Annotated in this window: 57 protein-coding genes, 1 pseudogene, 1 riboswitch and 2 other annotated features (1 of these 61 running past the window's edge); of the genes and pseudogenes, 46 read left to right on the forward strand and 12 right to left on the reverse strand. The window is 39.2% G+C overall.

The annotated features are described in order from the left end of the window. From N693_RS0103560 to N693_RS0103590, 6 genes and pseudogenes are all read left to right on the forward strand, one after another. Positions 1-451: the 3' portion of a histidine phosphatase family protein gene (locus tag N693_RS0103560; protein ID WP_025783399.1), read on the forward strand. It extends 119 nt beyond the left edge of the window; 451 of the gene's 570 nt are visible here — the last part of the coding sequence; the start codon falls outside the window, past its left edge; it ends in the stop codon at positions 449-451. A 325-nt stretch (positions 452-776) separates the two neighbouring features. Further along, positions 777-1,032 (forward strand) — a binding site (T-box leader). A gap of 55 nt (positions 1,033-1,087) precedes the next feature. After that, complete coding sequence (locus N693_RS0103570) at positions 1,088-2,341, forward strand: MFS transporter (RefSeq protein ID WP_025783400.1); 1,254 nt, start codon at positions 1,088-1,090, stop codon at positions 2,339-2,341. Between the two features lie 122 nt (positions 2,342-2,463). Then, positions 2,464-2,725 (forward strand) — a binding site (T-box leader). Between the two features lie 48 nt (positions 2,726-2,773). After that, positions 2,774-4,414: a methionine--tRNA ligase gene (metG, locus tag N693_RS0103575; protein WP_025783401.1), complete on the forward strand. Its 1,641-nt coding sequence runs from the start codon at positions 2,774-2,776 to the stop codon at positions 4,412-4,414. Between the two features lie 386 nt (positions 4,415-4,800). Continuing rightward, positions 4,801-5,454, forward strand: a pseudogene (locus tag N693_RS18855) (class I SAM-dependent methyltransferase); the annotation flags it as partial. 59 nt (positions 5,455-5,513) lie between these two features. Then, positions 5,514-6,050 carry a GNAT family N-acetyltransferase gene (locus N693_RS18860; protein ID WP_037592639.1) on the forward strand — a complete coding sequence of 179 codons (537 nt, stop codon included), beginning with the start codon at positions 5,514-5,516 and terminating at the stop codon, positions 6,048-6,050. Between the two features lie 88 nt (positions 6,051-6,138). After that, complete coding sequence (locus N693_RS0103590; RefSeq protein ID WP_025783402.1) at positions 6,139-6,600, forward strand: GNAT family N-acetyltransferase; 462 nt, start codon at positions 6,139-6,141, stop codon at positions 6,598-6,600. A 450-nt stretch (positions 6,601-7,050) separates the two neighbouring features. Here the strand turns inward: N693_RS0103590 and N693_RS0103595 are convergent, their stop codons facing one another. The 7 genes from N693_RS0103595 to N693_RS0103625 all read right to left on the reverse strand — a co-directional run bounded on the left by N693_RS0103595 (position 7,051) and on the right by N693_RS0103625 (position 12,239). Beyond that, positions 7,051-7,875, reverse strand: coding sequence for an urease accessory protein UreD (locus N693_RS0103595; protein WP_025783403.1), 825 nt, complete (start codon positions 7,873-7,875; stop codon positions 7,051-7,053). A 2-nt stretch (positions 7,876-7,877) separates the two neighbouring features. Beyond that, on the reverse strand, positions 7,878-8,489 hold the full coding sequence (gene ureG, locus N693_RS0103600; RefSeq protein WP_025783404.1) for an urease accessory protein UreG: 612 nt from the start codon (positions 8,487-8,489) through the stop codon (positions 7,878-7,880). A 248-nt stretch (positions 8,490-8,737) separates the two neighbouring features. Continuing rightward, positions 8,738-9,424 carry an urease accessory protein UreF gene (locus tag N693_RS0103605; protein ID WP_025783405.1) on the reverse strand — a complete coding sequence of 229 codons (687 nt, stop codon included), beginning with the start codon at positions 9,422-9,424 and terminating at the stop codon, positions 8,738-8,740. Then, positions 9,417-9,872, reverse strand: coding sequence for an urease accessory protein UreE (gene ureE / locus N693_RS0103610; RefSeq protein WP_025783406.1), 456 nt, complete (start codon positions 9,870-9,872; stop codon positions 9,417-9,419). The genes N693_RS0103605 and ureE overlap by 8 nt, the downstream gene beginning before the upstream one ends. 10 nt (positions 9,873-9,882) lie before the next feature. Continuing rightward, on the reverse strand, positions 9,883-11,595 hold the full coding sequence (gene ureC / locus N693_RS0103615; RefSeq protein WP_025783407.1) for an urease subunit alpha: 1,713 nt from the start codon (positions 11,593-11,595) through the stop codon (positions 9,883-9,885). After that, a complete protein-coding gene (gene ureB, locus N693_RS0103620) occupies positions 11,592-11,915 on the reverse strand; it encodes an urease subunit beta (protein ID WP_025783408.1) in 324 nt (107 codons plus the stop codon). Before ureB ends, ureC begins: the two co-directional genes overlap by 4 nt. Positions 11,916-11,936: 21 nt before the next feature. Then, positions 11,937-12,239: an urease subunit gamma gene (locus N693_RS0103625; protein ID WP_025783409.1), complete on the reverse strand. Its 303-nt coding sequence runs from the start codon at positions 12,237-12,239 to the stop codon at positions 11,937-11,939. A 367-nt stretch (positions 12,240-12,606) separates the two neighbouring features. On the opposite strand from N693_RS0103625, the gene N693_RS0103630 reads away from it, so the two are divergent. From N693_RS0103630 to N693_RS0103725, 20 genes are all read left to right on the forward strand, one after another. Next, a complete protein-coding gene (locus N693_RS0103630) occupies positions 12,607-13,584 on the forward strand; it encodes an urea transporter (RefSeq protein ID WP_253271152.1) in 978 nt (325 codons plus the stop codon). A gap of 117 nt (positions 13,585-13,701) precedes the next feature. Then, the gene (locus N693_RS0103635; RefSeq protein ID WP_025783411.1) at positions 13,702-15,282 is read left to right on the forward strand and encodes an ABC transporter substrate-binding protein; all 1,581 of its coding nucleotides are present in this window, start codon (positions 13,702-13,704) and stop codon (positions 15,280-15,282) included. After that, positions 15,272-16,240, forward strand: a complete 969-nt coding sequence (locus N693_RS0103640) for an ABC transporter permease (protein ID WP_025783412.1) — start codon at positions 15,272-15,274, stop codon at positions 16,238-16,240. The genes N693_RS0103635 and N693_RS0103640 overlap by 11 nt, the downstream gene beginning before the upstream one ends. After that, on the forward strand, positions 16,241-17,053 hold the full coding sequence (locus tag N693_RS0103645) for an ABC transporter permease (RefSeq protein WP_025783413.1): 813 nt from the start codon (positions 16,241-16,243) through the stop codon (positions 17,051-17,053). It abuts the gene before it with no gap. Next, positions 17,046-17,795: an ABC transporter ATP-binding protein gene (locus N693_RS0103650; RefSeq protein WP_025783414.1), complete on the forward strand. Its 750-nt coding sequence runs from the start codon at positions 17,046-17,048 to the stop codon at positions 17,793-17,795. Before N693_RS0103645 ends, N693_RS0103650 begins: the two co-directional genes overlap by 8 nt. Positions 17,796-17,915: 120 nt before the next feature. Beyond that, entirely contained in the window at positions 17,916-18,662 is a 747-nt protein-coding gene (locus N693_RS0103655; protein ID WP_025783415.1) for an ABC transporter ATP-binding protein, read from the forward strand. Positions 18,663-19,303: 641 nt separating this feature from the next. Beyond that, positions 19,304-19,828: a GNAT family N-acetyltransferase gene (locus tag N693_RS0103660; protein WP_025783416.1), complete on the forward strand. Its 525-nt coding sequence runs from the start codon at positions 19,304-19,306 to the stop codon at positions 19,826-19,828. A 75-nt stretch (positions 19,829-19,903) separates the two neighbouring features. Further along, positions 19,904-20,341 (forward strand): hypothetical protein, encoded by a 438-nt coding sequence (locus N693_RS0103665; protein WP_025783417.1) that lies wholly within the window; start codon positions 19,904-19,906, stop codon positions 20,339-20,341. Positions 20,342-20,623: 282 nt separating this feature from the next. Further along, on the forward strand, positions 20,624-20,980 hold the full coding sequence (locus N693_RS0103670; protein ID WP_025783418.1) for a hypothetical protein: 357 nt from the start codon (positions 20,624-20,626) through the stop codon (positions 20,978-20,980). 69 nt (positions 20,981-21,049) lie between these two features. Continuing rightward, positions 21,050-22,210, forward strand: coding sequence for an LL-diaminopimelate aminotransferase (locus N693_RS18865; protein WP_037592645.1), 1,161 nt, complete (start codon positions 21,050-21,052; stop codon positions 22,208-22,210). A gap of 104 nt (positions 22,211-22,314) precedes the next feature. After that, entirely contained in the window at positions 22,315-23,796 is a 1,482-nt protein-coding gene (locus tag N693_RS0103680) for an aldehyde dehydrogenase family protein (protein ID WP_025783419.1), read from the forward strand. A gap of 240 nt (positions 23,797-24,036) precedes the next feature. Next, positions 24,037-24,846, forward strand: coding sequence for a transporter substrate-binding domain-containing protein (locus N693_RS0103685; protein WP_025783420.1), 810 nt, complete (start codon positions 24,037-24,039; stop codon positions 24,844-24,846). An 85-nt stretch (positions 24,847-24,931) separates the two neighbouring features. Beyond that, a complete protein-coding gene (locus tag N693_RS0103690) occupies positions 24,932-26,074 on the forward strand; it encodes a saccharopine dehydrogenase family protein (protein ID WP_025783421.1) in 1,143 nt (380 codons plus the stop codon). A 53-nt stretch (positions 26,075-26,127) separates the two neighbouring features. Then, positions 26,128-26,784, forward strand: a complete 657-nt coding sequence (locus tag N693_RS0103695) for an amino acid ABC transporter permease (protein WP_037592647.1) — start codon at positions 26,128-26,130, stop codon at positions 26,782-26,784. 36 nt (positions 26,785-26,820) lie between these two features. Beyond that, entirely contained in the window at positions 26,821-27,570 is a 750-nt protein-coding gene (locus N693_RS0103700) for an amino acid ABC transporter ATP-binding protein (RefSeq protein WP_025783423.1), read from the forward strand. A gap of 335 nt (positions 27,571-27,905) precedes the next feature. After that, positions 27,906-28,286, forward strand: a complete 381-nt coding sequence (locus N693_RS0103705) for a GntR family transcriptional regulator (protein ID WP_025783424.1) — start codon at positions 27,906-27,908, stop codon at positions 28,284-28,286. A 2-nt stretch (positions 28,287-28,288) separates the two neighbouring features. Further along, on the forward strand, positions 28,289-28,978 hold the full coding sequence (locus tag N693_RS0103710; RefSeq protein WP_025783425.1) for an ATP-binding cassette domain-containing protein: 690 nt from the start codon (positions 28,289-28,291) through the stop codon (positions 28,976-28,978). Next, positions 28,975-29,808 (forward strand): hypothetical protein, encoded by an 834-nt coding sequence (locus tag N693_RS0103715; protein ID WP_025783426.1) that lies wholly within the window; start codon positions 28,975-28,977, stop codon positions 29,806-29,808. Before N693_RS0103710 ends, N693_RS0103715 begins: the two co-directional genes overlap by 4 nt. Before the next feature lie 12 nt (positions 29,809-29,820). Then, positions 29,821-31,035 (forward strand): hypothetical protein, encoded by a 1,215-nt coding sequence (locus tag N693_RS0103720; RefSeq protein ID WP_025783427.1) that lies wholly within the window; start codon positions 29,821-29,823, stop codon positions 31,033-31,035. Between the two features lie 55 nt (positions 31,036-31,090). Further along, positions 31,091-31,663 carry an RNA polymerase sigma factor gene (locus N693_RS0103725; protein ID WP_025783428.1) on the forward strand — a complete coding sequence of 191 codons (573 nt, stop codon included), beginning with the start codon at positions 31,091-31,093 and terminating at the stop codon, positions 31,661-31,663. A 319-nt stretch (positions 31,664-31,982) separates the two neighbouring features. Here N693_RS0103725 and N693_RS0103730 read toward each other — a convergent pair whose 3' ends face one another. Together N693_RS0103730 and N693_RS0103735 are read right to left on the reverse strand one after the other, a co-directional pair. Further along, the gene (locus N693_RS0103730) at positions 31,983-32,183 is read right to left on the reverse strand and encodes a cold-shock protein (RefSeq protein ID WP_025783429.1); all 201 of its coding nucleotides are present in this window, start codon (positions 32,181-32,183) and stop codon (positions 31,983-31,985) included. 556 nt (positions 32,184-32,739) lie between these two features. Then, positions 32,740-33,939, reverse strand: coding sequence for a sugar diacid recognition domain-containing protein (locus N693_RS0103735; protein WP_025783430.1), 1,200 nt, complete (start codon positions 33,937-33,939; stop codon positions 32,740-32,742). A gap of 156 nt (positions 33,940-34,095) precedes the next feature. Here N693_RS0103735 and N693_RS0103740 point away from each other — a divergent pair, with 156 nt between their 5' ends. The 11 genes from N693_RS0103740 to N693_RS0103790 all read left to right on the forward strand — a co-directional run bounded on the left by N693_RS0103740 (position 34,096) and on the right by N693_RS0103790 (position 45,639). Next, positions 34,096-35,073 (forward strand): ornithine cyclodeaminase family protein, encoded by a 978-nt coding sequence (locus N693_RS0103740; protein WP_025783431.1) that lies wholly within the window; start codon positions 34,096-34,098, stop codon positions 35,071-35,073. 40 nt (positions 35,074-35,113) lie between these two features. Then, positions 35,114-36,274, forward strand: coding sequence for an FAD-binding oxidoreductase (locus tag N693_RS0103745; protein ID WP_025783432.1), 1,161 nt, complete (start codon positions 35,114-35,116; stop codon positions 36,272-36,274). A gap of 47 nt (positions 36,275-36,321) precedes the next feature. Continuing rightward, positions 36,322-37,800 (forward strand): sodium/proline symporter, encoded by a 1,479-nt coding sequence (locus tag N693_RS0103750; protein WP_025783433.1) that lies wholly within the window; start codon positions 36,322-36,324, stop codon positions 37,798-37,800. A gap of 248 nt (positions 37,801-38,048) precedes the next feature. Further along, positions 38,049-38,735, forward strand: coding sequence for a CoA transferase subunit A (locus N693_RS0103755; protein ID WP_025783434.1), 687 nt, complete (start codon positions 38,049-38,051; stop codon positions 38,733-38,735). Further along, positions 38,722-39,372: a 3-oxoacid CoA-transferase subunit B gene (locus N693_RS0103760; protein WP_025783435.1), complete on the forward strand. Its 651-nt coding sequence runs from the start codon at positions 38,722-38,724 to the stop codon at positions 39,370-39,372. Before N693_RS0103755 ends, N693_RS0103760 begins: the two co-directional genes overlap by 14 nt. Before the next feature lie 132 nt (positions 39,373-39,504). After that, complete coding sequence (locus tag N693_RS0103765; protein WP_025783436.1) at positions 39,505-40,350, forward strand: 3-hydroxyacyl-CoA dehydrogenase NAD-binding domain-containing protein; 846 nt, start codon at positions 39,505-39,507, stop codon at positions 40,348-40,350. A 13-nt stretch (positions 40,351-40,363) separates the two neighbouring features. Further along, positions 40,364-41,143 carry an enoyl-CoA hydratase/isomerase family protein gene (locus N693_RS0103770; protein ID WP_025783437.1) on the forward strand — a complete coding sequence of 260 codons (780 nt, stop codon included), beginning with the start codon at positions 40,364-40,366 and terminating at the stop codon, positions 41,141-41,143. Between the two features lie 13 nt (positions 41,144-41,156). Continuing rightward, entirely contained in the window at positions 41,157-42,317 is a 1,161-nt protein-coding gene (locus tag N693_RS0103775; protein WP_025783438.1) for an acyl-CoA dehydrogenase family protein, read from the forward strand. 2 nt (positions 42,318-42,319) lie between these two features. Continuing rightward, positions 42,320-43,507, forward strand: coding sequence for a thiolase family protein (locus N693_RS0103780; RefSeq protein ID WP_025783439.1), 1,188 nt, complete (start codon positions 42,320-42,322; stop codon positions 43,505-43,507). 21 nt (positions 43,508-43,528) lie between these two features. Next, positions 43,529-44,527 (forward strand): D-isomer specific 2-hydroxyacid dehydrogenase family protein, encoded by a 999-nt coding sequence (locus N693_RS0103785; protein WP_025783440.1) that lies wholly within the window; start codon positions 43,529-43,531, stop codon positions 44,525-44,527. Between the two features lie 29 nt (positions 44,528-44,556). After that, complete coding sequence (locus N693_RS0103790) at positions 44,557-45,639, forward strand: tartrate dehydrogenase (RefSeq protein WP_025783441.1); 1,083 nt, start codon at positions 44,557-44,559, stop codon at positions 45,637-45,639. A gap of 127 nt (positions 45,640-45,766) precedes the next feature. Here the strand turns inward: N693_RS0103790 and dapA are convergent, their stop codons facing one another. Further along, complete coding sequence (dapA, locus tag N693_RS0103795; protein ID WP_025783442.1) at positions 45,767-46,651, reverse strand: 4-hydroxy-tetrahydrodipicolinate synthase; 885 nt, start codon at positions 46,649-46,651, stop codon at positions 45,767-45,769. Positions 46,652-46,770: 119 nt separating this feature from the next. Beyond that, positions 46,771-46,948, reverse strand: a riboswitch (Lysine riboswitch). Between the two features lie 297 nt (positions 46,949-47,245). On the opposite strand from dapA, the gene N693_RS0103800 reads away from it, so the two are divergent. Beyond that, positions 47,246-48,736 carry a peptide MFS transporter gene (locus N693_RS0103800; protein WP_025783443.1) on the forward strand — a complete coding sequence of 497 codons (1,491 nt, stop codon included), beginning with the start codon at positions 47,246-47,248 and terminating at the stop codon, positions 48,734-48,736. 246 nt (positions 48,737-48,982) lie between these two features. Continuing rightward, complete coding sequence (locus N693_RS0103805) at positions 48,983-49,405, forward strand: DUF1284 domain-containing protein (RefSeq protein WP_025783444.1); 423 nt, start codon at positions 48,983-48,985, stop codon at positions 49,403-49,405. A 454-nt stretch (positions 49,406-49,859) separates the two neighbouring features. On the opposite strand, the gene N693_RS0103810 is transcribed toward N693_RS0103805, so the two are convergent. Beyond that, entirely contained in the window at positions 49,860-50,498 is a 639-nt protein-coding gene (locus N693_RS0103810; RefSeq protein ID WP_025783445.1) for an NAD(P)-dependent oxidoreductase, read from the reverse strand. Between the two features lie 212 nt (positions 50,499-50,710). On the opposite strand from N693_RS0103810, the gene N693_RS0103815 reads away from it, so the two are divergent. The 4 genes from N693_RS0103815 to N693_RS20530 all read left to right on the forward strand — a co-directional run bounded on the left by N693_RS0103815 (position 50,711) and on the right by N693_RS20530 (position 52,922). Beyond that, a complete protein-coding gene (locus N693_RS0103815) occupies positions 50,711-51,145 on the forward strand; it encodes an Rrf2 family transcriptional regulator (protein WP_025783446.1) in 435 nt (144 codons plus the stop codon). Positions 51,146-51,523: 378 nt separating this feature from the next. Next, entirely contained in the window at positions 51,524-51,730 is a 207-nt protein-coding gene (locus N693_RS0103820) for a helix-turn-helix transcriptional regulator (RefSeq protein ID WP_025783447.1), read from the forward strand. Then, on the forward strand, positions 51,727-52,410 hold the full coding sequence (locus N693_RS0103825; protein ID WP_025783448.1) for a DUF3169 family protein: 684 nt from the start codon (positions 51,727-51,729) through the stop codon (positions 52,408-52,410). The genes N693_RS0103820 and N693_RS0103825 overlap by 4 nt, the downstream gene beginning before the upstream one ends. A 149-nt stretch (positions 52,411-52,559) precedes the next feature. Next, the gene (locus N693_RS20530) at positions 52,560-52,922 is read left to right on the forward strand and encodes a hypothetical protein (RefSeq protein WP_025783449.1); all 363 of its coding nucleotides are present in this window, start codon (positions 52,560-52,562) and stop codon (positions 52,920-52,922) included. 473 nt (positions 52,923-53,395) lie between these two features. Here N693_RS20530 and N693_RS0103840 read toward each other — a convergent pair whose 3' ends face one another. Continuing rightward, on the reverse strand, positions 53,396-53,758 hold the full coding sequence (locus N693_RS0103840; protein ID WP_025783451.1) for a helix-turn-helix domain-containing protein: 363 nt from the start codon (positions 53,756-53,758) through the stop codon (positions 53,396-53,398). Positions 53,759-53,930: 172 nt separating this feature from the next. Between N693_RS0103840 and N693_RS0103845 the strand changes: the two genes are divergently transcribed. From N693_RS0103845 to N693_RS0103860, 3 genes are all read left to right on the forward strand, one after another. Next, positions 53,931-55,166 (forward strand): MFS transporter, encoded by a 1,236-nt coding sequence (locus N693_RS0103845; protein ID WP_025783452.1) that lies wholly within the window; start codon positions 53,931-53,933, stop codon positions 55,164-55,166. 27 nt (positions 55,167-55,193) lie between these two features. Beyond that, positions 55,194-56,021, forward strand: coding sequence for an aldo/keto reductase (locus tag N693_RS0103850; RefSeq protein WP_025783453.1), 828 nt, complete (start codon positions 55,194-55,196; stop codon positions 56,019-56,021). 562 nt (positions 56,022-56,583) lie between these two features. After that, positions 56,584-57,621, forward strand: coding sequence for an LLM class flavin-dependent oxidoreductase (locus tag N693_RS0103860; protein WP_037592650.1), 1,038 nt, complete (start codon positions 56,584-56,586; stop codon positions 57,619-57,621). Positions 57,622-57,671: the final 50 nt, after the last annotated feature.

The raw sequence follows: 57,671 nt of genomic DNA on the forward strand, positions 1-57,671 counted from the left end.
TTTTTACCCATCAGCTACTCTTGAAAAAATAAAAACTGCAAATATTGTTGTTACTAGTGATTTAAAAAGGTCTATAGAATCTGCAAAATTATTAAATCCCAACGTGCCAGTCATGTCGACCCCTTTGTTTCGGGAAACAGAGCTTCCCATTCCCTCATCCATCATAGGAGGGCTAAAATTGAACCCGAGCATTTGGGCATTGATTTTGAGAGGCTTTTGGTTTTGTGGCTATTCAAGAGATTGTGAGTCACTAATTGAAGCAAAAGAGAGGGCTAAAAAGGCATCCGATTTATTAATGGAGTTTGCCCAAAAAAATTTAGTGGTAGTAGTTGTTGGACATGGTTTTTTTAATATGTTAGTTGCTAGTGAGCTGCGGAAAAAGGGGTGGAAAGGTAAGAGCAAGACAAGCTCGAAGCACTGGAACTGTACTACTTACTTCTTTTTATACTAATGGGCTCAATAAAGTGGAGCATTTCAATGGGAGAAAAAATATGAATGCTTAAGAGAAATGAAAGTTTGGTGCAAAGGTATGGAGTAGATATTCAAGTGCATAAAACTGAGTATCTTTTTTTAAGAGAAGGATTGTTGAAGATAAGTCCATCTCAGAATGGTAGTCAACCAGAAAAGTGACGATACTTGCATTCAATTACATGTATTAGGAGGAATTATTTCTGGGAATTAACTGGTATGATGCAGAGGTTCACATTCTTATCGAATCGAACCCAAAATATAGTGACCCTTTACTAAAAGAGTTTTTAGTGTTACTATTCATAAAATTAAATGCAATGAAGAGAAGAGTAAATAATTGTTTTCTTTTTAGAGAGCTCCGGTAGCTGGAAAGGAGTAAGAAATGGTTATTGAAGCAAACCTCTGAGCAGCACCTTGGAACCTCAAAAAGGGGATAATGTGCCAGGAGCTCCTGTTATAGAGCTAGAGTATACGCATATTTTTTATGTTGTACTTGATGAGATTAATATGGTGACATATTAATAAACTGGGGTGGCACCGCGATTATAGAATCTCGCCTCCAAGACACATGTCTTGGGGGTGAGATTTTTTTGGTTTAATTTAATAAGGGGGGAGCTAAGTGATATTTAAAAAGTTGATTGACGGTTGGCGGTATCCTTCAATTTTGCTGTTCAGTATCGGGGTTTCAAGTGTTGGAAGTTGGATTTACTTCATCGCTTTAAATTTGATTGTTCTTAACTTAACTGAATCAGCAATGGCAGTTTCAGGCTTGTATATTACAAGAGCTTTGTCAACCCTTATAACGAATAGCTGGTCTGGAAGTCTTATTGATCGTCGTAATAAGAAACATCTCATGATCATTCTTAGTTTCCTTCAATCGTTCCTAATTGTTATATTGCCTTTCTTTTCATCTCTTGTCCTTATTTATGTCCTTGTATTCATTATCACAATGGCGAGTTCCATGTATCATCCAACCTCAATGACCTATATTACAAAACTAATTCCTGTGGAGCAGAGAAAACGATTTAACGCGTTACGCAGTTTACTCGATTCTGGAGCTTTTATGACTGGTCCAGCGATAGCTGGAATCATGTTTAAAATTGGGACACCCAATATGGCGATTTACTTGAATGCCATTGCTCTACTGGTATCTGCTCTTATAACAATAAGGATGCCAAATGTTGAGGCTGCAGGGGAAACATCCGATAGAACAGATAGGAAGTTAACGGTTCGTATACTGAAGGACGACTGGAAACTGGTTATACAGTTTTCTCGTAAATATTCATACACCATGCTTATATACTTTCTGTTCAGTGTCATGATCGTATTGATGACAGCTACAGATTCGTTGGAAGCTGCATTTGCAACTCGAGTACTCTCCTTATCTGAAGGTGATTACGGAATTCTGGTAAGTAGCGCAGGGGCAGGTTTATTAATAGGTTCAATAACGAATACATTCACTGTCGAAAAGGTTCCTACTTCATGGCTGATTGGGGTAGGATCGCTATTGACCTCAGTGGGGTATATCGTTTTTTCATCCTCTTCTACTTTTCTCATTGCAATTGTCGGTTGCTTTGTCTTATCGTTTGCTTCTGCCTTCGCCAATACAGGTTTCTATACCTTTTATCAAAATAATATACCTGTACATGTGATGGGGAGGATAGGAAGTATTTATGGGGTTGTCGAAGCCTTCCTTGTCATCCTTCTCACAGTTATTTTTGGGATAGTTGCAGAAGTGATTTCGATCAGAGTTGTTGTGGTTACGGGGGCTTGGACAATGTTAGTAGTCGCTATGGTCTTATTTGTTTATACTATACAACCTTCCAAATCTAACTTGTATTCCACTTCATTGAAAAAATTCAAAGAGGAGTAAAGATTCTTCTTTGTGAAACGAAGATGGGAATAAAAAACCTAAGATGAACAATTATAATAATTTGATGTGATTAAGACTTTTAAATTTTCTGTGTTTGTGCAATAATAAGTGAACAATATTTTTAAAAAGCGGTGACAAGGAAAGTAAGTCAACCTTCATTTTCTAACAGAGAGCTTCGGAATCTGAAAAGAAGCAGGAAATAGTTGATTGAAAATGGCATTTGAGCAGCAAAGTCGACTTTCATTCTAATGAGATAGGCTTTGACGAGATGTGACACTCGTTATAAATGTCAAAGTACATGATAAGTGCTATGTACTTACTGAGGCTAATGATGGAAATCGTTAGCGAATTAAGGTGGTAACACGAGAAAACCTCGTCCTTAGACAATTTTTTGTCTAGGGACGAGGTTTTTTAAATTGGGAGGGGAATGGGATGACTGTATTTATTGGAGGGGCATGGCCATATGCAAACGGTTCTTTACACTTAGGTCATATTGCTGCGTTATTGCCAGGAGACATTTTAGCAAGATATTACCGACAAAAAGGAGAAAAAGTGCTCTATGTATCAGGTAGTGATTGTAATGGAACCCCGATTTCAATTCGTGCTAGCCAAGAGAATACGACTACAGAAATAATAGCTAACCGGTATCACGAAGAATTTGTGCATTGTTTTCAAAAGCTAGGTTTTTCCTATGATTTCTACACACGTACTGATGCCGAACATCATCATGAATCCGTACAAAACATATTCTTAAAACTATATGAGAACGGATATCTATATAAAAAGACGATTGAACAAGCTTATTGTGAAACAGATCATCGCTTCTTGCCAGATCGCTTTGTGGAAGGGATTTGCCCGAATTGTGGGGCTAAAGCAAGGGGGGACCAATGTGATGCATGTTCCTCGATTTTAGATCCACTCGATCTAATTGAAAAACAGTGTAAAATTTGCGGGAATCCACCTACGATTAAAGAAACAGAGCACTTTTATTTCTTGTTCAGTGAGTTTCAAAAACGTCTTGAGACATTTGTAGATGACGCACAACAGGGAGAAAAGTGGCGTGAAAATGCGATTCGTTTGACCACCAGATATTTAAACGAAGGTGTACCCGATCGAGCTGTAACACGTGATTTACCAAATGGTGTTGAAGTACCCATTAAGGGGTTTGAAGGAAAGAAAATTTACGTATGGATTGAAGCAGTTGCAGGATATTTAACAGCAAGTATTGAGTGGACGAAACAGCATGATGAATCACTTGAAGACTGGTGGAATGCGGAAACTGTTTCTTATTATGTACATGGGAAAGATAACATCCCTTTTCATTCAATTATTTGGCCATCTATTCTAATGGGCATTAATAATCCAACACTCCCTTCTCACATTGTTTCCAACGAGTATTTAACATTGGAAAAGCAGAAATTATCGACAAGTAAGAATTGGGCAGTCTGGGTTCCATATTATTTGGGGAAGTACGATGCAGATTCTCTCAGGTACTTTTTGACAATCAATGCACCAGAAAATAGGGATACTGATTTTTCATGGCGTGAGTTTGTATATAGTCATAACAGTGAATTACTAGGTGCCTATGGCAACTTTATAAATCGTACACTTAAATTTATCGAAAAGTATTATGAGGGTGAAACTCCTGAGGAAAACATAGAAACAGAAATAAAAGAGAAAGCAAGAAATCTCTATCAAGATGTTGGTTCGCTCATCGAGGAGGCTCATCTGAAAAATGCGTTAGAGCTTATTTTTGAATTTGTACGAGAAGCAAACAAATATTTTGATGATCAAAAGCCATGGATTCAAGTTAAAGAAGACTCGTTTGCATGTAACCAGACTATGGCTAACTGCATCTACATCATTTCAAACCTTGCACAGCTCCTAAATCCGTTTCTTCCTTTTTCAAGTCAGCGTGTTCAAGAAATGTTAGGGCTTAATGATTTGAAATGGGGGGAAATTGAAGTAGCCGCTCGTTCCCTTAACGAAGTGAAACCACTATACACCAGGATTGAGCTAGAAAGGATCGAAGAGGAAATTGAGAATTTGAAAAAAGGGGTCAATAATATTTAGAAGTACGATGATTTAGTATGATTATGGAAATGAAATAACAACGAAATTAAATCTAGCTAGGTAGTTTGTTAAATTGGTATGTTAAAAGAGATTAGGCATGTATTCAAAAAACATCTTGTACATGTTGACGTTATTCTGAAAACTGGCTATTTAGTTAAATAACGTGATCGTTTAATTAGAAATTAGGTCGAACGTAGTCGTAACAGAGGAACCGATTCCTAATTTAATATTGGAGTTGGCTATTCAAAATATGAATGATAGGGAGACAAAAAATGACGTTAACAAATTTTGAGGAATATGACGATCCTATTTTATACGACAAAGAAAACGATGCGTATTTATCAGAATTACCATTTTTAGTGAAATGAGCATCGAAAACAAAAGGAACGATTATTGATTTGGCTTGTGGGACTGGGAGACTGACCATTCCTTTAGCGAAAAATGGATACAAACTTATGGGTGTAGATATCCATAAAGGAATGTTGGTAGAGGCTGAAAAGAAATCAACAAATCTTGATTTGAAAATAGATTGGGTGGAGCAAGACTGCACTAAACTGAATCTGCCGATAAAAAGTAGTTTGATCTATTCAGTAGGGAATTCATTTCAACATTTCCTAACAAATGAGGCACAAGATGATTTTCTATCTTCTGTGAATAAGCATTTAGAAAATGATGGGGTTTTTATTTTTTATACAAGATTTCCACGTGTCGAAGAATTATTGCAACCTAGTACAGAAGAGTATTGGAGATCCTACACGGATACTGAAACATTGAATCGTGTGGATGTTTATACGTTATGTGACTATGATTCTCTAAATCAAGTTCAACACTATACGACGATTAGAAAATACAAAGCCCATGATGACGAAGTTGTCGAAGAGAAGAGAACAAACATAAGTTTAAGATATGTTTTCCCTAAAGAGATGGAAAGAACTTTGTTTTTACATGGTTTTAAAATAATCAACGTGTATAAAGATTGGAATGAAAGTCCAGTAACTAACGATAGTAATGAGATGATCTACGTTTGTAAAAAAAGATAACTAACCTTATGATTCTCATTTTTTATATGTTGACTGTCATAAATGAGGGAGGAAAAAAGATGAAGTTTCCTGAATTAGAAACAGAAAGACTGAAATTAGTACAAGTAACGAAAGATCATACCAAGAGTTTCTATGAAATAATGTCACGAGATGAAGTTACTAAGTACTATGGTATGGACAGCCTAAAAAGTATAGAAGAAGCCTCCCAGATCATTGAATCTTTTGAGAGTACATTCAATAATAATCGCGGGATAAGATGGGGGATAGTAACCAAAGATAAAGGTGAATTCATTGGAACACTAGGGCTTAACAATCTTAACAGATGGAGTAAAAAAGCTGAAATTGGTTTTGAGCTACACCCCTCATATTGGAAGAAAGGATTCACATCTGAAGCTGTAAAGGAGATATTAAAGTATTCATTCGATGAACTTGGATTGTTTAGAATCGGAGCCGTTACTTATCCGCAAAATGATCCATCCATCTTGTTATTAAAGAAGCTTGGATTTTCTAAGGAAGGGACACTTCGAGGATACTTATATCAAGGTAATCGATCGCATGACGCTCTGATGTTTTCACTACTCCAACCGGAATGGTGAGAAATAGTGCTTCAGAAGAAGTGAATTAGTTGAAGTGAAATTAGAGCTCTACAGCAACAAGAGCTTAGTTAAAGTTGAGGAGGATTAGATGGACATTAGAATTGCTAAATTAGAAGACGTGGAACAATTAATCAAAATGCGCTGGGATTTTACCGTAGAGTATGACGAGAGTAAGAAAGAAGAATCGTATGATGATTTTAGAGAAGAGTGCCAAACGTTTTTGAATAATGCACTTAACAATCACCAATGGTTTATTTGGGTTGTGGAAGAAAATGAAAAAATTGTATCGCACATATACGTGGAGTTAATCCAAAAGGTACCTCGTCCGGGTAAGGAGACACATCCATTTGCATACATGACAAATGTTTATACTGTTCCTGAATACAGAAATAAAGGGATTGGAAGTCGCTTATTAAGTTCAGTGAATGAGTGGGTTAAAGAAAATAATTTTGAGTTTGTGATTGTATGGCCGAGTGACGACTCCGTTAACTACTATAAGAAAAATGGATACATTCATTGTATAGAACCTATGGAATATTTACCTTTATAAATTGCTCGGAGCGTTGATCTTAATGATGTTGTCATTATGGAATCAGTTGATTTTTAAATACAATAGATATTATCTAAGGAGACGAAATTTATTTAAAGGGGGTTTTGAAATGAACGAGCTAATTTACTTAATCATTGTTTTGGGACTAGTAGTCTAATTCTTTGTGTCATTTTCCCTTTTTATTAGGAGAACATTAAGAAATTCATCAATAAGGAAAAATGTGTCATTTAAAAATGAAGAAGTACTTCAGAAAATTATCCAACAGAATGAAAAGATAATTTCCCTATTGGAAAAAGAGAAGTGATGCCCGTGAACAATAGGCAGCGATGCATCGCTAGCAGGCCATACGCTTTGGGTCTATACAATAATATGGACGAATGTGATGTTGTCTCCGAGTAAAGTTCTAAATGTTAAAACCCAGCATCCGTAGCGGGTGCTGGGTTTTAGAAATCAGTATTTTCGTAAGAAACTAGGGTTAATATCATACCATTCCTTATTTACGATCATGTGACATTTAGCGAACAATGCTTCAATGACTTGAGTTGTGTTGGCTAGCACACGTAGAGTAAATCCAGGGACGGATAGAGCAGATAATCCTATTTTAAAATCAGTACTATTCTCATGAAGTTCCTGATAAACAAGATCGAGGAGAGCGGCGTTGGATTTTTCACCAATGACAATCATTGAACCCATATGTGAAAAACCTTCCATGAAGCCTAAACCTTCGATATCTTGTGTTGCAGGACTTAATTTGATATGGTCAAAAACAACTAGATCTTCATCCATATAAATTTCAGTCTTTAACTGAAGTGTGTGGTAGCTAAACTTTTCTCCGTCCGGAGACCAACCCGGCGTAATAATATCTGAATAAAGGAGAGTAGCGCCCTTTTCCATATGAACAACTGTTTTCTGTTTATAACGAGCGTCTCGATAACCGATTAGTGGATCCGGAATATACTCAAGATAACTGCCATTTTTCAGCGTAAACTCCATTTCTGAATAGGAGAATGAACGCGGTGACTTGTATATTTTTGTTGCAGACTGTGTGGTTAACGTGAGACGGGCTTCCTCCTGCACTGTAACCTGCATTTGGTATCGGTCACCATCCAAATAGCCTCCACCGGGGTTTAGGATATAATAGCAAGCTTGTCCGGAATCGTCATGATAAACAGGACGCATAACTTTATATGCCCCTTGGAAATACACATCTTTACCAACGGTTTTCCCATTCCGCACTTCGGCATCTAAGCTTAATACCCCTGTCCAATCCTTCATGTTTACTCCAGACCTTTTAATAATACATTCTTGTCGAGCCATTCGATGACTTCATCAAGACCTGAATTATCCTTTAAATTAGTGAAAATGAAGGGCTTATTTCCACGGAATGTTTGTGTGTCAGACGCCATGACATCTAGGCTTGCGCCTACAAATGGTGCTAAATCTGTTTTGTTGATAATGAATAGATCTGATTTAATCATACCTTGCCCACCTTTACGAGGGATTTTCTCCCCTTGGGCAACGTCGATAATATATATTGAAAAGTCAACTAGTTCAGGGCTGAAGGTAGCAGCTAGATTGTCGCCACCGCTCTCAACGAAAATGAGGTCAAGACCTTCGTGTTTTTCAATCAATTCATCAATCGCAGCAAAGTTCATGGATGCATCTTCACGAATTGCTGTGTGAGGACATCCGCCGGTTTCAACGCCGATAATACGATCTTCAGGCAATACGCCATTTTGCATGAGGAATTTCGCATCTTCTTTTGTGTAAATGTCATTTGTTACTACGGCCATGCTTAGTTTGCCTTCTAATTCACGAGTTAGTTTTTCAACTAACATCGTTTTACCTGCTCCAACAGGTCCACCGATACCAATTTTAATAGGTTCCATAATGAACACATCCTTATTTGTCTGATTTTTAGGGCGCTAGGTTCCTTAAGTTTGTTTCTGTTTCATTGCAAAAAAGTTTGGACACCCGTTTAATTATTCCGGACGATGTCAGGGTAATCTAGGTGTCCGTTGTTTTTGTATACGTCTAGCCTCCAGATCATAAGTCAAAGAGGTTACGTGGATAAGAGCTCCACGCCGTCACCTTCGCCTTATGACTGTCTTAGCTAGACGCCACTCTCAGGTTATGTTTACGACATAAAAATTCTTATGTTAACTCGTTCATGTTTCATTTGCGATAGTTCTAGACCAGGGGAGACGATTCCGAAATCATCCTCATCTAGCTGTTGAATTTTATCTGTTGCATTGTGCAAAGAGGTTTGGAACTCCATGATTGTTTTTTGACCTGCAGTCTGACCAAGTGGAATAGCTCGAACAGCATTCTGTACAAGGCTAGAGACTGTAGAGTACAAATAATAGAGTGTAGTCGTATGTTTAGCGACGTTTAGATGGTGGCCGACCATCGTAAAGACAATGGCTGGATGCCCGAATGAATTCTTTTGAGCGATACGTTTACGGTAGTCTGCAAGAACAGGAATATCGTAAAGTGATTCGACGAGTTTTAACATTCGCTCACCCGTCCGCTTTGAACCTTCCCGCGTTTCACGTGGCAAGTTTTGCATCGTTATCATACGATCCAATTTCCAGATACTTTCAAGATCATTCGCCTCAAGTGCTTCGTAGACTAAACGAGAGGCAAGCCCATCTGTGTAGATGAGCTGCTCGTTTAAGTAAGCATTGAGCCATTGAAGAAACGATGGCTGATCGTGAACTTTGTCTTCTTGGATATAGCTTTCCAATCCATAAGAATGACTAAATGCTCCCGTCGGAAAGTTGGAATCACATAATTGGAACAAAGACAAGACATTATTAGTCATGGCTATGTCCAATATGGCGAAACGCTTGTTTCACTTTCCGTTCTTCGCGTGTAAATGGAATTTGAAGTTCTTGTAGCAATTCCTCTACAAGGTAATCATATTGAACGAGCATGTCGTCATTTTCAAATTGAGCGGGTAGGTGCCGATTCCCCAATTGGTGAGCAATCGTTCCCATTTCATGCAAGCTGCGTGGATGAATGACCAATAAATCGTCTGAAATGACTTCAATCATAATTAGATTTTTATCGTCCATGTAAAGTACATCGCCTGCAACAAGATCCCTTGAATTTTTTAACCGGATGCCGATATCTTTTCCATGATCAGTAGTGACACGTTGAACACGTTTCACCAAAAGAGCACTTTCAAGATAGACCTTTTCAATATGGCGCTTTTCGATCTCCGCTTTATCCATAGTTTCAATATTCGTAACGATTTGTTCGATTATCAATTCTCTCACCTCAAAATAGGAAATATCGTTGCCCCATTGGTACTTCGTCAACTGGATCACAAGTAATGAGCTCTCCGTTTACTCTCACCTCATATGTTTGTGGGTCGACAGTAAGTTCAGGAGTTGTTGAGTTCAGTTTCATGTCTTTTTTCGTCAAGTTACGGATACCGTGAGCAGGGAGAATCATTTTCTCCAAACCGAGTTTCTCGTGTACTTTATTGTCAAATGCAGCTTGTGAAATGAACGTTATTGAGCTTTTAGCTAACGCTTTTCCTACTTGAGCATACATTGGACGGTAAATGATAGGTTGTGGCGTCGGAATCGATGCGTTTGCATCTCCCATTAAGCTCTCAACAGCAAAACCATTTTTCAATACCATCTCAGGTTTAACACCGAAGAATTCAGGTTTCCAAATGACAAGGTCTGCAATTTTTCCGACTTCAATTGACCCAACATACTCTGAAATACCGTGAGTAATTGCAGGGTTAATTGTATATTTTGCAACAAAACGTTTTGCACGATTGTTATCAGCGAACTCTGTGTCACCTTCCATTGTGCCACGCTGTTTTTTCATTTTGTCAGCAGTTTGCCATGTACGTAAAATAACTTCACCTACGCGACCCATAGCTTGAGCATCTGAACTAACCATACTAAATACACCCATGTCTTGAAGAATATCTTCAGCAGCAATTGTTTCTTTTCTGATTCGTGAATCTGCGAAAGCGAGATCCTCAGGAATAGAAGGGTTTAAGTGGTGACACACCATTAACATATCCAAGTGCTCATCTACTGTATTTACAGTATAAGGCAATGTTGGGTTAGTTGAAGATGGAAGAACGTTTGGATAACCAGCTGATTTAATTAAGTCAGGGGCATGTCCGCCACCAGCACCTTCAGTATGGTACATGTGGATTACACGATCTTTAATAGCAGCCATGGTAGTTTCCATGAAGCCACCTTCGTTTAGCGTATCAGCGTGAACTGCTACTTGTACATCGTACTTGTCAGCAACGCTTAATGCATGATCAAGTGCTGAAGCTGTAGCGCCCCAGTCTTCATGGACTTTCAATCCGATTACGCCTGCTTCTACTTGCTCAATAAGAGGTTGTTCAGATGCAGCTTGTCCTTTACCAGTAAAACCAACGTTAATTGGCATACCTTCTGCAGCTAATAACATACGGTGAATATTCCACTCGCCAGGAGTAACTGTAGTTGCTTTTGAACCAGCAGCTGGGCCAGTTCCGCCACCAATTAGTGTTGTAAGACCAGAAGAAAGAGCTGTTTCAATTTGAGTAGGATTAATGAAGTGGACGTGCGTGTCAATTCCGCCTGCAGTGACAATCGTACCTTCACCAGCAATAATCTCTGTGCTGGTACCAATAATGATATCTACGTTGTCCATGACGAGTGGATTTCCTGCTTTACCAATTCCAGCAATTTTACCGTCGCGAAGACCGATGTCTGCTTTGTAAATTCCAGTGTAGTCTAAAATTACAGCATTTGTTATTACCACGTCTGCAACGCCATCTTCTCTAGTAGCAAGTGGGTGCTGACCCATACCGTCACGAATAACTTTACCTCCACCGAATACAACTTCATCGCCGTAAGTAGTGAAGTCTTTTTCGATTTGAATAAATAATTCTGTATCGGCTAAACGAATGGAGTCTCCTGTTGTTGGACCATACATTTCTGCGTATTGTTTTCTTGTCATTTTAAAACTCATTTGTCGCACCCGCTTTCTACAGAGCCATCTACTTTGTTGTTAAATCCATAGACTAGTTTTTCGCCTGAATAACAAATTAGCTCTACTTCTTTTTCATCGCCTGGTTCAAAACGAACAGCAGCCCCTGCAGGGATATTCAAACGTTTACCGAATGCAGCATCTCTTTCGAATTGTAAAGCATCGTTCACTTCATAAAAATGAAAGTGTGATCCTATTTGAACTGGACGGTCTCCAGTATTAATAGCAGTAACTTTTGTAATCGTTTTACCTTGGTTAATGATAATGTCTTCATCTTTTAATATGAATTGTCCTGCTTCCATGCAATTACCTCCTATCACTCGTTATCTAATTGGATTATGAACTGTTACCAGCTTTGTTCCGTCTGGGAACGTAGCTTCCACTTGAATATCGTGAATCATTTCGGGAATACCATCCATTACGTCTTCACGAGTTAAAACCGTTGCACCAAATTCCATTAATTCTGCAACAGTCTTACCATCACGTGCACCCTCAAGTACTTCATACGTAATTAGTCCAATTGCTTCAGGGTGATTCAATTTTAACCCTCTGTCTTTTCTTCTTCTTGCGAGATCAGCTACGACAACAATCATAAGCTTGTCTATCTCACGTGGTAATAATTGCATTGAACGGCCTCCTTAAAATTCTAACTCTTTGTAATATGCCCTCGCTCACCTTGAAAATACGTAAGTTTGGCCAGTATTATTTTGGGGAGAAAAAATAATGGTATATTAAAATAAAATGTTTTGAGTAATCAAAGAAACGGAATTAATATTTAAAAATAATTAATCAGTTAGTAAAACCTGAAAATTCAAAAATCGTATTTTAACGAAACATGTGATTGATTCTCTGCCGTTGTTAATATATCATAGCAGAATAAATAATTTCAAGTTTATTCCTTCATAAGAAAAAAGAGAAATATTAATATTTCGAGATAATTTTTATTGGTTGGAGAATTATTTAAATCAAATAATTTGAAAAGGAATGATTTTTTTGCTATCAGGAGAAAGGGCAAATGAACAAAAGCAAGCGCTAGGGAATGAAAATTCGATTAAAGAAGGAAAACTCATTTCTTTTCTAATAGAATCCCTTAAAGGGATATCTCAAATCATCTTTATTGAAAACACAATAACGGGTTTTCTTATCTTATTAGCCATTACTGTAACTTCGTTACATCTAGGGATAATCGCGCTTTTATCAGCAATGATTGGTACGCTTGTTGCTAAAATTGGGGGCGCAGATAAAAAAATGGTCAGCCAAGGATTGATGGGCTACAATTCTGTTCTTACTGGGTTGGCGTTAGATTCATTTTTAAGTGGACATAATGTGTGGATAGTTGCATTAATAGGTGCAGCAGTAGCTGCAGTTCTAACGGCGATGATGATGCATTTTATAGGGAACATAGGAATTCCCATTCTTACATTTCCATTTATTTTGTTAACTTGGTTTATTCTTCTTGCTGCATATAAATTCGATAGCATCACTTTAAGCTCTTCACTTGCTCCGCAAAGTTTAGCGAACTGGGAATTGCATACAGCTGGCGAGATTAATGTACTAGAAGGGGTATTTAACGGGATTGGACAAATCTTTTTCCTCACAAATGCATTACCTGCTATTTTAATTTTTATCGCTGTTTTTTGGGCTGATAGGAAAATGGGCATTTATGCGGTCATTGGAAATGTGGCTGCCTTTCTCGCCGCAGTTGCTTTAGGCGGAGAACATGCATTGATAATGTTAGGGTTATATGGCTATAACGCTATTTTAACAATTCTAGCGGTATCGGCTGTGTTCAATACCAAAGAAAATCGCTATTCACCAGTTACAGGTGTTTTAGCTGCATGTATTACAGTTCCTATGATGGCAAGTGTTAGTATGTGGTTGTTACCATATGGGCTTCCAGCATTAACGATGCCGTTTGTATTATGCACTTGGTTAATATTAGGGGCTAGAAAAATCCTCCCTAATTTGTAGTAATACATTGGTTGAAGAAGTAAAAATCTTCTCAGGAGACAAATTAACAAGAACGTAGAATAATGGTGTAATGTGGATAGAATTGCACGATGAAAAGATTAATATTAGGAGGTCATCATGATTAAGTTGAATAAGATGCTGTTGCTGATTTTAATGGTACTTTTACTCGTTGTTACGGGTTGCGGAAAACAAGAGGGAGCAAAAGATACAGCTCAATCTAAAAAAGATCGTCTCGTTTATGCTTCAGAGGAAGAGTTCGAGGGGCTAAATCCGATTCTTGAAGAGACAAATCTTGATGCATTATTGTTTCGTGGACTCATGCGATTTGATGAAAGTAATAAAGTGGTTACTGATATCGCAGACACTTTCGACATTTCAGAGGACAAGCTTACGTATACATTTGTATTGAAAAAAGGTATTACCTTCCATGATGGGGAGGAGCTAACGGCTGATGATATTGTTTTCACAATTGAAAGTATAATGGACGATAAAAATGCTTCGTTTTTGAAATCTGATTTTGAAGAAGTAGCATCCATTAAGAAATTGGATGACTATAAATTAGAAATTAAGCTAAAAGAGCCATTTACCCCTTTATTGGATAAACTAACAGTACCCATTCTTCCAAAGCATGCTTTTGAAGGTGTGGATATGAGAACGGCTGACTTTAACAGCCATCCGATTGGTGCAGGACCTTATATGTTTGATAAATGGGATCGAGGTAATGCGTTGACATTAAAGGCATATAGCGGATTTTTTGGAACGAAACCCTCGATTGATAAAGTGATATTTAAGTTTATTCCAGATAGTAATGTACGTGCACTTCAGTTGAAGTCAGGTGAGGTCGATGTCGCACTTCTAGATCCTGTGCAAGTTGAAAAATTAGAAAAAGAAAAGAACCTTAAAATATACGATGTTGAATCCGCGGATTATCGAGGCGTATTGTTTAATATGAACTTGGATCTATGGAAAGATGTGAACGTGCGTCGTGCGTTTAGTTATGCAACAGATAGAGCTCAAATCGTAAAAGGTATTTTAAAAGGACATGGGTCGGTAGCATATTCTCCATTACAGCACCACGAATTCAATAATGATCAAATTGAAAAGTACACGTATGACGTTGATAAGGCGAAAGCGTTATTGGATGAATCGGGTTGGAAAGAAGATAAGGATGGTATTCGTTATAAAAACGGAGAAAAACTTTCGTTTACGATTACCGCACCTGCTAGTGATGCAGTACGTGTGAACATGGCGAATTATGTTGCCGAAGGTTTTAAAGCAATTGGTGCAGATGTGAAAGTAGCTGCACTCGATTGGAACGCTATCACGATTGATGAAACAGATGCGTTTATGGTTGGATGGGGAAGTCCGTATGATGCGGATGACCATACCCACATTTTGTTCCATACGGATGAGTCAAGCTTAACGAGTTCTGGCTACAACTATGGTAGTTATTCGAATGCAAAAGTGGATGAACTACTCGAAAAAGGACGTACAACAACAGATCCAGATGAACGTAAAGCGATTTATATGCAATTCCAAGAAGAGCTTGCGAATGATCCAGCATTTGACTTTATTGCTTACGAAAATGCAGTTTTCGGGATAAACAAAAATGTAAGCGGCGTAAAAGAACGAACTCTAGGTCATCATGGATCTGGTTTCCTTTGGAACGTTGAGGAGTGGAAGTGGAATGACCGTTAAATGGGTAGGGAAGCGAATGGTGATGGGGATAATTGTCCTGATCATCGTTAGCTTCCTCTCTTTTTTCATTATGCAATTAGCGCCTGGAGACCCTGCTGCAGCTTTCTATGGAGGAAATGCACAGACATTAACTGCAGCCGAAAAGGAACGAATTACCCGCGCATATGCATTAGACCGTCCTGTTGCCCAACAGTATGTTGCATGGTTAGGAGAGACAGTAAAAGGGAATTTAGGTACTTCCTATAAAGAAGGCAGGCCCGTTTCTGAAATAATAATGGAACGGCTACCGAATACGTTACTGTTAGTTAGCGTGTGCCTGTTTTTCATCATAATTGGCTCCATCTGGCTCGGCACAGTTGCGGGTATGAAGGCGGGGTCTATTTGGGATAAAGGACTCTCTACATTTAGTATCGCGACGTCTTCCATCCCCGCTTTTTGGCTTGGCATGTTATTCATCTATTTCTTTGCTGTGAGTCTAGGCATTCTTCCTTCTTCTGGATCGAGCGATATAGGCGGCGACGGTGGTCTTGGAGATAAAATCCGTCATCTTATAATGCCTGCTAGCGTGCTTATTTTAACGCACGTGGGCATTTATGCACGTTTTCTACAGGAGAGCATAAAGAAAGAAAACAGTAAGTACTATGTGAAGGTTGCTCGAGCAAATGGTGTAATGGAAAGGACCATTCAAATGGGAATATTGCGCAATGCTTCAATCCCATATTTGAATTACATCGCCATGACAATTCCGTCTTTCTTTGGTGGTTCTATTATTGTAGAATCCTTGTTTGCATGGTCTGGACTTGGGCAGTTGACTGTGAAAGCGGTCGTGACAAAGGATTTCCCATTATTAATGGGCAGTATTATGGTTACGGGTGTCATTGTTGTCGTTAGTCTATTAATAATCGACCTCATTATGTACGCCATGGATCCGAAGTTGCGAAAAGGGGGCATCCGGTAAATGAGGTCACGGAAAGCACTCTTGTTTTGGTACATAATTCTTGGATTGATTGTCTTTTTGACGCTGTTTTCAAGTGTACTCGCACCGTTTGGACCAAATGAGATGAGCATGGATGAGGTATACCTTGCACCCAGTGGAGATCATTGGTTAGGTACAGACCATTTAGGTCGAGACGTTCTTTCGCGTTTATTGGTAGGCGGGAAAGTGACGCTGACTGTTGCAAGTATTTCTGTTCTCTTGTCTCTTATCATCGGAATTGTATACGGAGGTATCAGCGGATATTTTGGTGGGGTGATTGATGCTGTCATGATGCGGTTGTTGGAAGCATTGATTACAATTCCTTCGCTAATTATTATTTTGGTGCTGCAAGCTTTCACCCAAGGCAGTATGTGGCACATGGCACTCATCATTGGATTGACGGGCTGGCTTGTTACTGCACGGATTGTACGTTCAGAATTTATACGGTTGAAGGATGCAGAATTTGTTAAAATGGCTAAAATGTTTGGGACGCCTATTTGGAAAATATTATTCGGACATTTACTGCGTAACAGCATTCCAGCTATTTTTGTCATAACGTTATTTAATTTTGCTGGAGCGATATTCATGGAAGTATCTCTTAGTTTTCTTGGTATTGGTATTCCACCAGCAATTCCTTCTTGGGGAAATATGTTGTACTACGCTCAAAATGATATTTTAATTGGGGCTTGGTGGATTGCATTGTTTCCAGGCATTATGATTTTCATGACTATTCTCGCCATAAATTTTATCGGAGAAGCGTGGAAAAACCCGACGTGGAGGCGTTTGAATGATTGATGTAAGGGATCTATCTATACGAATAAATGACAAGCAAATAACGGATCATGTAGATTTCAATATTCCACGCGGAAAAATTATTACGTTAGTTGGTGAGAGTGGTAGTGGGAAAAGCATGACGATATCTGCAATGCTTGGCATGTTGACGACAGATATAAATGTAAGCGGAAAGGTCATTTATGAAGGCCGTAACTTATTGGATGTGTCAGATAAGGACATGAAAAGCGTAAGGAAGAAGGATATTTTCACTATATTTCAAGACGCATCGAATAGTTTTAATCCGTCTGTAAAATTGGGTCGCCAAATGTATGCATATTCAGGTGGACGTATTGGGGATACGACAGACGTATTTAATGTGAAAATGCTTCCGGTATTAGACAAGTTGGGCCTTTCTTGGGATATTACCGAACAGTATCCGTTCCAATTATCGGGTGGCATGCTACAACGATGTATGATAGCCTGCGCATTTTACGTTGAACCTGAATTACTTATTGCTGACGAGCCAACATCTGCACTTGACATGGTGCTACAAAAACAATTCATCCAATTATTGATACAACTCAACGAAGAACGCGGTACAACAATTCTTCTCGTTACCCATGATCTCGACATCGTCGCTGAAGCCGCTCATGAAATGGTTGTTATGCAACAAGGCCGAGTTGTAGAAACGGGGACGGTGGAAACGGTTTTCTCCCAACCTAGACATGCATATACGAAGCGGTTGTTGGAGAGTCGATTCTAGGAGTAATCGGTTGGTTTTTGCGCTGGACAAACAGTCAGTGTACAGGTCGTTTTAAGAATTATATTGTTATTAGTGATGTGAATGTGTTATCTCAAAATGGCGACGGGAAGGGAGGACTATATGTTATCGGTGTTGAATGTTTCGAAGAGCTATCGTAGTAGAAGCCAGACGAAAAAGGTGTTGAATGGAATTGATTTGACTGTGGCTAAAAATGAGATTGTTGGGTTGGTTGGAGAGAGTGGGAGTGGAAAGAGTACGCTCGCGCGTGCCATTATGCAACTCGAACCTGTAGAAGCTGGCTCGATACTATTCAATGATAAGCCTGTAAGTCCAAAAAATAGAAAGACGTTTTACGAGGCAAGTCAATTAATTTTTCAAAACGCATCGGCAGCACTTAATCCTTCGTGGACTGTGCGCGAATTGTTGCTAGAACCTCTTCGTCTCATGAAGGGAGATCGTGATGCACATATACGACGAATGTTGGGGAAAGTGAAACTATCGGAAGCACATCTACAAAGATATCCCTCAGAATTGAGTGGGGGTGAGCAACAACGTGTTAACTTGCTTCGATCACTATTAGTTGAACCTCAGTTGCTAATATGTGATGAAATCGTATCCAATTTGGATCGATTGATACAAAGAGAAATCATTGATTTGCTTCTAGAACTGAATCGAGATATTGGGATGTCGATTTTATTCATTGCGCATGATTTACAAGCTGTTATGTACTTATGTAATCGGGTTTATGTGATGAAGGATGGCGAAATCGTAGACGAGAGTGTGAAAATAGATGGAGAATTTAACTTTTCACATACGTATGCTCAGCAATTATTTGACTCAGTACTAGGTAGTCGAATGAGGGAATAAGATACGGGAATAGGTGTAGTATTTGTAAGTAATTTAATATAGGTTGATATTTTTTTGGAATACGCACACCATTTTTGTTTTGAAAACAGATGTGGTCAGATGACTTCCCAATCGATATCATGGACTTCATTTAGTGTACTGGGAGAATTGTTCTCATGAAGACCTATTCGTTACCATCGACTCACTGAAGGCGAATAGAGAGAACGTCAAGCCTTATGTTTCAGAAGAAATTACCACGTTGAGAAAAGCTCTAGATAGATAAGAAAAACTGTTGCCCGAGTTGAAATAAGAAAAAAGAAGAGAAGTTCCTGGCGAAGTTGTCGGGGACTTCTCTTTTTGGTTTTTCAGAAAATGAACAAACAGAATGAAAAGATAATTTTCTTAATGGGAAAATAGAATGATGCCGTTGAACAAAAGGAGAAGTAAATGAAAAAGACATAGCTTTAATTGTGCCAATTGAATAAGAAGAGTGCGATCTTGTGTGTTGAAAATACATTAAGAGGACAGCTGTTGCTAAAATTCAGGCGAATCTATTGATAAAGATAAAAATGTAAAACGAACAAAAATTTAAATAATTCTCCTGTCTGTTGTAGAATAGTGGTAATAATGTATGTATTAAAATGGATGGGAGGATAGTATACATGGATCTATTTATTGAAAAGTTAACTGGCACAGATGAGAAAAACCTATATAAGTTTGAACGAGAAAATAGGAATTTTTTCGAAGAAACGGTACCTACTCGAGGAGATAACTATTATAAGCCTGAGGTTTTTAAAAAAAGGCATGCGATGTTACTTGAAGAACAAGCTGAAGGGATTTCGTATTTCTATTTAATTAAAGATGAAAATGGTTCTATTCTTGGCAGAATTAATGTAGTAGATATTGATATGACTCATGGAATCGCTAATTTAGGCTATAGAGTCGGACACCTACATACTGGTAAAGGTGTGGCGAAAAAAGCATTAGAATTATTACTAGAAACAGTCGCACAGTTAAATATAAAACAATTGAAAGCGATGACAACAACCAATAACATGGCGTCTCGAAAAGTTTTAGAGAAAAACGGATTTGAGCAGACGGCATGCGTTGATGAAGAGTTTGATATGAATGGCCAGAAGTTAAAATTTGTTCATTATATTTGGAATAGTAAGGATTCTCGTTATTGAAATAACTACGCTAATTCGGAATGAGACTTAGCGCCATCTAGATACATAAGCGCCAGTTAGAAGGAGAGTATGATAATGAGAAGAATACTACATTTGATGTTAATCATTACTATTTTAGCTGGTTGTACCGGAATGACATCAAACAATACTTACAAACAAGCACAAGGAAAAGTTATCTTGAATGATCAAGAGTATATGATGACGGTAGGTGATTTCGAATGGAAAGAAGAGGATTTTCAATTTAGGAAAATCAGTAATTCAGAGGTTGATGAACAGTCTGAGGAATTCGACACCTTGCAGGTTGAACAAGGTGAAACATTGAAAATTATTATCGATCAAAATCCTTCTTCCATCACACTTTATCAATTAAGTGACGATCATTCCCGTACGGTTGTTGAGCTTAACGACAATGAAATGACACTACCACGGGAGACGGGGCATTATATTTATGAAGTGAATGTAGTGTGGGACCAGGGAAGAGCGACTTATTTGTTTGATGTATCTATAGAATGAAATTACTCCCACTAGACGGGACATATGCTTTCAGTCGGCAATTATATTCGTTCAATCCAATAGAAAACGCAGATGTTAACATATGAATAAGAACAGTTATGAGTACTGGAATGCAAATAATCGCAGTATGAAATTATTGCAGAAAAGAATTGGATTGATAGCCTTGCTAAGGAAGTGTAAAAAATACTCTTTAATGAGCAACTACACTGTGAATGAGTGCTTATAATACCTTCAAAATAGGTATTAGATGAGCACTTTATTATTCAGAGAGCACTGTGGGAATTGCTTGATGAAACCATTAAAGAACAGTTGATTTGTAGGATGCATTATGAATGGTGGGATAGCGGAGAGCGTGAAGAATGTCCCGAGTCATTACCCAGTTTTATAAAACCGTTCGTGAATAAAATTGGCTGTGTGCAAGGTACAAATTGTCTGGCAGCAGTTATATTTTCTGTTTCCAAGAATGGGCAAATGATTTTTAATCCTTGGAAGATCCTTAAGGATGAACAACTATATAAAGAGTGGAAGCATCTGACATATGTGAAATCCCGGGATGCTCGTCCCGTATTAGATACGGAGTCCCTGCTAAAAGCGGGGGCTTTTTTGTTGAGAAGAAAAGGGACTGCCGAGGCATATTAAAGAACACAACTTCATAGATTTTCTATTGAGGAATCTAGTGGTGAGATAAAAGATAAGGTAGGTGGTTTTTTGAACTATCAATCGAATCGTTTGGGACAAATCCCTCCGTATTTATTTGCAGAAATCAATAAGAAAAAGGCTGCGATGATAAATAAGGGAGTGGATGTGATTGACTTAGGCATTGGGGATCCTGATCTGCCGACTCCACCTCATATTGTTGAGAAATTAGTAGAGGAGATGCAGAGTCCTGCTAATTTCAAGTATCCCAATTTCATAGGGTGTATTGAGTATCGTCAGTCAATTGCTGATTTTTATTTGCGGCACTATGGTGTGGATCTCGATCCCGAAACAGAAGTACTAGCCCTCATCGGCTCAAAAGAAGGGATTGCTCATTTAATTCCTACAATGATCGACCCAGGGGATACGGTATTGATACCTGACCCGAGCTATCCTGTCTACAGAATGGCAACTTTGCTAGCAAACGGACAGTATTACGACATGCCTTTGCTAAAGGAGAATAATTTTGAACCCGATTTCAGTACAATTCCTCAAGAAGTCATTGACCGTTCCAAACTGATGTTTTTAAATTATCCAGGGAATCCAACTTCGGCTACTGTTGATATTGAATTCTTCCAAAAGGCAGTTGCATTTTCTAAAGAACATGGCATCCCGATCGCACATGATTCAGCTTATAACAGGGTGACATTTTCGGACTATACAGCCCCTAGTATTTTGCAGGTGGAGGGTTCCAAAGAGGTAGCTGTTGAATTTGGATCACTATCAAAAACCTATAACATGACGGGGTGGAGAATCGGATATGTCGTCGGTAATAAAGAAATCATTAAAGCACTATCGGTCCTAAAAAGTAATACGGATACTGGGCAGTTTACGCCGATACAAAAAGCTGCAGCATTTGCTCTAGATAGCGATCAAAGTTGTGTCGCAGCACATAACTGTATTTACGAAGAAAGAATGGCTGTCGTGTTGGAGGGTCTCTCTTCTATCGGCATAGATGTAGACTCACCTAAAGGGAGTTTCTTCGTTTGGGCTCCTGTTCCGGAAGGCTTTACTTCCACTAAATTTGTCACACATGTTCTAGAGAAAACTGGGGTAATCGTTACACCTGGCAACGCATTTGGTCCGAATGGAGAGGGGTATTTTCGCATCTCTCTGTCGGTTCCGAATGAAAGATTATTCGAAGCAATTCATCGAATCAAGGAAAGCATTTAGAAGATAAGTAAAATTATGAAGGAGGCAGTTATATGATAAATCGAAAAGGAATTCAAGTTGTTCATCCAAATAAAAAAGGAACTACCACTAACGAAGGAAATGAAGTGAAAAAATGCCTTAACTACATCGACGGAGAGTGGTGTGAATCCTCATCAGGTAAATTTGTGGACGTGCTAAATCCAGCCAACGGAAAAGTGCTAGGGAAAGTCGCGCAGTCAACAGATGAAGACCTGAATCGAGCCGTTCTAGCAGCAAAAAAAGCTCAAAAAGAATGGCGTCTAGTTCCAGCACCTGAGCGTGCAGAATACTTATATACCATTGCAAATCTGTTAAAAGAACGTAAAGAAGAATTGTCACAAATCCTTACAAGTGAAATGGGGAAAGTGATCGACGAAGCACGGGGAGAAGTGCAAGAAGCGATCGATATGGCATATTACATGGCAGGAGAAGGACGTCGTCTCTTTGGTGATACGGTTCCATCTGAGCTGCGTGACAAATTCGCGATGAGTGTAAGAGTTCCAATTGGTGTTGCGGGATTGATAACACCATGGAATTTCCCGATTGCCATCGCGTCATGGAAGTCATTTCCGGCTCTTGTATCAGGGAATGCAGTCGTTTGGAAACCTGCAACTGAAACACCCATTATCGCTTATGAATTCGCGAAAATTTTTGAAGAAGCAGGATTGCCGAAAGGGCTGCTGAATTTAGTGAATGGTTCTGGAAGAGAAGTAGGAAATGCAATGGTAGAGCACCCGGATATCGATTTGATTTCCTTTACGGGGTCGAATGAAGTCGGGAGTGCCATAAATGCGCGGGCAGGAGAACTTTTAAAACGGACTTCATTAGAAATGGGTGGGAAAAATGCTGTAATTGTACTAAAAGATGCGGATCTCGATCTTGCGGTTGACGGAATTTTGTGGGGGGCATTTGGTACAAGCGGCCAACGGTGTACAGCAACAAGCCGAATTATCGTTCATCAGGATGTAAAAGAGGACCTGGAGAACAAACTTGTAGAGCGAGTTGGTGAATTATCCCTTGGTGATGGGGCGGATGAAAGTGTAAAAGTAGGTCCTGTGATCAATCGTTCCTCTCTAGGTAAAATTCATGAGTTCGTGAAAATCGGTCTTGCAGAGGGAGCTACACTTCTTGCCGGGGGGAGAATGGTAACAGATAGCGGACTTGTTACTGGGAATTTCTATGCGCCAACCATATTCACCGATGCGACAGTTGATATGCGAATTGCTCAAGAGGAAATCTTTGGCCCGGTAGTCTCTATTATCCCTGTGAAAAGCCTAAAAGAAGCCATCGAAGTGAACAATAGTGTGAAATTCGGATTATCCAGCTCGATTTTCACTTCTGATGTCAATCTAGCGTTTCAAGCGATGAGGGATCTCGATACAGGGATTGTTTATATCAATGCGGGGACGACGGGAGCAGAAATCCATCTCCCTTTCGGAGGGACGAAAGGGACAGGAAACGGACATAGAGATTCTGGTGTAGCGGCACTTGATGTCTATACAGAATGGAAATCCGTCTATGTAGATTACAGTGGGAAATTGCAACGAGCGCAAATCGATAACTATTAAATTTTGAAAATAGTAGCCGCCAGCATTAGTGACGATCCGTGTCAGTAATGTTGGTGGCTTTTGAAATTCTTGTAGATGCCTTGAGATAGGTTCATGAATCATTCGCAAGGCTTGGACATATAGTTAACTAGCTTGTACCTCAATGGCATGGGACAAATAATCGATACGGATGGCATGAAAGGTGGAGATGTCACTCTATACTTGCATGTGCTCGTAAATATGTGAATTGGAGGGGTAAAGATGAAGAAAATGATGTGGCTATTGATTTTATCACTAGTATTAGCGGCAGCTCTTGCAGGGTGTGGAGGAAAAAGTAAGGACAAGGCTGACGAAGCGGTCAAGACAGATGTGGCAGATCGAATCACCGATTCCAAAGTCATGAAAGTAGCTTTTGAAGGGACATACCCACCGTTTAACTTCCTGAACGACAAGGATGAGTTCCAAGGATTTGATGTCGATATTTCAAATGAAATCGCCAAAAGATTAGGTGTTGAAGCTGAATTCATCGCAACGAAGTGGGATGGACTAATCGGAGGACTGAAAGCGGACAAGTTTGACATCATTATTGGTCAGATGACGGTTACTGAGGAAAGGAAAAAAAGTGTCGACTTCACGGATCCATACGTTGTAACTGGTTCTGTTTTAGTAACGCGCGAAGACACGAATGACATTACTGAACTCGCTGATATTAAAGGGAAGAAAGTAGGCGTCGGCGGAGGAACAACGTTTGAGGAAGTTGCGAACAGTGTTGAAGGCGCAGATGTAAAGCTGTATAAAGCTGTAAGCGATTACATTCAGGACTTAACGAATAAACGATTGGACGTCATCATCAATGACCAGTTGCTCATGAACTATAACATTAAAGAGAACAACTTACCGATTAAAGTAACCAGCGACATCTTAAATAAAGATGAAATTGGTATGGCTGTCAATAAAGGAAATGAAGACTTTGTAGAAAAAGTGAATAATGCACTTAAGGAAATGAAAGAAGATGGAACTTATAAAGAAATTTATAAGAAGTGGTTCGGAACAGATCCTTTAGATAAGTGAAAGTACCCTAGAGTAACCAAAAGCAGGATCGTTGTTTACTCTAGGTCTTTCATTCACAAAAAATTGACAGAGGTGAACAAATAATATGAGAGTAGTCGTTTTAGGAACTGGGATGATTGGCACAACAATCGTAAGTGAACTGGCGAAATTCAAAGAAATTGAATCCGTCATGGCAGTCGATGTCAGACAGGAAAGTATCGATAAATGTCTCGAAATTGCGGATAATCCAAAGGTGTTTGGAAAGACGGTAACATTATCAACGGAAGATGATTTCATAAAAGTACTCGAAGACGCGGATGTAGCAGTTGGATGTCTCCCTCATTCTTTAAGCCTAACCGCTGTAAAAGCTGCAATCGTTTCACAATGTCATTTAGTAGATCTAGTCGGGTCCATGTTCAAAGAAAAACTAGAATTACATACTCAAGCACAGGAGGCTGGAGTCACGATTATCCCAGGGTGTGGGGTTGCACCGGGCATCACAAACTTCTTGGCAGCACAAGGAATCGAAATGCTGGATGAAGCCGAGGAAGCAGTCCTGATTTGCGGGGGAATTCCTAGATGGCCGGTCCCGCCACTATGGTACCAGGTCGTTTTTCGCCTAGAAAGTGTATTGGGTCTCTATACAAAGCCTGCATTCGCGATCAAGAATGGCGAAATTGTAGAATTACCGGCGCTTTCTGAGCTTGAGTCAATGTCGTTCCCTTACCCGGTTGGTGACTGTGAAGCCGTCATAACAGATGCGCATAGCACTGCATTTACATTTAAAGGGAAAGTGAGAAACTTAACTGAAAAAACAGTTCGCTATCCTGGGCATTGGGAGAAAATGAAGGTACTAGGAGAGTTAGGCTTTTTAGATAATAAGTCCATTGAAATTGAAGGAGTTATCACTACTAACGTAAAAATTTCTGAAAAGATACTTGCGCCAAAAATGGTAGGGGAATCAGTTGAAGACGTGACGGTTGTTCGAGTGGAAGTGAAAGGAACTAAAGAGGGCAAATCTAGAAACTATACATGGGAAATGGTTGATGTATACGACCATGAACGAAATATATCTTCGATGGCAAAAACAACTGCACTTCCTGCCGCGATAGCAGCAAAGTGGATTGCAGAGAAAAAGATACTAGAAACAGGTGTGGTTCCCATAGAATCGATCATTGTTAACGAGAGGTTTGATCCTTTTGTTGAAGAACTAAAAGAGCTTGGGATCCATATTGAATTTAAAGAGTAGCATTAGGAATAATTTGTTTTACTTTGATAGAAAGTCTGGAAGGAAGTGAAGTAGTGGATGTTACGATCATAATCGACTCATTGCCCTCCCTATTAAAAGCAACAATCATGACGCTTTTTTTAAGTTGTATCTCCGTACTTATTGCACTCGTTATAGGTTTTTCCACAGCACTAATCCGAATTCTAAAGATCAAGGTCGTATACGAAATCGCCAGTATCTATATTTCTGTTATTCGAGGAACGCCACTTCTGGTGCAAATATTTGTCATTTACTATGGATTGCCGCAAATCGGTATTTCACTAGATCCTATTTCTTCAGGGGTTATGGCACTAAGTTTAAATGCGGGTGCCTATCTTTCTGAATCATTCCGTGCATCCATCCTTGCGGTTGATAGGGGCCAAATGGAAGCTGCCATTTCAATGGGGATGACGTATGGGCAAGCTATGAGGAGAATTATTCTCCCTCAAAGTCTTCGGATTGCAATCCCGACATTATCAAATTCATTTATCGTTCTCGTGAAGGATACATCGCTAGTCTCTGTCATCACTGTTACTGAACTACTGCAAATGTCTAGTTTGATCATCGCAAAAACGTTTGAGCCATTAACGATTTATTTAACAGCCGCAGCCATTTATTGGATTCTAATTACGTTCTTTACAACATTGTTTGATAAATTCGAAAAGCGATCATCAAAGCATTTAGTTCGATAACGTAGGTAGGAAATCTAGGTTTAGGGGGAGGCTATCTTGCAGGTTATTGAAGTTAAAAATCTTAAAAAAGCTTTCGGAGACAATCCTGTTTTAGATGGAGTCGACCTGTCTGTAAACAAAAGTGAAGTTGTCGTCATAATGGGGCCAAGCGGTTCAGGAAAATCCACTTTTCTTCGTTGTTTAACTTATTTAGAAGAGCCGAACGCAGGCATAATTAGAATCGGTCCCCACGAACTTCATACAGGGGGAAAACTAGATCGAAAACGCAAGAAAGAGATTAGGGAGTTACGAAAGAAAACTGGCTTTGTATTTCAGTCTTTTAATCTATTTCCAAATAAGACCGCAATCGAAAACGTGATGGAGGGTCCCTTGACGATTTACGGCGTTACGCCGAACGAAGCAAAGGAGTTAGCGGAATCCCTACTTGTCAAAGTAGGTCTGGGAGATCGTTGTGATCATTATCCTTCCCAGTTGTCAGGCGGTCAACAGCAACGAGTAGCAATTGCTAGGGCGTTATCTCTAAATCCTACCGTCATGCTCTATGATGAACCCACGTCAGCATTGGACCCCGAACTAGTCAGAGAAGTTCTACAGGTGATTAAAGATTTGGCAGAAGAGGGGATGACAATGGTCATCGTTACACATGAAATGAATTTTGCGAGAGAAGTGGCGGATCGAGTGATTTTCATGGATGGCGGTGTCATAGTCGAACAAGGGGACCCCAAAGAACTATTTGATAATCCAAAGGAAGAACGGACAAAAAGATTTCTTACGATGGCGGAGTGAGATCGAAGTTTGCATTTGGGTCATTAACTACACAAATAAAAGCAGGAGGCGAAAAGAATTTCTTTTCGCCTCCTGCTTTTTTTGGCTGGGAATAACAAGACATTGTGAACTACACTACAATAAGATTATTTGAGCATTTTGTTGTCTAAACAACTACATACTTATGAAATGATGGAGTACAGATTCAAATATCTATCAACCTTTAAAAAAATATTCAGAATAGGATTGACAACAATAATGTATTAAGCATATAATACGCTTGTAGTGTATGAACTACCTAATACATACACTGAATTTGTTTGATATTACAAAAGGTTGATATAGGAGTTGTTTCAATGAATGTGAATTTTAATAATCGTGATCCGGTTTATTTGCAAATTGTTCGTTATTTCAAGGAGAAAATTGCAGTGGGAGGATTGAAACCTGGCGAAGAAATCCCATCAAGGCGGGAGTTGGCGAATCGGATGAAAGTTAACCCTAACACCGCGCAACGAGCGTATAAGGAAATGGAGGAACAAGGTTTGATTTATACGGAGAAAAATCATCCAAGTAGAATCACATCGGATAAAGTGACATTAGGTAAGGTAAGAGATGAACTACTTGCTGAGGCAGTTGATATGTTTGTGACATCTGTTCGTTCCATTAATGTACCAGTAGAAGAATTGCTGGACTTGGTAAAGGTAAAGTACACAGCTAACGGTGATAAGGAGGATTAAACATGATTGAAGTAAAATCGGTTGAAAAGAAATACGGACGTAAGAAAATATTAAAAGACGTATCTTTTACAGCGAACAAAGGTGAAATCACTTGTTTAATAGGAATCAATGGAGTTGGGAAGACGACGATTCTAAATGCAATAATGGCGCTTACCCCGATTAATAAAGGACAGATATTAATAGATGGAGAACCGCTAACTAAAAATTCATTCGAAAAAATCACCTTTATCCCTGATACTATTACAATGCTTCCACACATGAAAATAGCAGAAGCGATGGAGTTTATGAATGACTTTTATACTTGTTGGAATCAGGAACGCGCAAACGAATTACTAGGTTTTTTTAGATTGGATCCGAAAGATCGAATTGCTTCCTTATCAAAAGGTAATACAGCAAAGGTTAACCTGTTACTTGGCCTAGCACTTGATGTGGATTATGTATTAATGGATGAGCCGTTCTCTGGAATTGACATGTTTAGTCGAGAGGATATTGCAAATGTATTCACAAGTCATTTGATTGAAAATCGCGGTGTAATTATTACGACACATGAAGTAGGGGATATTGAACATTTAATTGATAAAGTTGTTCTTCTAGATGATGGTAAGGTTACAAAGGAATTTAGCGCAGAAGAAGCACGTGAAAACGAAGGGAAGTCTGTCATTGATGTAATGAGAGAGGTGTATCAAAGATGAAAAATTACATGAAGCTCGTTAACTTTGAATTTAATCGCATTGCGAAACTGTTTGCAGTCTTACTTGGTGTAACCTTTGTAATACAGATTGTAGGAGTCATTGTGCAATCAAGATATTATCTTAATATGGCTAATGAAATTATGTATGAGGGAATGTTATCGAAATCACAGTTTCTAGAAAATTACGATAAAATAAGTTTTTCACAAATAATGAATAGCATGTGGTTCCTAGGTTCTATTTGGTTCTGTGTCGCTGCTGTTGTTTTCTATATCTTTATTATTTGGTATCGTGATTGGATTGGAAAGAATACATTTATTTACAGGTTATTGATGCTCCCTACGACTAGATTGAATATTTTATTTGCAAAAATTACCACTATCTTAATTATGACATTAGGAGTAGTTGCAATTCAACTCATTATGCTACCGATTGAAACGCTACTAATGAAAGCAATTGTGCCTAAAGAGTTTATAAGAGATATTAGCGTGAACGAAATTGTCACCATTATGCCCGAATTTAGTTTCATCATTCCAAATAGCCCGATTGAACTTGTTTTAATCTATGGTGCAGGTGTGTTGGCTGTTAGTATTCTATTTACTGCGATCTTAATGGAAAGAAGCTTCAAATGGAAGGGGATTCTAGGAGGTCTCATTTATAGTGCGGTTGCTGTTGGTTTAATGATTTCACCATTACTTATAAATGAGTTTTTTCTCAATGGCTTTTTCTACAAAATTGAAATGTTTGTACTTGAAATCATAATGGGTTTCCTAGTTCTCGCAGGATCTATTTGGACTTGTAGATTCCTGTTAATGAAAAAGATTACCGTATAAGGGGTGTTAAAAATGAAAAAATACTGGAAATTCACTGCCATCATTATAGTTATTGTGCTTAGTATTGGTACTTTCTATGTGAATGCTTCAACATCAGCGGAACAATCTCCGACGTTTCATATCAATGCATTAAGCGGGGATGAAAAAGAGATTACACCGTTGATAATGAAGGGTTACTACATAGATATTTCTTCTATGAATATTGGTAATTCGAACCTTGCAATCAGCGCAAAAGGTACTACTTATCAAAGTAATTCCTTTTTAGACCAATTTGTCGGAAACCCTCCGACTGTGATTAAGAGGTTACAAGAAAAAAATCGTACATTCATGAGAGGAAAAAATTACTCGGAGGATTTATTTTTCGAGAATAAACAGCTTCTAGCATATGCAGATGTAGAATCTAGTCCGGTAAAATCAAGAAACTATAAGTTTGATATATCTGTGTTAACCAAAGAGGATGACACTATCAACTCCTTCAAGTTGGATGTTCCAGAAGGTAAAGAAATGGATTATCTTCTTGTAGAAGATGTACAAATTAATGAGGATAAATTATATCTCATCACCCATAACTTTATTAGCAATAGTGGAAAACAGTATGAAGAAAAACATATCTATACAATCGATTTATCTACTAAAAAAATGATAGATCATGAAGCAATTATTCAGTTTTCTAGAAGACAAAAGCATACTACTATTGATGTACAACTAGTTAGAACAAGCCTTACAAAAACGAGCGAGCATCTTATTCTTCTGAAAACTGAAAATAAAGTAAGCGAAAATATGGAGTCTACAAGTGATGAAGTTGTAATTCAGGAAATCAGCTCTTACAATATACAAACTAAAGAAAAGGAAACGATTAACATCCCAGGATTGCATTTAGGAGGTAATCGACTCAGCTTCTTCGATGATTCTACCATTTACTTCATGATGTTAGACGGACAAAATCTCCTAGTAACACCTTATCTTTTAGGAGACGATACGGTTGGTCAACCATATAATATCCAATTATCTGGTGAAAAGGGTACTGTTTCAGAACCTATTACAATCGTAAAAGATGGTAAACTCTATATCGCATCTTCCCAAATGAATGCAGATATAAATGCAGATGTAATTGTTGCGGATGCGTATACAGGAAAAACACTTTTTAAAGGTCAAGTAGCTGTAGATGGTTCATCAAAAGATAATGAAAATTTCGATTTGTCCTTGTTCGATCTATTTGTGAAATAGAATCTATAAAGATAGATTTGAGTCAATCTTTCTTTATAGAACAGAGGAGGTCAAAGTGAACATCATATCAAATAAAGAGATTGTTTTAGCAAAATTCGACCTAAGTACGAAAGAGCAAAAAGATAATGATCTCTATATGGAATGTAAGAAGAAAGTGCATCGCCTTGCACTTTCTTATGTGAAAGATAGTTATTTAGCAGAAGATCTTTCTCATGAAATTCTTGTAAAGTGCTATCTAAACTATAAAACATTTAATGGAGAACGTTCCTTCTATTCTTGGATGTATCGGATTGCGAACAATCATTGTATTGATTATTTACGAAAAGGTTACCGTCAACGAGTTGTTCTCCATGAAAGTATGGAGCTACTTAACGATAAGGATGCGTGTACACCAGAATTTGAGGTTATAAATAGTTTTGATAAAGAAGAAATCAGAAACAAATTAAGACAGCTGCCTTCAAAGTATGAAGAAGTCATTACGCTCTTTTACTTTAAAGACCAATCCTTGAAAGAAATCCAGCATCATTTGAATATAAATCTTTCAACAATAAAAACAAGGTTATCTCGGGCTAAGCGGATGTTGAGGGACATGTATAAGGACGTAGAAAGTCCAGGTTACCTTGTATAGTTAGTGTTCGTCATAAGGATGGCACCACAAAAATACAGTTGCCCATTATGTGGTGCCCTTTTTATTCACCGTATAAGTCCATAAACAAAACAATTAACGTCTTTCTCTACTGGTTTGTCAACTCTAGGCTGTAATTGTTTTATAAGATCCCTAATCGATACTCGACAGGCGTTTTATAATCAAGCATCCCGTGGATTCAAACCTGATTGTACCAATTCACATGATCCTGAAGTTCACGTCTTAGCTGGATATGGGAATGAAGGTTTTTACTAAGCATATAAAAAAGACCCTACACAGTAGGGTCTTTTTCTAGCAATTATTAAGCTTTTTGAACGTTTGTAGCTTGTAGGCCACGTTGTCCTTGTTCGATTTCAAAAGTTACACTTTGACCTTCGTCTAAAGATTTGAAACCTTCGCTTTGGATCGCTGAGAAATGTACGAATACGTCCTCTCCAGCTTCACGCTCGATGAATCCAAATCCTTTTTCTGCATTAAACCACTTAACTGTACCTTGTTCCATAATTATTGCCTCCTAGTGCGGTTATCCACACAATAAATTACTATACTTGCTCAAATACTTTAGACGAAAAACAAAATTTATTTTCAATCTGAAAAGAACAAAAATAATATATCTAAATCATAACAGATAAATGTCAGAAAAGCAAATAGTACTATTTATATTTTTAATGAATAGGCTCAGACCCAATATACAAAGCGCGCCTTTAAACATTATTTTCTAAAATTGACTCTACAGCTTTATTTTTCCTCTGCAAAATCTACTCCTTAAAGATGTGCTCATTAGCCCAATTTTCTCAAACCAGTCCTTAATACGTTCAAAGTGAAAATTATCACTTCTTACTATTACTCAGTAAAATATACCCCCAAAAAAAATTAAGAAATATAGAAATATTTACTTTCTCAACTAACATTTCATTTACAAAATGGACCGATTTTTTAGTCTTGTAATTTATGCAATCAATTAAATTGTATCAAAACTTTTTCTGAATAATCTATCTTCAATTAGGTTCCTCAAAATCATACCCAATAAACTTAGTGGAGTCCTCATTCTACGTAGTCTATTTGAATTGTTGATGCTTTTTTAAGGCCAAATATAGAAGCGTACATTGTTTAAAAGAATGCAAGTCAATGCTCAATATTTCTTGTAGTTGTTGCAATCTGTATAAAAGAGTATTGCGATGAATGTGCAGTTTTCTGCCGGCTTGGCTCATGTTCATTTGCTCATCACAATACACTAGAAAACTGTCTATGAGGACAGTACCATTCACATGATTCATTAATTTTTCGATGTAATTGTCAAGAGACCACTGAGAGGGGAGTGTGATCTCTTCTACTAGACCCTGGGATAGTAAGTCCCAGTCGTCAACAGATACGATAGATAGCTGGAAGTGATGCCGTTTGGCAATTTCCAAAGCTTTGCTACATTGCTCATAATCCTTCAATATTTCTTCAATGGAAATAGAAGGTGCGCTGTAAGAAAACATGAACTTGGTAACTAAATCTCTTGTGTCTAAAAAGTTCTGTAACTTGTCCGATGCAAACTCTAACCTTTTCATCACCATGCTCGCATCATCGGAATGGTCAGAGATTAAAATAAGCCACTGACCCGTAGATAAAGGAACAACGATATCTTGTTCATTTTTAATAAATAAATTTGTTAAGCATAGATAAATTTCTTGTTCAGCTTGGTGGAATGTTGATATTTCTTGGGTAGACGCAGATTGCTCTTTAGATGATTGTAGATCCAATAAAATGCACCGCCTTGGTAATCCTAATGTAAATCCGTGCATGTTGCAATGGCTGCGAATTCTAATGAAATCAGCTTTCTCTTTGTAACTAGAAAGACGTGTAAAAAAATCTCGCATCGTTTCCATTTGAGCGGAAACTGTCCTTGAACGGAAATTTTCCATTAGAAGCATCTCTATATGGGATTGGACAAATTGTACGTACCGTTCGACGGTTGCTGGGTCTCCAATAAGACCAAGTACACCAACTGTTTCTTGTTGGAATCTCAAAGGTGTAGCAATTCCAGGTAAAACGTTCACATGGTTAGCAGCCTGTTCTTTAGAGAAAAACATCATCTTGCCTGACTTAGTCACTTCCATAGTAACGATGTGATGGGAGCCAATTCGATTATTGTCTGTGCTTCCTATAACGATGCCATTTTTGTCTGTGATGCTAATTGGGATATTCAGTATGGAAGAAAACTGTTCTACGATTGATTGTGCATAGTGCCCAATGTTCTGCAATTCTTTCATCCCTTTCCACTAGTTGATTTTTCAACTCTTTCACGATGAACTGGCCAGAATTTGTTTTTGTTCGTGCTAAATTGTTGTGCATTTTGGATGTATTACTTTCAAGATATGAAAGTATATTGTAAGACAGAATAGATTAATTGGTGGGAGGGGTTTTAAATATTAGTTTTGAGTGCTAAAAGCCAAATGGAACTAGTGGATATGAAAGAAATTTTACAATGTATCGAGGTTGCTTTGGAAGAATTTTCAGCGTCAGCTACCGATACACCCATTCGAACGATTTTACCGTTTGGCACTGAAAACTCTGGTGTCGTGATGCCGTCAGTAGCAGAAGGATTACATTTAATGGGACTCAAATATGTAAACGTCGTACCTTCCAATATTAATATTGGAAAAAAGGTCATTAACGGCGTTGTGTTACTTACAGACATTACAACAGGAGAACCACTTGCTTTACTGGAAGGCTCTTACTTAACACGATTACGGACAGGAGCCTTATCAGGTGTTGCGACAAAGTACTTATCTCGTGTAGATTCTAAAACATTAGGGATTATCGGTACAGGTGAACAAGCCAAAGGGCTGTGTGAAGCAATTCTAACTGTGAGGGATATTGATACCATATTTGTTCACAATCGAAGTGAAGAGAAGGCAATTGCGTTTTCCGAGTTTGTCGTAAATAAGTTCAACAAGCAAGTTGTCATTTGCGATGATCCAAACCAAGTGGTTAAAGAATCGGATATTCTTGTCACTGCTACAACCTCTATGAACCCTGTATTTACAGAATCACTAAAACCTGGCGTCCATGTAAATGGAGTAGGTTCTTTTAAGCCAACTATGCAAGAGTTACCGACTTCAGCCATTTGCCATGCAGCTAAAGTAGTGGTGGAGTCCATAGAATCAGCATTAGAAGAAGCGGGGGATTTAGTAGTTCCTATCCAATCTGGACTGTATTCCAAAGATGGAATCCACGGCGAACTTGGACAAATTATAAGTGGGAGTTTAACAGGAAGAGAAAGTGAACAGGAGGTAACTGTATTCAAATCAGTCGGATTAGCCATTGCTGATATCGTCATTGCAAAATACTTTTACGACAAAGCTTGCAAAAATATGGTAGGAGTAACGGTAGACCTTACATGATATATCGCAAGTTGAACAACTATTTTAGGGGGTACAGGCTATGAAAAAAGCGGATATTATCATTGTTGGTGGCGGAGTCATGGGTTCGAGCACAGCTTTTTCATTGCGCAAGAATGGGTTCGAGGGGAGTATTCTAGTTTTTGAAAAAGATCCAACATATGAGTATTCATCCACATCCCGAAGTGCAGGTGGTTTCCGGCAATTATATTCGACGTCTATTAATATCCAGCTAAGCCGATTCAGTTTGGAAGTCTATAGAAATTTTGCAGAAGACATGGCCGTAAATGGGGACAAGGCTGAAATTGACTTCAAACAACGGGGATATTTATTTTTAGCGACTGATCGGATGTTGCCTGCTTATGAAAAGCAACTCAAATTGCAAAATTCTCTCGGAGTCCCATCTGAAATCCTATCGACAAGCGATTTACTGAGCATCATCCCAGAGCTTGAAACAAGTGATTTAGCAGGAGGATTATTCTGTAAAGAAGATGGTTATCTGGACCCCTATTCGGTCATGCAGGCCTATCGGAAAAATGCCCAACACTTAGAGGTAGATTATGTAACAGCAGAAGTTTCTTCATTACTAACAGAAGGCGGACGAATGAAGGGGGTTCAATTAGGTGACGGAACCATTTACACTTCACCGATTGTCATTAATTGTGCAGGTGCCTGGGGTGCTGCATTAAGCGAAGAGATTGGTTTGCCGTTGCCGGTTGTCCCATTGAAACGCCAGATGTATGTCTTTGACTCTACGAAGAGATTGGAGAAAATGTTGCCGCTTACAATTGATCCGACTGGAGTCTATTTCCGTCATGAGATGGATCGGGTAGTCGCGGGATTTTCGGATAATGTAAAACCTGGTATCGATTTTAAATGGAAGCGATCCTCGTTTGATCATTTGTGGCCGATTTTAGCGCATCGAATTCCAAATTTTGAGAGTCTTAAATTGGAATCGGGTTGGGCTGGGATGTACGACCATAATACGATCGATCAAAATGCGATTATCGGAGAGCACCCACAGATGGAAGGGTATTACGTTGCACTTGGATTCAGTGGACATGGCATGCAGCAAGCACCTGGAGTCGGTCTCGGATTGGCTGAACTGATTTGTAAAGGGAAATATGAAACGCTCGATCTTACGCCGCTTCGTGTAGAACGATTTGCAGAGAATGATCTAGTGTTAGAAGATGCGATTGTGTAAACAGAGTTGTATGAAGTGTAATGAGAAAACCAAAGGAGCTGAGTGAATTGCATACGATTATTATGGTCGAATTCGTCATGTATCTCTTGATAATGCTGATTGTTGGATATCTCGTTAGTCGCAGTACGAAAAGTCATGCAGATTTCCTTTTAGGTGGGAAGCAGTTGCCAGGTTGGGCGTTAGCATTTTCGGAACGTGCTACTGGGGAGTCAGCATGGCTCCTGCTAGGATACACCGGTTTTGTTTTTGCGACAGGATTATCCGGTGTTTGGGTTGCAGTCGGAATTGCTTCAGATATTATCTTCTCTTGGTTGTTCTTAGCGAAACGATTTATGAAGGAAGCAGAGAAGACCGGGACGTTGACACTTCCTAGTTTTCTAGCAGCTCGCTTCGGTAAACAAGGTAAGCTCATTCTTTGGCTTTCTACTATTCTTATTTTCAGTTTTATGATGTTCTATTTTGGAGCACAGATTGCTGGAGCCGGAAAAACTTTGTTGGCTGTCTTTAATATCCCTACAAAGGTCGGAGCCATTTTAAGCATTGTTGTTGTCGTGATCCTTGCCTATGTGGGTGGGTTCGTAACGGTCGTTTGGACAGACATGATTCAATCCATCATGATGCTAGTTACATTAGTGGTATTACCGATTGTAGCCTTATTCCAAATTTCAGCTGCCGACTTGTCGATCAGTGATGCTCTCGTTGCTGCAGGACCATCGATGGATTCTTGGACGGGGGGAGCAATTGGGTTTTCATTAGGTTTGTTACTCTTTAACAACTTCGCTTGGTTTTTCGGTTTCCTTGGTGGGCAACCCCAGTTGAGTGCACGATTTATGGCCTTGAGAAGTGAGAAAGAAGCAAAACAAGGAAGTTTCGTCGCTATCACGTGGACGATTTTAGCTTACAGTGGAGCGTTCATGATCGGGATTACGGCACTTACATTATATCAAGGTCAAGTATTTGCAGACGTTGAGATGATTTTGCCCTATATGATTCTGGACTTGATGCCACCATGGATCGCAGGTGTTTTACTTGCAGGGATCCTTGCAGCAATCATTTCTACTGCAGATTCACAGTTACTGGTCATTACAAGTTCCGTTAGTGAAGACATCATACACCGTGCCATGAATTTAAAGCTTTCTGAAAAGAAATTAGTGGCAATTTCACGGCTCACAATTGTCGGGGCAGGAATTGTTGGTTTAGTAATCGCCTTAACGTCAAAATCACTGGTGTTTCTCGTAGTCAGTTGGGCGTGGGCTGGAGTTGGTTGTACGTTGTCGCCAGCAGTCATGTTAACGTTCCTTTGGAAACGGTATTCGGGAATCGGTGTCATCGCTACAATTATCTCAGGCTTCGTGAGTACAGTTATTTGGATTTCAACACCACTCGATGCGATTGCGACATCCCGTTTTACAACGTTCTTCATCGCAGCGGCATTCGGTATCGTCTTTAGTCTACTGTTCCCAGATAAAAAAGAAGAAGAACAGAATTCAACTCCTATAGAAGCAAAGGAGTCTACCACACTTTAAGATAGACGAACATCGCATTGAGTAGAGATTAACAGAAGACGCAGACGTTAGTGTTTGTGTCTTTTGTTTGTACATAACACAAACTTCATCATTGTACTTCTGAAAATAGAAAGTATGACAGGTAAGAACTTGGAATATACATGGAGTGAAGGAGAATAACCAATTCAATTTTGGTGAATAGGTTCAGACTTTAAAATTTCAAGATAGTCAAGTGTGAGTTTTTAGTCTAATTCGGAAGGAGATCGAATTTGGAAAAATTGTTGGAGAAAGAAGAGTTTATCAAATTTGTGAAAGATGGTGACAAACTGCTCGTTGGTGGCTTTGGAATGTCTGGAACCCCATTGACTTTAATAGATGGAATCGCAGCTTCTCCATTAAAGAATCTTACAGTTGTCAGTAATAACTTAGGTGAGCCTGGTAAGGGATTGGGGATTCTTTTAAAAGAGAAGAAATTAAGCAAAGCTATTGGGTCTTACTTTACGACAAATCGAGATGCGGTCCAAGCATGGGTTGATGGTGAACTGGAGATTGTATTGATCCCACAAGGAACTTTAGCAGAAGCTGTACGATGTGGAGGCGCAGGCATCGGTGGCTTCTATACCAAGACAGCGGTGGGGACCAAATTAGCTGAAGGAAAAGAAGAGAAGGTGATTGATGGTGAGCGATTCATATTGGAAAAAGCAATCAAAGGAGACGTTTCTCTTATCAAGGCGCATAAAGCAGATCATTTAGGAAACTTAGTGTACGACCATACAGGGAGAAATTTCAATCCGGTAATGGCGACTGCCAGTAAAATCGTCATTGCGGAAGTGGATGAAATCGTTCAAAACGGGGACCTGTTGCCTTCGGAAATTGTAACCCCTCATGTTTATGTAGACTATATCGTAAAGAGTCATTACGTGAAGAAGGCAGGTGTTTTCGTTGAATCAGATTAATCGCATTAAAATTGCGAAACGTATTGTCCAAGAATTAAAACAAGGCCAAGTTGTCAATCTGGGGGTTGGGATTCCGACATTGATACCAGATTATTTAGGAGAGAAAAAACTTGTTTTGCAATCTGAGAACGGTTTGCTAGGAATGGGTCCTACTCCATCTGCAGCCGAAGTGAATATGGATTTGATCAGTGCTAGTAAAGCGCCTATCACAATGGAAATTGGGGCTTCACTCTTTGATAGTTCAAATTCGTTTGCAATGATTAGAGGCGGTCATATTGATGTAGCGGTCCTAGGGGTATTGCAAGTCGATCAGACAGGTGAAATCGCGAATTGGGCAGTACCTGGCCAAACGATTTTAGGTGTTGGAGGAGCTATGGATTTAGTTGCAGGAGCAAACGAAATCATTGTAGCGACTTTACATTCATCCAAAAATGGGGTACCAAAACTTGTGAAGGAACTGACATTTCCGTCGAGTGGAATACGCAAAGCAGATTTAGTTGTTTCAGAACATGCTGTTTTTAGATATGAGAATGGAACGATGAAACTCGTTGAGATCTTGTCTGATATAAGTATAGATGAACTAAAAGAAATAACTGGAGCTGAGTTTGAATACAATTCAGAGATAACGAACACCTAATAGGGAGACGATGTTTCTGAAGAAGATTGAACGTTTATTAGACAAGCATGTTGCCAGAGGAGTAATCCTTTATCCTAAGTAATCAACACAGAAAATAAACCAGTAACTAGTAATTATTGAGGAGGCTGAGTATTGAAGCAAATCACAATTGTCGGTTCCGGTGTCATGGGGAAAGGTATCGCTTATTCGTGCGCAGTGTCTGGATTTAAAGTGGTTTTGAATGATTTGAACGGTGAAATACTCGCTAGAGCAAAAAAAGATATCGATGAGTTACTAGATTCAAGCTTTCTTGGAGGCTTTCTAAAAGAAGAGAACTACAAAAGTGCAAAAATGAATCTGGTCTATGAATCCAATTTAGAAGATGCAGCTAAAGAAGCAGATCTAGTTATCGAAGCTGTTCTTGAAAAAATCGAATTGAAAATTGAAGTATTTCAGAAGCTAGATCATATTTGTAAGTCGGAAACGATTCTGGCTACTAACACCTCGACTATGAGTCCGACAGAAATTGGTGCCCAAACTTCTCGACCTGACAAAGTCGTCGCTATGCATTTTTTTAACCCAGTCCATAAAATGAAGTTGATTGAAGTGGTTAGAGGTCTCGAAACGTCCGATGAAACAGTTGAATTAGTAAAAGGTATTGCTGAGTCACTTAGAAAAGAAGCTATTGAAGTCAACGAGTTTCCTGGTTTCGTAACTTCCAGAATGAACTGCTTAATTGGCAATGAAGCGATGAATCTGCTGATGGAAGGTGTTGCTTCCGCTAAAGATATCGATAAGGCGATGAAGTTAGGTCTTAATCATCCAATGGGTCCATTAGAGCTTGCCGATCTTGTTGGTTTAGATACAAGACTTCGAAATATGGAATATTTATATGCAACGTTAGGTGAGAAATATCGACCGTGTCCTCTAATTGTCAACTATGTGAAAGCGGGACGCCTTGGAAAGAAAAGTGGTAAAGGATTTTACGAATATACGTAAGGGAGGAAACAAAATCGAAATTTACACTAACGTTGTTGTGGAAAAAGAAGAAGGCATTATGTACCTCACACTTAACCGCCCAGAAATTAGAAATGCACTAGACGCAAAAACACTATCGGAAATCGATTTAGCTTTTTCGGATGCTGAACTGGACAAGGAAGTTCGAGTAATAGTTCTCCAAGGTGCGGGTGGGAAATCATTTGCCGCTGGAGCGGATATTCAACAACTTCATGATCGGGAGGCTCTTGAAGCGCTTATCCCTGGAATGCAAGGATTGTACTCTAAAATTGAAGGCTGTTCGAAAGTGACCATTGCTGCGGTGACTGGATTTGCTCTTGGTGGTGGATGCGAATTAGCGTTAGCTTGTGATATCCGAGTAGCAACGAAACGAGCAAAATTTGGATTACCAGAGCTCAATTTAGGAATCATCCCTGGAGCAGGTGGTACGCAACGTCTTTCCAGAATCATAGGGAAAGGACGTGCACTCGATATGATTTTGACTGGGAAAATAGTTGATGGTGAGGAAGCGGAGCGGATAGGCTTAGTTACTTATTTAACAGATGAAGACAAGTTAAATGAGACCTTGGGGAAAATTTCTTCTGACGTCATGAAAAAAGGTCCAGTAGCCGTACAACTTGTAAAAGCAGCAGTCCATAAAGGATTCGATATCGATTCTGGAACAGCGATGTGGATTGAGAAACTATCCCAGGCAGTCGCTTTTACTACTGAAGATAAGAGAGAAGGTACGCTAGCATTTCTAGAGAAAAGAACTGCGAATTTCATCAATCGATAAGGGGAGAAATGGTATGGATTTCAATTTTACGGAGGACATCGATTTTTTAAGAGCAAACGTCAAAAAGTTTGTCAAAGAACAAGTTGAACCGGTTGCAATGGTGATTGAAGAAAACGATCGTATTCCAAAAAAAATTGTGGATCTGTCTAAAGAGATGGGACTCTTCAGTCTTGGAATCCCAGAGGAATATGGTGGGCTTGGACTCGATATGGTCGGTAAATGTGCAATCTATGAAGAGCTTGGAAAAACACATAATGGATTTACCACTCTGATCGGTGCTCATACAGGAATCGGGACCGTGGGAATTGTGGACCTTGGAACGGAAGAACAGAAGAAGAAATACTTGCCGAAGATGGCTACGGGAGAATGGATTGGTGCGTTTGGATTGACTGAGCCAAGTGCTGGTTCAAATGCTGCGAACTTGAAAACAACTGCTGTTAAAAAAGGCGATAAATACATCATTAACGGGTCCAAGCATTATATTACGAATGCTGTAGACGGTCATGTCTTCACTGTAATGGCGGTAACGGACAGTTCAAAGGGGGCGCGGGGAATCACTTCGTTCATCGTTGAAAAAGACACACCTGGATTCATCCTCGGGTCAGTAGAACAGAAAATGGGTTTAAGAGGTTCTCATTCTGCTGAATTGTTTTTTGACAATATGGAAGTACCCGCGGAAAACGTCTTAGGCGAAGAAGGATCCGGTTATATTAATGCTCTGAAAATCCTTGCGAATGGTCGAGCAGGTTTAGCTGCAAGAAACTTAGGATCATGTGTTAGATTGCTGGAACACTCTCTCGAATATGCGCATGAACGAGAACAATTTGGGCAAAAGATTGTCGACATGCAGGCGGTCCAGCATATGCTTGCTGAAATCAGTATGCAAATTGAAGTCCTTCGTTCCATGACGTATCGGGTTGCTTGGATGACGGATCAGAATAAGCGTGTAGTAAAAGAAGCAGCGATCGCTAAACTTTTTGCTTCAGAAGTGTATAACAAAGTTGCAGATCTGGCTCTACAAATCCACGGGGGTATTGGATATATGAAAGACTATCCAATCGAACGCTATTATCGGGATGCTAGAATTACAAAAATCTATGAAGGCACTTCCGAGATTCAAAGAAACATCATAGCCAGTGAACTGAAACGTGATTATGCAAATAAGGGGCTGTAAAGTTGCGGGATTCTTATATTGTTGAAGCGGTAAGAACTGCGGTTGGCAGAATGGGTGGGTCACTTAAAGACATCACAGTCGATCATTTGGCGGAAAAAGTGATTCGGGAAGTGATCGCAAGAACAAACAAAGACATTGAAGTGGATGAAGTTATTTTAGGTCAGGCTAAACAAAGTGCTGATACGTCGAATTTAGCCCGTCTCGCTGCATTAAGAGCAGAACTACCAGTCACCGTTCCAGGATACACAGTCCATCGCCAATGTGGTTCAGGCTTACAAGCCATCAATAATGGGGACCAACAAATTCGATTAGGGTTATCAGACGTGGTGATTGCGGGTGGTGCTGAGAGTATGAGTACGGCTCCATATTACATTCGAAAGGCGAGGTATGGTTTCGGTGCGGGGAACGGAATGATCCTAGACCCGAATACGGAGAGTCAACCTTGTTCACAGCCTGCAGAAGTATATGGGGAATTGACAATGGGGTACACGGCTGAAAATTTAGCTGAACACTATAATATTTCACGAGAGCAACAAGATGAGTTCGCGATGAGAAGTCAACTTCTTGCTGAAAAAGCAATTCAGGATGGACGTTTCAAGGACGAAATCGTTACTTTTGAAGTAAAGTCGAGGAAAAGTAGTTTCCATTTTGAGGTGGACGAACATCCAAGAAATTCGACGAAAGAGCAACTGGCAAAACTTCGAGCCGTCTTTAAAGAAGGTGGATCTGTCACTGCTGGAAATGCTAGCGGAAGAAATGATGGTGCATCTGTCATACTCATGATGTCAGAAGACAAATTGAAGGAATATGGATTACATCCGAAAGCAAAAATCATTGCACAAGCAGTGAGTGGCGTTTCTCCAGAAGTGATGGGAATCGGACCTGTGACTTCTACACTGAAAGCGTTAGAGCAATGCGGGCTAACAATTGATGATATTGACTTGATTGAGTTAAACGAAGCATTTGCTGCTCAAGCTTTATCTGTTATTAAAGGGACTGGAATGGACATTGAAAAAGTGAATGTGAATGGTGGAGCCATAGCGCTTGGTCATCCGATTGGAGCTACAGGCGCGGTTCTTATGACAAAATTACTTCATGAAATGGCACGTAGAGATTCGAAATATGGATTGGTAACACTTTGCATCGGCGGTGGCCAGGGAATTACCACGATTATCGAAAACTTACAATGACTTGAAGAAAGGTGTTGTCCATTGTCTTTGCATATCGTTCAAATATTGCCGATGTATCATCCTGATGGGGAAGAAAAGCTGAGAGAACTTGCAGAAGTGAAACAATTTCATGAGTTTGATGAGCAAGAAATCATTACGTACTTACGACAGAATTCTGTTGATGGAATTATTTTAAGAGCCCCTGCAAAAATTACCGCTGAAGTTTTAAATCACTGTGAAAATGTGATTGCCATATCAGGCGCTGGAATCGGACTTGACAATATAGACGTGGAGTATGCGACAACTAAAGGAATAAAAGTGTTACATGCCCCGAAAATGAACAGTACCGCAACTGCAGAACATGCTGTAGCTTTACTGCTATCTGCCATGAAAGATATAAGTATGTTTCATAGAGAAATGCAAAAAGGGAATTTCTCTTTTAGGGATGGAAGATATACAACTGAACTACAGGGGAAAACTCTTGGACTGATTGGGTTCGGTTCTATTGCTCAAAAAGTGGCGGAAATAGTGAAGAACGGATTTGAAATGCATGTAGTTGCCTACGTGCGAACGATTTCAGATGCAAGACAAGAGCTTGCAGATTCCCTAGGAGTGGAATTGACTACATCCATGGAGGATGTGTTCAGAAGAAGCGATGCAATTAGTCTCCATATCCCGCTGACCGAACAAACGAGAGAATTGATCGACAATAAATTATTCAAGGTTATGAAGCCGTCTGCCGTTCTGATTAATACTTCTCGTGGAGGTGTTTTGAATGAAGGAGATTTAGTTGAGGCTCTTAAGAATAAGACTATGCTGAGGGCAGCAGTTGATGTATTTGCAGTGGAACCGCCAGAGGGGGATCATCCGTTTTTCGGTATGGATGAAATCACGATGACCCCACACATTGGCGGAATCAGTATCGAAGCTGCAAAAAAAACATCAGTTGTGATCGCTGAAAACTTAATAAAGGCGATTCACGGTGAAGAATTATCTGTTGTAGCAAATGCTGAAAAACTTGTTAAGTTAAATAGAGGATAAATCACTGATCTAGAGTACAGGAGGAAATTATGAAGACATTTAAAATTGCGCTCATACCAGGAGACGGAATAGGTCCGGAAGTCGTTTCAGAGGGTGTAAAAGTATTAAAAGCGATTGAGAAATTAGATCCGTCCATTTGTTTTTCGTTCACAGAGTTTCCGTGGGGATGCGAGTATTATTTGGATCACGGCAAGATGATGGCGGACGACGGGATTGCGCAGCTTAAAGAATTCGACGCCATCTATCTGGGAGCTGTAGGGTATCCCGGTGTGCCAGACCATATTTCTTTATGGGATTTGTTGCTTAGGATTCGAAAAGAATTTGATCAGTATGTGAATCTCCGACCGATTACATTATTGAACCCAACACTCACGCCGTTGAAAGACAAAACAGCAAAGGAAATAGACTTTCTTGTGATTCGTGAAAACAGTGAAGGTGAGTATGCAGGTGTAGGAGACTGGCTATTTAAAGGGAAAGCAGAAGAAGTCGTCTTGCAAACTGGGGTGTTTTCTCGGAAAGGGACGGAAAGGATTATTCGGTATGCATACGAAGAAGCAAACAGGTCAAACCGGACATTGACGAGCATTAGTAAAGCGAACGCTTTGAACTATTCCATGGTGTTCTGGGATGAAGTGTTTGACGAGGTCGGAAAAGAATACCCTGATGTACAAACGTATTCGTATCTTGTGGATGCAGCTAGTCTTTACTTTGTAACGGAGCCTGAACGTTTTGAAGTGGTTGTTACATCAAATCTTTTTGGAGATATTTTAACTGACATAGGGGCAGCAATCACTGGTGGCATGGGCTTAGCGACTGGCGCAAACATCAATCCCGAACGTAGCTATCCTGCGATGTTTGAACCTGTACACGGTTCAGCACCGGACATTTCAGGAAAAGGAATTGCTAATCCAATTGCTGCGATCTGGTCGGTTAGTCAAATGATGGACTACTTTGGAGAAGAAAAATGGGGGAAAACTATTTTATCTACAATTAAAGAGATACTATATGAAAAAGAAGCACTTACCTCAGATTTAGGTGGGGGAGCATCGACCTCACAATTAGGGAACCGGTTTGTCGAATTGCTCTCAGCAAAAGTTAGTGAAGTAGGGTAACCCAAGAATATTTCACTGCTATATTAGCGGTATGATAAATCTATTGAGTGAAAATTGAAAGCAGCTCATTCCGATGTAACAAGCGGAATGAGCTGCTTTTATATGGAACACAGGAGCACTTCTAGTGTTAAATAAGCATCTTGTCTTGATGATGGAGCACACGATTCAACGAATTCAATTGCATATCTGTCAAAGGCAGCATAGGTAATCGGACGCCGCCCACTGCGACTCCTTCTAAGTTCAAGGCAGCTTTCACAGGTGAGGGATTCGGAGCTGAGAACAATTCTTTCATGATCGGTAGCATACGACGGTGCAATGTCGACGCTTCACGAATACGACCGTTATTGAAATGGCCAATCATTGTTTTCATTTCAGGCCCTATGACGTGGGCAGAAACAGACACAACACCAGCTCCACCAATAGAGAGGACAGGAAGTGTCAGACCATCATCCCCACTATAAAGCGCAAAGTTCGATGGAGTATTCTCGATGATATCCGACATCGCATCCAAGTTTCCGCTAGCCTCTTTGACAGCTACGATATTCGGAATAGTTGCGAGTCTGATAATCGTTTCGGGACTCATATTGACCGAGCTCCGTCCTGGGATATTATATAGCATAATTGGCAGCGAAGTAGATTCTGCAATTATTTTAAAGTGTTGGTACATTCCTTCTTGAGAAGGCTTGTTATAGTAGGGAACTACGAGCATGATGCCGTCGACACCGGCTGCTTCCGCTTGCTGTGACAGCTCGATGGACTCTCTTGTATTGTTTGATCCTGTCCCTGCAATAACGGGCACTCTTCCTGCAACCACCTGTACAGTAAACTCAAACAAATTAACCTTTTCTTTTTGTGTTAATGTCGGCGATTCTCCTGTTGTTCCTGCAACGACCAAAGCATCTGTACCATTTTCGAGTAAATGATTAACCAGATTGCGGGTAGCAACAAGATCAATTTCTCCTTGCTCATCAAATGGGGTAACCATAGCGGTAATCAGTTGTCCAAAATTCATCTGTTCTCCATCTCCTTTTGTTTTTATCCAAAACATAGAGGTGGAAGGCAGTGTATCCTGAAACGCAAAAAGCAACAGCGAGAGAACGCTGTTGCTTGGAAATAATAAATTATTTCTCTGCATCAGATAGCCCTCCATATAGTTTCCTATATGACAGTTCTGCACTTGTTCAGTCCAGAACCAGCTTTGAGATAATGAGCATCTCGCCACTTCGGCAAATTCCCCTTTCTACAATCGTCGTCGAATCTCATCATTCTCAGATTGTGTACTGATGGTTTTTGCGCCTCTATCCTCATTTCGAAAGTTACGAAATAAGTGAATGTTTAATTACATGTATCTTACACTGTATCGAATAAAAATGCAACTATTAGAAAGTGACTATTATTTAAATAGTAGATAACAGTGACTAGTTAGGAACAAAAATATAAATAATAGATAAAGTTATTTAAAATAACTGCAATGTGAGAATTAGGTTTTAAAAAATGAATAATTGACAATAATCTTCATTTTAGAAATTCGGCTATTTAGTAATATTACTATAGTAATTTAAAGCGCTTACATGTATTATAAGTTCATATTTAAGGAGGGGTTCTTTTGACAAAAGTATCAAATCAAGAATTGCTAGAAGAAATCCCACAGACGGGTTTCTTTGGACATCCAAAAGGTCTATTTACTTTGTTTTTCACTGAATTCTGGGAGCGATTTTCGTATTATGGAATGCGGGCTATTCTCGTGTTCTACATGTATTATGAGGTATCGAATGGGGGACTCGAGTTAGACAAAACCGTAGCGCTATCTATCATGTCGATTTATGGTTCACTCGTCTACATGTCAGGAATCATAGGTGGATGGTTAGCCGATCGAGTATTGGGAACTTCCAAGTCCGTTTTTTATGGCGGCGTTCTTATTATGTTTGGTCACATAGCGTTAGCGATACCAGGAAATATAACAATGTTCTTCGTATCAATGGTGCTCATTGTTCTAGGAACAGGCTTATTGAAACCAAATGCTTCTAGTGTTATTGGTGAGTTGTATCCTAAAAATGATAACCGACGAGATGCAGGATTTAGTATCTTTTATATGGGAATCAATATGGGAGCATTCATTTCACCTTTTATTGCCGGAAGTCTTATGAAGACAAGTTTCCATCTTGGATTTGGAGTAGCGGCAGTAGGGATGTTCGTCGGGTTAACGGTATTTATCGTTACTAAGAAAAAAAACCTCGGACACGCAGGCACTAGAGTTGCGAATCCATTATTATCTTCAGAGAAAAAACGAATTTATTCTACTTTCACTGTCGTAGGAATCCTTATTGGTGTGATGGTGGCAATCGCCATTCCTCAAGGTTGGCTAACGTTCGATTCGTTTGTAGGGCTAATTGGAATTCTCGCTATTGCAATACCGACAGCTTATTTTGTTGTCATGTATAGAAGCCCAAAAACAAATGAAGTTGAGCAGGCAAGACTCTTGGCTTACATTCCTCTTTTCGTTGCATCTGTATTGTTCTGGGTGATTGCTGAGCAAGGATCGACTATTTTAGCACTTTACGCAGATACACGAACGAATTTAAACTTTATGGGCATTGTTATTTCACCTGCTTGGTTCCAATCGTTTTGGCCATTATTTGTTATTATTCTTGCACCAATGTTTGCTTGGATTTGGGTTAAGCTTGGGGATCGTCAGCCCAATATCCCACAGAAGTTTTCACTGGGTCTGTTATTCGCCGGTTTGTCATTTATCGTAATTTTACTGCCAGGTTATTTTGGCGGATCCGATACGCTCGTCAATCCACTTTGGCTTGTGCTCAGCATTTTCTTTGTTGCAGTTGGAGAACTATGTCTTTCTCCTGTTGGTCTCTCTGCAACAACAAAGCTTGCACCTGTTGCCTTTTCTGCACAGACTATGAGTTTGTGGTTCTTATCGAACGCTGCAGCTCAAGCTCTAAACGCACAGCTGGTTAAGCTATACTCTGCTGAAACAGAAGTACTCTATTTTGGTACAATTGGCGGAGTGGCCATTTTAACAGGGATTATACTGTTCTTCATTTCACCAATCATTATGCGCTTTATGAGAGGGATTCGATAAGTTATTTCTAGGTATTTACATTTAGGGTGAGCACTTTTACATGTAAGAAGAAAAGAGAGGGAGTAGCGATACTCACCTCTCTTTTAATTTGTTTTGAATCTGCTTAGAGTTATGGAAAATGGTAGTATAGGGGGAGTTGATTTTGAAAGAGCTGTATACCTGATGAAACTAGAACGTGTTTCTAACTGCGTTTATAATTTTTATTGAGTTATACAAAACAAGCATGTAACAGAGGAGAAGTATCTTATGATCAAATTAAGAGGTCATCATATTTTTTGTTTACTCGGATATCGAGGTATGGGCTATTCGGAGGAATATGTAGTGAATATGACAGAAATCCATACTATTTTGCGTGAACATCCGGATACTTTGATCCAAATCATTAAAGGACCAGATCACTTATGCGAGAAGTTTCCTGATGATCAGCCATACCATTGTGAAGATAAAGGGATTTACATACGAGATAAGGAAATCGTAAAGCGCCTCGGTCTAAAATTCAGTGATGTGTTACCGTGGCGGGAATTGGAACGCCGAATCCGTGTAAATGTGAAAGCATCGGATATAAATGTTGTCTGTGAAAGTTGTTCATGGCGCTCTTATGGATTTTGTGAACAAGGGGTCGAGCGGGTAATTGAAGCAAAAGGGTTAACGAAAGTGGAAAAGAAATGAGAATGAAAATGGATGAGCTTAATCTGATTCATCGTACAAATGAGGTAGTGGCGATTTTAATGTCGTTCAAGAAATTATTTTTGATATGTATTTAAGTCTTGACGAGCAGGTTTGTATTATCGGGAAATCAGATAATTTCTACATATGTTGGTGTTCAATTACTCCTATATGCGATGGTGGAACCAACGCTTCTATTTTTGAGTACGATACTCTTCAAAAAGACAAAACAATATCCAACGTTAATAATGCTCTAGGAAGCAAATATACCGAAGTGAACAGTTGGCACAAACTACATATTAATAAAAGAAGATATAAAATCGATCCTTTTAAAAAGATTGGAGCATCTTTACCAATCGTGTCCATCACTACTGTCAATCGCTATAGATTTTAATGAAAAAATGATAACAAAATGCCATTAGCGTTAACACTAATGGCATTGTAAATTCACAAATACTTATTTTGCTTCACCGACAACTGTAAAACGTTCATTTATATGTTGAGGATTTTCAATTTCATCTAATACTGCAATAGCATAGTCTGCATAGCTAATGTAACTTTCACCTTTTGAATTAACTAAAAGATTATCTTTTCCAGACTGATAAGAACCCGTTCTTTTTCCTTCAGCATCAAATACCGCAGAAGGGCTAATAAATGTCCACGTAATGTTAGAAGACTTTTGTAATTCTTGTAAGTTGCGTCCTTGACCTTTAGCAGTCGGGATAAATACGTCAGGAAAATCAGGTGTTTCTATCACCGTGATGGTTTGGTTTTCGTCAACATAAAGGCTTCCAGCTCCACCTACAATAATCGCTCTAGCATTTGTTCCTTTTAGTGCTTCAATTAAAGCATGTCCAGCATCGACATGGGCTTGCTCTTGACCAAGAGGGGCACCAAAGGCGTTAACAACTACCTCAAACTCTTTCAAATCCTCAGATGTTAAATCAAATATATTTTTCTCAATAGCAGCAACATTTTTCTCTTCAAGTTTTGAGGCATTTCTTACGATGGCTGTCACTTCATGTCCTCGGCTTACTGCTTCTTTCAATATAAGATTTCCTGCTTTGCCACTTGCTCCAATAATTGCAACTTTCATTTTGTTATCTCCTTTAAGAATGCGTTATTTGTAATCGAAACGATTACATGTAAACATGATAGTTACAACAAAGGTTTTTGTCAATACTTTTAACACTCTACCCACTTTGTTCATAATAATTCACTACTATCTAACATGAATAAACTTGTAATAATATTTGTTACAGGTGTATTATGGTGGTACATCAATTTATGTTATGAAAGGTGAGAATCATGTCAATTAGTAGTCGATTTTCTGTAGGTATTCATATACTAGCTCTTATTGAAATAAATAAAAATGGAATAAGTACATCTGAGTTTTTAGCGGGAAGTGTAAATACAAACCCTGCTGTAATTAGGAAGATTATAGGGATGCTTAAAGGAGCGGGGTTAGTAAAAGTTCAACCTGGGATTGCAGGAGCTAAACTCGCAATGAAATTATCAGATATAACACTGTTTGATGTTTATAAGGCAGTAAATGTTGTACAGGAAAAAGAGTTATTTTCCGTGCACGAAAATCCAAATCCTGATTGTCCTGTAGGAAGGAATATTCAAGAAACAATAGTACCGCTGTTTGAAGTTGCTCAAATAGCATTAGAGAAATCTCTCGGAAATGTATCTGTTGAAGATGTTGTGAATGACATTATTAAAAAAGAAAATATAAGTTAGACGACATTCCTTGTTCGAATGTCGTTTTTTCTTAACCAATATTAAAACTCTCCTTGACATTCAGTACATAGCTTTCCATCGTTTCTCTTTACTCATTTAAAAACTATGCTTTTACTTCTGTTATACATTTATTTGCTATAGTCATTACTCAATTAAATATTCCGACTGTTGAATAACATGACCGCCCTTTTTTAATAACTTTTTTTGTGAATTAACCGAAGCGGGAAGTGTTATTGAGACTGACGAAACCATAACCGAACTCATCCTTTAAGATGGATTCGTTTTTTTGCATTTATGAAACGTAAATTAGTCAAATTGACAAATATACTTGTCAAAATGAAATCCATACGTTACACTTTTCGATAAGAGGTGAGATCAGTGAGAACACGTTTGAAGGAGTTGCGTGCACGAAATGGATTGAATCAGACCGAGCTCGCAAAACGAGCTAACGTGTCGAGGCAGACGATCAGTTTAATCGAAAGGGAAGAATTTATCCCGTCTTTACTTATTGCTGTTCGAATTGCGAGGATATTTAATGAGGCGATTGAAAGTGTTTTTCTTTTCGAAGAGGAGGAGATTGAATGAGAATGGCCATTTATGTATTATGTGGTGCTGTAGTAGGGTTTATTGCCATGTACACGACGCTTTCATTTCAAATGGACTTTAATTTTCTATCCATTGCATATCATGTGAACGTAATCTTAACCACACTCACCGCTGCTTTACTACTCTATATTGTATTAAGCATCCTGCAAATGTGGAAAAAATCGAGTGATAACCTTTCGGAAGATGAAGAAGATGAGATGGACATATGGCTGTACAAAAAGTTTAGCGATACAAACTTGCTTGTTATTACAACAGTGGTGATCGGAATTGTATCTACAGCAATCTCACTCATTACCAATCAACCTACTTGGCTTGAGCTAGCTTCCACGGTCTCAGTAATGATTGCATTTGCTTTGTCCATTGGTGTTTCAAGTATGATCAATAGATTCTATCCAGATCGCAACTTGCCTTCCGTTTCGGAAAAGGATTATGCGAAAAAGTTGTTAGCGGCCTCTGATGAAGGAGAGCGACATGTGATGTTGGAGGGACTATATCGCTCTTACAATATGCTGAATGGTACGCTCATTATAGGGTTGTTTCTTCTCATTTTGTATTCAATCGGTACAGGTGTTTCACAATTATTCGCCATCTTTGTCGTGAGTTCCGTTCTCTTAGGATCCAATGCTCAATATTATTTACTCATTCGCAAAAAAACGTAATTTGATCATGTATGCCAAATCATTTAGGAAATCAATCCTAATGATTATGTTCAATGCCAATATGTAACACGTATTATTGTTCAATAAAGACAAACGCCTTTCTACTTTTTGATCCCCCTACTCTATTTAGAGAAAAGGGGGATTTTAAAATGACACACTATTTATCTCGTTATGCTCAATTCGAAACTAAAGAAGAAATGGATCCAGCAGCAGGTCAACATTTAGACATTCATTGGAACCAGCTGAATAAGACGGATCGGGCGATTCTTGAAATGATCCGATACTGCTCCGTAAAATATTTAGCTGCACATTTGAAACATGAAACGATAGAAAAGAAATTGGGGAAGTCGAATTCCATTGTGAGACGCACGATTTGTAAGTTGGGGAAACTCCAAATCATTAAACGAATCCAGTATGTACGTCCTGTCATGAGCGGGCTTGGCTCTAATATTTATATTATTTTACCTGTTAATGAGCAGGGGAACTATCTTGAAAGAAGCCAATGGGAGTAGGGTTTCTATACAGAAATCCGAAAAGGAAGCTTCTCTCTATAAATCTTAAAGATCTTATAAAGATATCTCAGCCTGCGGCAGAAAAGTTATCCACAACATTATTCGGTAAAATGAAATCTCTATTGTCCTTAAGCGGGGATGTCACCAAAGCTCGTGAATTCTATGGGATCCATAAAGTCCTCTCGAGACGAATGCTTAAATTCGATATTCACAAAGGAAAAAAAGAGATGTTTGACGATTTAGCGTACCGAACGACTTATATTACAGTCATGTCAACAAATACAAAGAAGATTCTCAGTATGGCAGGGTACTTCAGGGATGTCCTCAAGTAGCTAATATGCGAAGCGCTTTTGAAGATACCTATCAGGAATACTCTGTTTCCGTTGATGAATTTTATTGCCCGGGGAATTATAAAAGCAGTTCTCCATCGTCAATTTCCTGACCACGTGAACTGCAAAATACCATAATTTTAATTAATCGTTTAACACACTTTCTTCAAGCACTAAGGTTTTGTCACCGTATACTTTAGTAATATGAACATTCCCCCAAGCGCAGAGAGAATCTAAAATCCCTTCCAAACTCTGCCCGTAGTCACTTAATTCGTACTCAACTTTTGGGGGTACTTGGTTATACGCAATCCGATTAATGACGCCGTCTGCTTCCAATTCTCGTAACTGTTGTGTTAGCATTTTTTGCGTGATGTCAGGCATTAAGCGCCGTAATTCATTTGTACGTTTTTTACCGTGCGTTAAATGACATAAGATTACGCATTTCCACTTACCACCAATCACTTCTAATGTTGCTTCTACGGATATATTATATTTCTTTTTCTTCATTCTATTTCCCCTTGTCTTATAGGTACTAAAAGGTTCCTACAGCACTTAAAAGTGCGTACTTTTCTTTTGAATCCCTTTAACTCATACTAACATTTGCTGGTGCATTTCACTAACAATTTATTTTTCTGTTGAGTGGATTTCACGCTCTATCAAAGTGAAAAGGGATGAAAAGATGACAATAGATCAGAAGAGGAGTAGGTTTGCATTACTCGCTTTGGCTGTTAGTGCATTTGCAATTGGGACTACTGAATTTGTAAGTGTAGGACTGTTACCATTGATCGCGGAGGATTTGGATATTTCCGTTAAAACTGCTGGGTTAACAGTTTCGTTATATGCGGTTGGTGTGATGCTAGGGGCTCCAATTTTAACTATGCTAACTACGAGGATCCCACGCAAGTCATTATTAATATGGATAATGGTAGTCTTTATTATCGGAAATAGCATTGCGGCATGTGCGACAAGTGTCTCTGTTTTGCTCTTCGCACGGATTATATCTGCATTTTCACATGGTGTTTTTATGTCAATCGGTTCGACCATTGCAGCAGACTTAGTTCCGGAAAATCGGAGGGCGAGTGCAATATCGATTATGTTTTCTGGTCTAACTGTTGCCACTATAACTGGAGTGCCTTTTGGTACATTTATAGGACAGCAATTCGGCTGGCGATTTGCTTTTGTTGTAATTGTCATAATTGGAGTGGTCGGGCTTGTCTCAAACAGCATTTTAGTACCAACTAATTTACGTTCAAGCGCAAAGACAACGATTAAAGATCAGGCGAAACTATTGACGAATAGTCGCTTGTTATTGGTATTTGTGATTACTGCATTGGGTTATGGAGGTACATTTGTGGTCTTCACGTACTTGTCACCATTACTTCAAGAAGTGACCGGATTTGATCAAGCCTCTATCGTCATGATTTTACTTGTCTATGGAATTGCGATTGCAATTGGGAACACGATTGGTGGAAAACTTTCGAACCAAAATCCAATCGGCTCATTATTTTATATGTTCATCGCACAAGCAATAATTCTTTTGCTGTTAACATTCACAGCACCTTTTAAAGTTGCAGGACTCGTGACCATTCTATTTATGGGACTGTTTGCGTTTATGAATGTACCAGGACTTCAAGTGTATGTTGTGATGTTAGCACAACGTTTTGTTCCGACCGCTGTTGACGTCGCTTCTTCTATTAATATTGCAGCGTTCAATGCAGGGATTGCAATCGGTTCTTATCTCGGAGGTGTCGTAACTGCATCGATAGGAATTATTCATACGCCGTGGATTGGTGCGGTGATGGTGATGATTGCATCCGTTTTAACAGGAATTAGCCGAATGATAGAAAGAAACGAAATGGGGATAAAAAATTATACTGAGGGAGGTGATGAAAAAACAGGTCTCACACGAAACTAATCAAAAACAAATGGAGGATTATTTATAATGAAAAACTTACAGTCAACAACAACGTTAAGAAATGGAATCGAAATGCCTTGGTTAGGTCTTGGTGTATTTAAAGTAGAAGAGGGACAGGAACTGGTGAATTCAGTACGAACAGCCATTCAACACGGCTATCGCAGTATTGATACCGCTGCGATTTACGGGAATGAAAATGGTGTAGGTGAAGGCGTACGTGCATCGGGAGTGGCACGTGAGGAGCTATTTATCACTTCTAAGGTGTGGAATTCCGAATTAGGTTACGATAAAACGATTGCTGCTTTTGAAGAAAGCCTAGCGAAACTTGAAATGGATTACCTCGACTTATACCTCGTTCATTGGCCAGTGGAGGGGAAGTATATAGAAGCATGGAGGGCGTTGGAAACACTTTATAAAGAAGGACGTGTTAAAGCAATTGGAGTCAGTAATTTTCAGCCGCATCATCTGGAGGAATTGATGAAAGACGCGGAAATTATCCCGATGGTAAATCAGGTTGAATACCATCCCAGACTGTCACAAAAAGAAGTACAAGCATTTTGCCAAAAGCACGGGATCCAGATGGAAGCATGGTCTCCACTCATGCAAGGGGAGTTATTGAAGAATGAAGAATTAAATCATATCGCAAAAAAATATAAGAAAACAGTGGCTCAAGTTATTTTACGATGGGATTTACAAAATGGCGTCGTCACTATTCCGAAATCTACAAAAGCCCATCGTATTGCTGAAAATGCCGATGTATTTGACTTTGAACTAAGTCGTGATGATATGAACCACATCGACCGTTTGAATCAGAATCACCGGGTTGGACCTGATCCGGATAACTTTGATTTTTAAAAATAAACCAGATTGATTCATTCGCTTGGATGCTATTCTGTTCGTAATAAGACGTTAGCTAAAAAGTAACCTTGCATTACTTGGTTAAAGTAATGCAAGGTTACTTTTAGTTGAGATTCAAATCTGCATTACAGCTACTACTTACATAGTGTCAAACGAAAAATAGAATCGAAAGAACTTTTGAAATTAGATAAAATAAATACAAAGAGAGCATTCGACTTCAATCTACTCAAAAGGGAGTACTTCTTATGGACGTTTTTGCAACATAGAGAAGTGGTTGGAAGGGGTGAGAAGAAATGGAGTTGATGTTGGTCACACTTGTTGTAACGATTGTAAGTGCGCTGGAGGACCAATCCGCAACAGTTTCAGACTTGTAAGATACTGTTGTCACTATTGTGTTTTTTTTTAATAACAGTAAGCTCAGAAAAAACTATATTCAACTGCAGTGGTAATCCTATTTTGTAGAGATTCGCTAGGGGTGTTGCCAAACAACAAAGTTGATTCCACACCCCGTCTATAGTAACGTGTAGTATAGATTACTATTAGTAAGCTTATTTGGAAAATGATCGATGAGGAGTGGTCGAGATTGACTTCAACAGCTAATACATTTAACGGAATTCCATTGTCCGTATTAGATCTTGCCCCCATTAACGAAGGTGGGAGCCCGAGTGAAACTTTCAAAAATAGTGTCGAATTGGCTCAACATGTCGAAAAACTAGGATTCAATCGTTATTGGTTGGCGGAGCATCATAATATGCCAGGTGTCGGCAGTTCAGCGACGTCTGTGCTGATTGGTCATATTGCGGGTGCGACGGAGCGGATGCGTATTGGTTCAGGTGGTGTCATGTTGCCAAACCACGCACCACTTGTGATTGCAGAACAGTTCGGTACGCTCGATGCGCTCTATCCAGGTCGGATTGACCTTGGTTTAGGCCGTGCGCCTGGTAGTGACCAAGCGACTGCCTATGCGTTGCGACGTACATTGCATAGCAGTGGGGAGGATTTCCCAGAGCAAGTGGCAGAGTTACGTTCGTATTTCGATCCACAACCCAGTGCCCACGTTCGTGCGTTTCCTGGGGAAGGGCAAGACATTCCAATTTGGTTACTTGGTTCATCAGGCTTTAGTGCACAGCTTGCTGCGCAACAAGGTTTGCCGTTTTCGTTTGCAAGCCACTTTGCCCCAGCTTATGTGATGCAAGCGTTGCAGTTGTACCATCAGAATTTCAAACCTTCCAAAAATCTGCAAGAACCATATGCCATGCTTGGAGTGAGTATAATTGCTGCAGATACAGATGAAAAAGCACTGTGGCTTGCAACATCATTCCAGCAACAGTTCTTAAGTCTTCACAGGGGAATGCCGACTCAGTTCAAACCCCCTTTGGATGATCCAGATGCAGTATGGAGTCCAAGTGAAAAGGTTTCAGCAGCGAATATGCTGGATTCTCCAGCCACAATTGTCGGCAGTCCAGAAACTGTGAAACGACAACTGGAAGCATTCTTAAACCAGACGAAAGCAAACGAGTTCATTTTAAGCTCACCTGTCTTCAATCAAAAGGATCGACTGCGTTCTTTTGAACTTATTGCGGATTTAATGGATTAAATGCTCCTTGTGGGTAGTGAGAGAACTTTAGAAAAGACCGGATTTGTCTA

The organism is Sporosarcina sp. D27 (assembly GCF_000586555.1).
GTDB lineage: Bacteria > Bacillota > Bacilli > Bacillales_A > Planococcaceae > Sporosarcina.

Bases quoted from the DNA above. Each gene is read 5' to 3' on its own strand.
- N693_RS0103605 (WP_025783405.1), bottom strand. From the start codon at position 9,424: ATGACTAATAATGTCTTGTCTTTGTTCCAATTATGTGATTCCAACTTT.
- N693_RS0103635 (WP_025783411.1), top strand. From the start codon at position 13,702: ATGATTAAGTTGAATAAGATGCTGTTGCTGATTTTAATGGTACTTTTA.
- N693_RS0103660 (WP_025783416.1), top strand. From the start codon at position 19,304: ATGGATCTATTTATTGAAAAGTTAACTGGCACAGATGAGAAAAACCTA.
- N693_RS0103735 (WP_025783430.1), bottom strand. From the start codon at position 33,939: ATGAAAGAATTGCAGAACATTGGGCACTATGCACAATCAATCGTAGAA.
- N693_RS0103625 (WP_025783409.1), bottom strand. From the start codon at position 12,239: ATGCAATTATTACCACGTGAGATAGACAAGCTTATGATTGTTGTCGTA.
- N693_RS0103825 (WP_025783448.1), top strand. From the start codon at position 51,727: ATGAGAATGGCCATTTATGTATTATGTGGTGCTGTAGTAGGGTTTATT.
- N693_RS0103640 (WP_025783412.1), top strand. From the start codon at position 15,272: ATGACCGTTAAATGGGTAGGGAAGCGAATGGTGATGGGGATAATTGTC.
- N693_RS0103805 (WP_025783444.1), top strand. From the start codon at position 48,983: ATGATCAAATTAAGAGGTCATCATATTTTTTGTTTACTCGGATATCGA.
- dapA (WP_025783442.1), bottom strand. From the start codon at position 46,651: ATGAATTTTGGACAACTGATTACCGCTATGGTTACCCCATTTGATGAG.
- N693_RS0103845 (WP_025783452.1), top strand. From the start codon at position 53,931: ATGACAATAGATCAGAAGAGGAGTAGGTTTGCATTACTCGCTTTGGCT.
- N693_RS0103775 (WP_025783438.1), top strand. From the start codon at position 41,157: ATGGATTTCAATTTTACGGAGGACATCGATTTTTTAAGAGCAAACGTC.
- N693_RS0103655 (WP_025783415.1), top strand. From the start codon at position 17,916: ATGTTATCGGTGTTGAATGTTTCGAAGAGCTATCGTAGTAGAAGCCAG.
- ureG (WP_025783404.1), bottom strand. From the start codon at position 8,489: ATGGAACCTATTAAAATTGGTATCGGTGGACCTGTTGGAGCAGGTAAA.
- N693_RS0103815 (WP_025783446.1), top strand. From the start codon at position 50,711: ATGTCAATTAGTAGTCGATTTTCTGTAGGTATTCATATACTAGCTCTT.
- N693_RS0103650 (WP_025783414.1), top strand. From the start codon at position 17,046: ATGATTGATGTAAGGGATCTATCTATACGAATAAATGACAAGCAAATA.
- N693_RS0103840 (WP_025783451.1), bottom strand. From the start codon at position 53,758: ATGAAGAAAAAGAAATATAATATATCCGTAGAAGCAACATTAGAAGTG.
- N693_RS0103850 (WP_025783453.1), top strand. From the start codon at position 55,194: ATGAAAAACTTACAGTCAACAACAACGTTAAGAAATGGAATCGAAATG.
- N693_RS0103685 (WP_025783420.1), top strand. From the start codon at position 24,037: ATGAAGAAAATGATGTGGCTATTGATTTTATCACTAGTATTAGCGGCA.
- N693_RS20530 (WP_025783449.1), top strand. From the start codon at position 52,560: ATGACACACTATTTATCTCGTTATGCTCAATTCGAAACTAAAGAAGAA.
- metG (WP_025783401.1), top strand. From the start codon at position 2,774: ATGACTGTATTTATTGGAGGGGCATGGCCATATGCAAACGGTTCTTTA.
- N693_RS0103645 (WP_025783413.1), top strand. From the start codon at position 16,241: ATGAGGTCACGGAAAGCACTCTTGTTTTGGTACATAATTCTTGGATTG.
- N693_RS0103590 (WP_025783402.1), top strand. From the start codon at position 6,139: ATGGACATTAGAATTGCTAAATTAGAAGACGTGGAACAATTAATCAAA.
- N693_RS0103730 (WP_025783429.1), bottom strand. From the start codon at position 32,183: ATGGAACAAGGTACAGTTAAGTGGTTTAATGCAGAAAAAGGATTTGGA.
- N693_RS0103665 (WP_025783417.1), top strand. From the start codon at position 19,904: ATGAGAAGAATACTACATTTGATGTTAATCATTACTATTTTAGCTGGT.
- N693_RS18860 (WP_037592639.1), top strand. From the start codon at position 5,514: ATGAAGTTTCCTGAATTAGAAACAGAAAGACTGAAATTAGTACAAGTA.
- N693_RS0103595 (WP_025783403.1), bottom strand. From the start codon at position 7,875: ATGAAGGATTGGACAGGGGTATTAAGCTTAGATGCCGAAGTGCGGAAT.
- N693_RS0103790 (WP_025783441.1), top strand. From the start codon at position 44,557: ATGAAGACATTTAAAATTGCGCTCATACCAGGAGACGGAATAGGTCCG.
- N693_RS0103720 (WP_025783427.1), top strand. From the start codon at position 29,821: ATGAAAAAATACTGGAAATTCACTGCCATCATTATAGTTATTGTGCTT.
- N693_RS0103860 (WP_037592650.1), top strand. From the start codon at position 56,584: ATGATCGATGAGGAGTGGTCGAGATTGACTTCAACAGCTAATACATTT.
- N693_RS0103810 (WP_025783445.1), bottom strand. From the start codon at position 50,498: ATGAAAGTTGCAATTATTGGAGCAAGTGGCAAAGCAGGAAATCTTATA.
- N693_RS0103715 (WP_025783426.1), top strand. From the start codon at position 28,975: ATGAAAAATTACATGAAGCTCGTTAACTTTGAATTTAATCGCATTGCG.
- N693_RS0103745 (WP_025783432.1), top strand. From the start codon at position 35,114: ATGAAAAAAGCGGATATTATCATTGTTGGTGGCGGAGTCATGGGTTCG.
- N693_RS0103690 (WP_025783421.1), top strand. From the start codon at position 24,932: ATGAGAGTAGTCGTTTTAGGAACTGGGATGATTGGCACAACAATCGTA.
- ureB (WP_025783408.1), bottom strand. From the start codon at position 11,915: ATGGAAGCAGGACAATTCATATTAAAAGATGAAGACATTATCATTAAC.
- N693_RS0103705 (WP_025783424.1), top strand. From the start codon at position 27,906: ATGAATGTGAATTTTAATAATCGTGATCCGGTTTATTTGCAAATTGTT.
- N693_RS0103710 (WP_025783425.1), top strand. From the start codon at position 28,289: ATGATTGAAGTAAAATCGGTTGAAAAGAAATACGGACGTAAGAAAATA.
- ureC (WP_025783407.1), bottom strand. From the start codon at position 11,595: ATGAGTTTTAAAATGACAAGAAAACAATACGCAGAAATGTATGGTCCA.